The organism is Acidihalobacter sp. (assembly GCF_037381185.1).
Classification (GTDB): domain Bacteria; phylum Pseudomonadota; class Gammaproteobacteria; order DSM-5130; family Acidihalobacteraceae; genus Acidihalobacter_A.
Genome location: NZ_JARRQY010000013.1, coordinates 1 through 57407, shown reverse-complemented (window position 1 = coordinate 57407; position 57407 = coordinate 1). Strand labels below are relative to the sequence as shown.

At 64.7% G+C, this 57407-nt stretch carries 54 protein-coding genes, 1 tRNA gene and 1 CRISPR repeat array; of the genes, 18 read left to right on the top strand and 37 right to left on the bottom strand.

Going from position 1 to position 57407, the window contains the following annotated elements; translation table 11 throughout:
* Positions 1–237: BamA/TamA family outer membrane protein (locus tag P8014_RS06795; protein ID WP_337816557.1), on the top strand; the 237-nt coding region annotated here is incomplete at its 5' end.
* Positions 234–3686: a translocation/assembly module TamB domain-containing protein gene (locus P8014_RS06790; RefSeq protein ID WP_337816556.1), complete on the top strand. Its 3453-nt coding sequence runs from the start codon at positions 234–236 to the stop codon at positions 3684–3686. The genes P8014_RS06795 and P8014_RS06790, both read left to right, overlap by 4 nt.
* On the opposite strand, the gene P8014_RS06785 is transcribed toward P8014_RS06790, so the two are convergent.
* The 6 genes from P8014_RS06785 to P8014_RS06760 all read right to left on the bottom strand — a co-directional run bounded on the left by P8014_RS06785 (position 3687) and on the right by P8014_RS06760 (position 10052).
* The gene (locus tag P8014_RS06785) at positions 3687–4619 is read right to left on the bottom strand and encodes an N-carbamoyl-D-amino-acid hydrolase (protein WP_337816555.1); all 933 of its coding nucleotides are present in this window, start codon (positions 4617–4619) and stop codon (positions 3687–3689) included. It abuts the gene before it with no gap.
* Positions 4616–5881, bottom strand: a complete 1266-nt coding sequence (locus tag P8014_RS06780; RefSeq protein WP_337816554.1) for a Zn-dependent hydrolase — start codon at positions 5879–5881, stop codon at positions 4616–4618. Before P8014_RS06780 ends, P8014_RS06785 begins: the two co-directional genes overlap by 4 nt.
* A complete protein-coding gene (locus P8014_RS06775) occupies positions 5878–7104 on the bottom strand; it encodes a diaminopropionate ammonia-lyase (RefSeq protein ID WP_337816553.1) in 1227 nt (408 codons plus the stop codon). Before P8014_RS06775 ends, P8014_RS06780 begins: the two co-directional genes overlap by 4 nt.
* A 68-nt stretch (positions 7105–7172) precedes the next feature.
* Positions 7173–8204 (bottom strand): DctP family TRAP transporter solute-binding subunit, encoded by a 1032-nt coding sequence (locus tag P8014_RS06770; protein ID WP_337816552.1) that lies wholly within the window; start codon positions 8202–8204, stop codon positions 7173–7175.
* A gap of 25 nt (positions 8205–8229) precedes the next feature.
* The gene (locus tag P8014_RS06765) at positions 8230–9510 is read right to left on the bottom strand and encodes a TRAP transporter large permease (protein ID WP_337816551.1); all 1281 of its coding nucleotides are present in this window, start codon (positions 9508–9510) and stop codon (positions 8230–8232) included.
* On the bottom strand, positions 9507–10052 hold the full coding sequence (locus tag P8014_RS06760; RefSeq protein ID WP_337816550.1) for a TRAP transporter small permease: 546 nt from the start codon (positions 10050–10052) through the stop codon (positions 9507–9509). Before P8014_RS06760 ends, P8014_RS06765 begins: the two co-directional genes overlap by 4 nt.
* A gap of 137 nt (positions 10053–10189) precedes the next feature.
* Between P8014_RS06760 and P8014_RS06755 the strand changes: the two genes are divergently transcribed.
* Together P8014_RS06755 and P8014_RS06750 are read left to right on the top strand one after the other, a co-directional pair.
* A complete protein-coding gene (locus P8014_RS06755) occupies positions 10190–11086 on the top strand; it encodes a MurR/RpiR family transcriptional regulator (protein WP_337816549.1) in 897 nt (298 codons plus the stop codon).
* A 92-nt stretch (positions 11087–11178) separates the two neighbouring features.
* Positions 11179–11538, top strand: coding sequence for a hypothetical protein (locus P8014_RS06750; RefSeq protein ID WP_337816548.1), 360 nt, complete (start codon positions 11179–11181; stop codon positions 11536–11538).
* Positions 11539–11608: 70 nt separating this feature from the next.
* Here the strand turns inward: P8014_RS06750 and panC are convergent, their stop codons facing one another.
* The 5 genes from panC to pcnB are packed head-to-tail and all read right to left on the bottom strand — an operon-like array spanning position 11609 to position 15794.
* Entirely contained in the window at positions 11609–12457 is an 849-nt protein-coding gene (gene panC, locus P8014_RS06745) for a pantoate--beta-alanine ligase (protein ID WP_337816547.1), read from the bottom strand.
* A complete protein-coding gene (panB, locus tag P8014_RS06740; protein ID WP_337816546.1) occupies positions 12458–13270 on the bottom strand; it encodes a 3-methyl-2-oxobutanoate hydroxymethyltransferase in 813 nt (270 codons plus the stop codon).
* A 7-nt stretch (positions 13271–13277) separates the two neighbouring features.
* Positions 13278–13928 carry a deoxynucleoside kinase gene (locus tag P8014_RS06735; RefSeq protein WP_337816545.1) on the bottom strand — a complete coding sequence of 217 codons (651 nt, stop codon included), beginning with the start codon at positions 13926–13928 and terminating at the stop codon, positions 13278–13280.
* Complete coding sequence (gene folK, locus P8014_RS06730; protein WP_337816544.1) at positions 13921–14454, bottom strand: 2-amino-4-hydroxy-6-hydroxymethyldihydropteridine diphosphokinase; 534 nt, start codon at positions 14452–14454, stop codon at positions 13921–13923. Before folK ends, P8014_RS06735 begins: the two co-directional genes overlap by 8 nt.
* A 2-nt stretch (positions 14455–14456) precedes the next feature.
* Complete coding sequence (gene pcnB / locus P8014_RS06725; protein ID WP_337816543.1) at positions 14457–15794, bottom strand: polynucleotide adenylyltransferase PcnB; 1338 nt, start codon at positions 15792–15794, stop codon at positions 14457–14459.
* A 93-nt stretch (positions 15795–15887) separates the two neighbouring features.
* Between pcnB and P8014_RS06720 the strand changes: the two genes are divergently transcribed.
* Positions 15888–15963: transfer RNA gene (locus P8014_RS06720), tRNA-Glu, on the top strand.
* A gap of 46 nt (positions 15964–16009) precedes the next feature.
* On the opposite strand, the gene P8014_RS06715 is transcribed toward P8014_RS06720, so the two are convergent.
* Positions 16010–16459 (bottom strand): DUF6314 family protein, encoded by a 450-nt coding sequence (locus P8014_RS06715; RefSeq protein WP_337816542.1) that lies wholly within the window; start codon positions 16457–16459, stop codon positions 16010–16012.
* A 135-nt stretch (positions 16460–16594) separates the two neighbouring features.
* Between P8014_RS06715 and P8014_RS06710 the strand changes: the two genes are divergently transcribed.
* Both P8014_RS06710 and P8014_RS06705 read left to right on the top strand, forming a co-directional pair.
* Positions 16595–17392, top strand: a complete 798-nt coding sequence (locus P8014_RS06710; protein WP_337816541.1) for a DeoR/GlpR family DNA-binding transcription regulator — start codon at positions 16595–16597, stop codon at positions 17390–17392.
* Between the two features lie 57 nt (positions 17393–17449).
* Positions 17450–18643 (top strand): MFS transporter, encoded by a 1194-nt coding sequence (locus tag P8014_RS06705; protein WP_337816540.1) that lies wholly within the window; start codon positions 17450–17452, stop codon positions 18641–18643.
* Here the strand turns inward: P8014_RS06705 and P8014_RS06700 are convergent.
* The 5 genes from P8014_RS06700 to P8014_RS06680 all read right to left on the bottom strand — a co-directional run bounded on the left by P8014_RS06700 (position 18638) and on the right by P8014_RS06680 (position 23165).
* The gene (locus P8014_RS06700; RefSeq protein WP_337816539.1) at positions 18638–19339 is read right to left on the bottom strand and encodes an ABC transporter ATP-binding protein; all 702 of its coding nucleotides are present in this window, start codon (positions 19337–19339) and stop codon (positions 18638–18640) included. The genes P8014_RS06705 and P8014_RS06700 overlap by 6 nt on opposite strands.
* A gap of 4 nt (positions 19340–19343) precedes the next feature.
* A complete protein-coding gene (locus tag P8014_RS06695; RefSeq protein WP_337816538.1) occupies positions 19344–20051 on the bottom strand; it encodes an ABC transporter ATP-binding protein in 708 nt (235 codons plus the stop codon).
* Positions 20041–20976: a branched-chain amino acid ABC transporter permease gene (locus P8014_RS06690; RefSeq protein WP_337816537.1), complete on the bottom strand. Its 936-nt coding sequence runs from the start codon at positions 20974–20976 to the stop codon at positions 20041–20043. The genes P8014_RS06695 and P8014_RS06690 overlap by 11 nt, the downstream gene beginning before the upstream one ends.
* The gene (locus tag P8014_RS06685; RefSeq protein WP_337816536.1) at positions 20969–21850 is read right to left on the bottom strand and encodes a branched-chain amino acid ABC transporter permease; all 882 of its coding nucleotides are present in this window, start codon (positions 21848–21850) and stop codon (positions 20969–20971) included. The genes P8014_RS06690 and P8014_RS06685 overlap by 8 nt, the downstream gene beginning before the upstream one ends.
* A gap of 73 nt (positions 21851–21923) precedes the next feature.
* Positions 21924–23165, bottom strand: a complete 1242-nt coding sequence (locus tag P8014_RS06680; RefSeq protein WP_337816535.1) for an ABC transporter substrate-binding protein — start codon at positions 23163–23165, stop codon at positions 21924–21926.
* 349 nt (positions 23166–23514) lie between these two features.
* Here P8014_RS06680 and P8014_RS06675 point away from each other — a divergent pair, with 349 nt between their 5' ends.
* On the top strand, positions 23515–24732 hold the full coding sequence (locus tag P8014_RS06675; RefSeq protein ID WP_337816534.1) for an MFS transporter: 1218 nt from the start codon (positions 23515–23517) through the stop codon (positions 24730–24732).
* A gap of 14 nt (positions 24733–24746) precedes the next feature.
* Here the strand turns inward: P8014_RS06675 and P8014_RS06670 are convergent, their stop codons facing one another.
* A complete protein-coding gene (locus P8014_RS06670) occupies positions 24747–25145 on the bottom strand; it encodes a S4 domain-containing protein (RefSeq protein ID WP_337816533.1) in 399 nt (132 codons plus the stop codon).
* A 42-nt stretch (positions 25146–25187) separates the two neighbouring features.
* On the opposite strand from P8014_RS06670, the gene P8014_RS06665 reads away from it, so the two are divergent.
* Positions 25188–25862: a glutathione S-transferase family protein gene (locus P8014_RS06665; RefSeq protein ID WP_337816532.1), complete on the top strand. Its 675-nt coding sequence runs from the start codon at positions 25188–25190 to the stop codon at positions 25860–25862.
* A gap of 16 nt (positions 25863–25878) precedes the next feature.
* Here P8014_RS06665 and P8014_RS06660 read toward each other — a convergent pair whose 3' ends face one another.
* The 3 genes from P8014_RS06660 to P8014_RS06650 are packed head-to-tail and all read right to left on the bottom strand — an operon-like array spanning position 25879 to position 27977.
* A complete protein-coding gene (locus tag P8014_RS06660; RefSeq protein ID WP_337816531.1) occupies positions 25879–26859 on the bottom strand; it encodes an NAD(P)-binding protein in 981 nt (326 codons plus the stop codon).
* Positions 26860–26874: 15 nt separating this feature from the next.
* Complete coding sequence (locus P8014_RS06655) at positions 26875–27309, bottom strand: YcgN family cysteine cluster protein (RefSeq protein WP_337816530.1); 435 nt, start codon at positions 27307–27309, stop codon at positions 26875–26877.
* Positions 27310–27314: 5 nt separating this feature from the next.
* Complete coding sequence (locus P8014_RS06650) at positions 27315–27977, bottom strand: hypothetical protein (RefSeq protein WP_337816529.1); 663 nt, start codon at positions 27975–27977, stop codon at positions 27315–27317.
* 138 nt (positions 27978–28115) lie between these two features.
* On the opposite strand from P8014_RS06650, the gene P8014_RS06645 reads away from it, so the two are divergent.
* Positions 28116–28718 carry a hypothetical protein gene (locus tag P8014_RS06645; RefSeq protein WP_337816528.1) on the top strand — a complete coding sequence of 201 codons (603 nt, stop codon included), beginning with the start codon at positions 28116–28118 and terminating at the stop codon, positions 28716–28718.
* A 5-nt stretch (positions 28719–28723) separates the two neighbouring features.
* Positions 28724–29221: a pyridoxamine 5'-phosphate oxidase family protein gene (locus P8014_RS06640; RefSeq protein ID WP_337816527.1), complete on the top strand. Its 498-nt coding sequence runs from the start codon at positions 28724–28726 to the stop codon at positions 29219–29221.
* Positions 29222–29492: 271 nt separating this feature from the next.
* Here the strand turns inward: P8014_RS06640 and P8014_RS06635 are convergent, their stop codons facing one another.
* The 10 genes from P8014_RS06635 to P8014_RS06590 all read right to left on the bottom strand — a co-directional run bounded on the left by P8014_RS06635 (position 29493) and on the right by P8014_RS06590 (position 40913).
* Positions 29493–30803 (bottom strand): DUF58 domain-containing protein, encoded by a 1311-nt coding sequence (locus P8014_RS06635; protein WP_337816526.1) that lies wholly within the window; start codon positions 30801–30803, stop codon positions 29493–29495.
* Positions 30800–31783: a MoxR family ATPase gene (locus P8014_RS06630; protein WP_337816525.1), complete on the bottom strand. Its 984-nt coding sequence runs from the start codon at positions 31781–31783 to the stop codon at positions 30800–30802. Before P8014_RS06630 ends, P8014_RS06635 begins: the two co-directional genes overlap by 4 nt.
* A 21-nt stretch (positions 31784–31804) precedes the next feature.
* On the bottom strand, positions 31805–32950 hold the full coding sequence (locus tag P8014_RS06625; protein WP_337816524.1) for a DUF4350 domain-containing protein: 1146 nt from the start codon (positions 32948–32950) through the stop codon (positions 31805–31807).
* On the bottom strand, positions 32943–34433 hold the full coding sequence (locus tag P8014_RS06620; RefSeq protein WP_337816523.1) for a DUF4129 domain-containing protein: 1491 nt from the start codon (positions 34431–34433) through the stop codon (positions 32943–32945). The genes P8014_RS06625 and P8014_RS06620 overlap by 8 nt, the downstream gene beginning before the upstream one ends.
* Positions 34423–35406 carry a stage II sporulation protein M gene (locus P8014_RS06615; RefSeq protein WP_337816522.1) on the bottom strand — a complete coding sequence of 328 codons (984 nt, stop codon included), beginning with the start codon at positions 35404–35406 and terminating at the stop codon, positions 34423–34425. Before P8014_RS06615 ends, P8014_RS06620 begins: the two co-directional genes overlap by 11 nt.
* Positions 35403–36083: an RDD family protein gene (locus P8014_RS06610; protein ID WP_337816521.1), complete on the bottom strand. Its 681-nt coding sequence runs from the start codon at positions 36081–36083 to the stop codon at positions 35403–35405. Before P8014_RS06610 ends, P8014_RS06615 begins: the two co-directional genes overlap by 4 nt.
* A 7-nt stretch (positions 36084–36090) precedes the next feature.
* Positions 36091–36633 carry a DUF805 domain-containing protein gene (locus tag P8014_RS06605; RefSeq protein WP_337816520.1) on the bottom strand — a complete coding sequence of 181 codons (543 nt, stop codon included), beginning with the start codon at positions 36631–36633 and terminating at the stop codon, positions 36091–36093.
* Positions 36634–36884: 251 nt separating this feature from the next.
* Positions 36885–37481 (bottom strand): hypothetical protein, encoded by a 597-nt coding sequence (locus P8014_RS06600; protein ID WP_337816519.1) that lies wholly within the window; start codon positions 37479–37481, stop codon positions 36885–36887.
* A 6-nt stretch (positions 37482–37487) separates the two neighbouring features.
* Positions 37488–39740 (bottom strand): hypothetical protein, encoded by a 2253-nt coding sequence (locus P8014_RS06595; protein WP_337816518.1) that lies wholly within the window; start codon positions 39738–39740, stop codon positions 37488–37490.
* A 255-nt stretch (positions 39741–39995) separates the two neighbouring features.
* Complete coding sequence (locus P8014_RS06590; RefSeq protein WP_337816517.1) at positions 39996–40913, bottom strand: DMT family transporter; 918 nt, start codon at positions 40911–40913, stop codon at positions 39996–39998.
* 233 nt (positions 40914–41146) lie between these two features.
* Between P8014_RS06590 and P8014_RS06585 the strand changes: the two genes are divergently transcribed.
* The 5 genes from P8014_RS06585 to P8014_RS06565 all read left to right on the top strand — a co-directional run bounded on the left by P8014_RS06585 (position 41147) and on the right by P8014_RS06565 (position 45697).
* Positions 41147–41755, top strand: a complete 609-nt coding sequence (locus P8014_RS06585) for a TetR/AcrR family transcriptional regulator (protein ID WP_337816516.1) — start codon at positions 41147–41149, stop codon at positions 41753–41755.
* 89 nt (positions 41756–41844) lie between these two features.
* Complete coding sequence (locus P8014_RS06580) at positions 41845–42999, top strand: iron-containing alcohol dehydrogenase (RefSeq protein ID WP_337816515.1); 1155 nt, start codon at positions 41845–41847, stop codon at positions 42997–42999.
* A gap of 25 nt (positions 43000–43024) precedes the next feature.
* Positions 43025–44053 (top strand): NADP-dependent oxidoreductase, encoded by a 1029-nt coding sequence (locus P8014_RS06575; RefSeq protein ID WP_337816514.1) that lies wholly within the window; start codon positions 43025–43027, stop codon positions 44051–44053.
* A gap of 85 nt (positions 44054–44138) precedes the next feature.
* Complete coding sequence (locus P8014_RS06570; RefSeq protein WP_337816513.1) at positions 44139–44816, top strand: type 1 glutamine amidotransferase domain-containing protein; 678 nt, start codon at positions 44139–44141, stop codon at positions 44814–44816.
* A gap of 398 nt (positions 44817–45214) precedes the next feature.
* Complete coding sequence (locus tag P8014_RS06565) at positions 45215–45697, top strand: asparaginase domain-containing protein (RefSeq protein WP_337816512.1); 483 nt, start codon at positions 45215–45217, stop codon at positions 45695–45697.
* Positions 45698–45766: 69 nt separating this feature from the next.
* Here P8014_RS06565 and P8014_RS06560 read toward each other — a convergent pair whose 3' ends face one another.
* The 6 genes from P8014_RS06560 to P8014_RS06535 all read right to left on the bottom strand — a co-directional run bounded on the left by P8014_RS06560 (position 45767) and on the right by P8014_RS06535 (position 54751).
* Complete coding sequence (locus P8014_RS06560; RefSeq protein ID WP_337816511.1) at positions 45767–49729, bottom strand: EAL domain-containing protein; 3963 nt, start codon at positions 49727–49729, stop codon at positions 45767–45769.
* A 243-nt stretch (positions 49730–49972) separates the two neighbouring features.
* On the bottom strand, positions 49973–50164 hold the full coding sequence (locus P8014_RS06555; protein ID WP_337816510.1) for a hypothetical protein: 192 nt from the start codon (positions 50162–50164) through the stop codon (positions 49973–49975).
* Positions 50161–50910 carry a hypothetical protein gene (locus tag P8014_RS06550; protein ID WP_337816509.1) on the bottom strand — a complete coding sequence of 250 codons (750 nt, stop codon included), beginning with the start codon at positions 50908–50910 and terminating at the stop codon, positions 50161–50163. The genes P8014_RS06555 and P8014_RS06550 overlap by 4 nt, the downstream gene beginning before the upstream one ends.
* A gap of 21 nt (positions 50911–50931) precedes the next feature.
* Positions 50932–51987: an ABC transporter ATP-binding protein gene (locus tag P8014_RS06545; protein WP_337816508.1), complete on the bottom strand. Its 1056-nt coding sequence runs from the start codon at positions 51985–51987 to the stop codon at positions 50932–50934.
* Positions 51984–53726: an ABC transporter permease subunit gene (locus P8014_RS06540; protein ID WP_337816507.1), complete on the bottom strand. Its 1743-nt coding sequence runs from the start codon at positions 53724–53726 to the stop codon at positions 51984–51986. Before P8014_RS06540 ends, P8014_RS06545 begins: the two co-directional genes overlap by 4 nt.
* A 5-nt stretch (positions 53727–53731) precedes the next feature.
* The gene (locus P8014_RS06535; protein ID WP_337816506.1) at positions 53732–54751 is read right to left on the bottom strand and encodes an extracellular solute-binding protein; all 1020 of its coding nucleotides are present in this window, start codon (positions 54749–54751) and stop codon (positions 53732–53734) included.
* Between the two features lie 183 nt (positions 54752–54934).
* On the opposite strand from P8014_RS06535, the gene P8014_RS06530 reads away from it, so the two are divergent.
* Both P8014_RS06530 and P8014_RS06525 read left to right on the top strand, forming a co-directional pair.
* The gene (locus tag P8014_RS06530) at positions 54935–55570 is read left to right on the top strand and encodes a winged helix-turn-helix domain-containing protein (protein ID WP_337816505.1); all 636 of its coding nucleotides are present in this window, start codon (positions 54935–54937) and stop codon (positions 55568–55570) included.
* Positions 55567–56190 carry a winged helix-turn-helix domain-containing protein gene (locus P8014_RS06525; protein ID WP_337816504.1) on the top strand — a complete coding sequence of 208 codons (624 nt, stop codon included), beginning with the start codon at positions 55567–55569 and terminating at the stop codon, positions 56188–56190. Before P8014_RS06530 ends, P8014_RS06525 begins: the two co-directional genes overlap by 4 nt.
* A gap of 92 nt (positions 56191–56282) precedes the next feature.
* Positions 56283–57379: a CRISPR direct-repeat array (repeat unit 32 nt; unit sequence GTTTCAATCCACGCGCCCGCGTGGGGCGCGAC).
* Between the last annotated feature and the right edge of the window lie 28 nt (positions 57380–57407).

The window sequence follows — 57407 nt, the reverse complement described above, 5'->3', positions numbered from 1 at the left end:
TATCTCGCCACGGCCAGCGTCGAGTACGATCACCATCTGTACAGCGACTTCTACTGGGCCGCGTTCTACGACGCCGGCAACGCCTTCAACGCCCTGCCTCTGGATCCGCACCGCGGCGTCGGCCTGGGTCTGCGCTGGCATTCGCCGCTGGGCCCGATCCGCCTCGACATCGCCCATCCGCTCGACAGTGAAGGCAACTACATCCGCCTGCACGTCAGCATGGGTACCGCGCTGTGATCCGCCGCCTGCTCACCCGCCTGCTGTACGCACTGCTGGCGCTTTTCGTCGTCGCCAGCGCGGCGCTCTACGCCGTGGTCGGAACCGCGCCGGGCACCCGCTGGCTGATCGACATCGTCATACAGGCCGGCAAACTACCGCTGCAACTCCAGCGCAGCCGGGGCAGCCTGCTCGGCGGCCTGGACCTATACGGCATCGCGTGGCAAGACGCTTCGGCTAGCTTGCGCATCGCGCATGCCAGCCTGCGCTGGCGCCCGCTCGACCTGCTCGCCGGAAGAGTACATCTGAACGAAGTGACCGCCTCGCACATAGCGCTGATCCTGCCCGAGAATCAAACCAAACAGCCCCAAACCGGCGCCGCCGATCCGAGCATCGACCTACCGCTGGGCGTGACCCTCGCAAGCTTCGGTCTTCGCGACCTCATCGTGGTGCGCGGTTCGCAGGCATGGCGGATCGGCACCATCCGTGGCCACGCCCGCCTGCAGGGGCGACAGCTCCATATCGGTGCACTGCACGTCCTGACGCCGCAAGGCAGCCTGCAGTTCGTCGGCGGCGCCGAGCTGGCGCCGCCCTATACGGGTGAACTGCGCCTCGCCTGGAACTGGCGGCTGCCCGACGGCACCCGGCTCGCCGGCCAGGGCAGCCTGTCCGGCAACATCGATCGCGTCGACCTCATGCAGCGCCTCACGGCCCCCTTTGCCGCGCAACTCCACGGCCATGTCGCACCCCGTACCCAGAGCGCCGATCTGACGCTCACATGGCAGCACGCACACTGGCCCCTTCAGGGTTCCGGCCGCTGGCGCAGCCCGCAGGGCACACTGCAGCTCAAAGGCTTGGCGGAGGCCTACGCGGCGTCCCTGCAGGCAAGGCTGGAGGGATCCAGCCTGCCCACTGCCGACCTCGCACTGGAGGGCAACGGCGACCGTCATCATTTCCAACTCAACAAGCTGTTGCTCAAGACCCTAGACGGTGAGGTCGACGGCAAGGGCTCCGTGTCCTGGTCGCCCGGAGTCAGCTGGACCACCAGCCTGCACGGCACCGGCATCACCCCCGGCGCATACTGGCGAGACTGGCCGGAGCGACTTGGATTCGAACTGAGCGCCGAGGGCAGTGCCAACAGCGCCAACGTGGAGCTGAAGCGACTCGACGGCACACTGCGCGCCCTGCCTTTCCAGGCCTCAGCCTCCGCCGCCTGGCGACAGAACATGCTGCACCTGCGCACAGCCAGCATCCAAGCCGGCGGCGGACATCTGCGGCTCAGCGGCGAAGCCGACGCTCAGCGCGGCAAAATTGTGCTCGACTTCAATCTGCCAAAGTCTGAAAACCTGGCGCCATCGCTGCACGGCAGCTTCCAGGGACAGGCCAGAATAGACGGCCCATGGAGCTGGCCGCGCATCACCGCTGCCATCCGTGGGCGGCAACTGGCCTGGAACGGGGTCAAGGCAGGCAGCGTCAAGCTCGACATCGCGCCGGCATCTGACAACAGGCTGGACGCACGCCTCACACTCGATGGAGTGCAACGCGGCAACATCGAGTTTCAGCGCATCCAGGCGCAGGCGCTCGGCACACCGGCCAACCAGCAGTTCACGCTGGACGCCACCAGTGCACGGGGCCGAATCGCTCTATCCGCCCGCGGGGGCCTCAACGACGCCGTCAAACGCTGGCACGGCAACCTGAATCGACTGGAACTTACGCCCGCCCAAGGCCCGACTTGGCAGCTCGCCGCACCTGCCGCAGTGGACATCAGCGCCCAAAACCAGCAAGTGTCCGAAAGCTGCCTTCGTCCCATCGGCAGTCCTGACGCCCGACTCTGCCTTAACCTGAATGCTGGCGAAGGAAAACTTGATGCTGCGGCCAATATTCGTGCGCTGCCGTTGACACTACTCGGAGCATTACTGCCGCCCGGCGCACATCTTGCCGGCCGGATCGACGGCACGGCCCAGTTGTCAGGTCCGCCAGATGCCTTGAACGGCCACCTGCAACTACAACTGACCAATGGCGAGCTGCTGATGCGCGACACCGGCGGCGAACAAACGCTGCATTTTGCCGTGCCCGAAGTACGGGCCACCCTGCGCAAGGGCGCACTCCAGGCTACCGCCCGAGCCGTATTCCCGCAGCAGAAGGCCAGCATCGAAGCGCAGGCCGACGTCGGCGGCGCCGACGCCAAGGGCCGACGCCCACTCTCGGGCTCGCTGCGACTCGATCTGCCGGACATCTCCGCACTGCAATCCTTCACCCCGCAATTGCACGCACTGAGCGGCTCCGCACAGGCGCAGCTCACGCTGGGCGGCACGCTCGCACAGCCGCGCATCGCCGGCACCGCTTCGCTCAACGACGCCAGCGCCGCAGTACTCGCCGCGGACATTCGCCTGCAACACGTCCAGATTAAGGCCAGACTGCCGGAAAACAGTGGCATCCTGAATTTCGATGCCAAAGCCGATTCCGGCCCCGGTTCGCTGCAGGCCAAGGGCGAGATACGCGGCCTGGACAGCGGCAAACCGAAGCTCGCCATGCAGATCAGCGGCAGCAACTTCGAAGCGGTGAACCTTCCCCAGGTTCAGGCGCTGATAAGTCCGCAGCTCCGCATCGACGCCGATCCGGCGCTGGTCAAGATCCGCGGCAAGGTCGAAGTGCCTGAAGCGAAGATCCGCGTACACCGGCTGCCCGCGAAAGCGGTCAGCGTCTCGCCGGACACGGTGGTCGTCGGGCAGGAGAAAGCTCCAAGCCACGGACCGCAGATCGATGCGGCAGTCGAACTCGTGCTCGGCGACAAGGTCGGCATCGACGCCCTGGGCCTGACCAGCACGCTGCGCGGCAACCTGCTGGTGCGCCAGCAGGGCGGCGCCTCGCCCAGCGCCGACGGCACTCTGAATATCGTCGACGGCAGCTACTCGGCATACGGACTCAAACTCACGCTGAGCCGCGGCATGCTCAACTTCGCGGGACCGGTCGACAACCCCGGTCTCGACGTCGTCGCTCAGCGCCAGACCGGCGCCGTGACCGCCAAACTGGCCGTCACCGGCACGCTCAAGTCGCCGCGCTCGGAAATCAGCGCCGATCCGCCGATGTCGCAGGCCGACGCGCTGTCCTGGCTGCTCACCGGCCACGGCATCAATGAAGGATCGCGCAGCGATGCCGCGCTACTGCTCAGGGCGGTCTACAGCATGAACGTGGCCGACAACGGCGGCGGACTCGTCAGTCAGCTCGAGCAACGTACCGGCCTGGACGAAATCAGCGTGCAGGGCGGCGACACCCTGCAGCAGAGCGCGCTGGTGCTGGGCAAGTATCTGACGCCGGACATCTACGTGCGCTACAGCACCGGACTGTTCGAGCGCATGAACACGCTCTCGCTGACCTACCGCCTCACCCATCACCTGAGCGTCGAGGCGCAATCCGGCGCCAGCCAGGCGCTCGACCTGCTCTATCAGATCGAATTCGGACAGCGCTGATCAGGGCGCAACCGTCCCCTTGCGCTCGGCGATCAGACGATATTCCTGCGGCTGGCGATGCAGCGCAAAATTGAAGATGTTCTCCTTGATTTCACGCGTGCGATCCAGATCGCAATCGGCCACGATCAGCTCATCATCCAGCGTCGAACTCATGGCGACGATCTCGCCGGTCGGGGCGATGATGCAGCTCTGCCCCAGCAGCTCACAACCTTCCTCACGCCCGGCCTTGGCCACCGCCACCACCCAGGTGCCGTTCTGGTAGGCGCCGGCCTGCATGCACAGATGGTTGTGAAACCCCTGCAGATGGTCGTGCTCGGGCACGGGGGGATAATGGATCGGCGTGTTGTAACCGAGCATCATCAGCTCCATGCCCTTGAGCGCGAGCACACGATAGGTCTCCGGCCAACGCCGGTCGTTGCACAACGCCATGCCGAGCACACCGCCGAAGGCCCGCCAGGTGCCGAAGCCCAGGTCCCCGGGTTCGAAATAGCGCTTCTCCAGATGCTGGAAGGCGCGCCACGGCTCGTTCTCCGAATGCCCCGGCAGATGGATCTTGCGGTACTTGCCGACGATGCCACCGCCCGCATCGACCAGGATCGCGGTATTGAAGTGGCGCACACGGCCAGCCTGCTCGACCCGCTCGGCATAGCCCAGATAGAAGCCGATACCCAGTTCGCGCGCCGTATCGAACAGCGGCTGCGTCTCGGGCCCCGGCATTTCGGTCTCGAAGTAGGCATCGACGTCCGCCTGATCCTGCATGTACCAGCGCGGGAAGAACGTGGTCAAAGCCAGCTCCGGAAACACGACCAGGTCGCAGCCGCGCGCTTTGGCCTTGCGCATCAAGCTCAGCAGCCGCTGAACGACCTCGCCACGCGTTTCCTCACGACTGATCGGCCCCAGCTGGGCCGCACCGACCGTCAGCATCCGACTCATATGCCCTCCCTGCCGGCACCGGCAACAGGCTCGACCAGTTCAAGCACCGTGTGCAGCAGCACGTTGGCGCCGGCCTCGATGTCCTCGGAACATGTGTACTCGCGCACGTTGTGGCTGATGCCGCCGGCGCTGGGCACGAACACCATCCCCGCCGGACACATGCGCGCCATGATCTGGGCATCGTGCCCGGCACCGCTGGGCAGACGTCGCACACTGTGGCCCAGGGTGCGCGCGACGCGCTCGACGCGGTCAACCATCTCGGCCTGGAACACCACCGGCTCGAAGCGCGCCAACGCGCGATGGCTTACCTGCAAACCCTCTGCGGCGGCAATCTCGTCGACAAAGGCAAACAGGCGGCGTTCGGCTTCGCGCAGCCTTTCGGCATCCGTGTTGCGCAGATCGACGGTGAAGCGCGCCTGGTTGGGAATCACGTTGACCAGATTGGGCTTGAGTTCCAGCGAACCCACCGTGGCGACCTGATCGCCGCCGAATTCCACCGCCAACTCGCGCACGAAGGCAATCACGCGCCCGGCGAGCAAGCCGGCGTCGTGGCGCAAACGGGTCGGCGTGGTGCCAGCGTGGTTGGAGACGCCGGTCGCGGTGAACTCGGTCCACGAGATGCCCTGCACGCCTTCCACCGCACCGATGGTTACGCCCTCGATGTCGAGCACCGGCCCCTGCTCCACATGCAATTCCATATAGGCGTGCACCGGGTTGGCCGCAGCACCCACGGGCGCTGCGCCGGCATAGCCGATGCGTTGCAATTCGTCGCCGAGCGGCGCGCCGTCGATGCCGCGGGTGGCCAGCGCCTCGTCCAGCGGCAGATCTCCCTGAAAAACCAGGCTGCCCATCATATCGGGCGCGAACCGTGCACCTTCCTCGTTGGTGAAGAAGGCCACCGCCAGCGGCCGGCGCGTCTCCACCCCGGCATCGATCAACGTTTCAACGACCTCCAGCCCGGCGAGCACGCCCAGATTTCCGTCGTAGAGCCCTCCGGTGCGCACGGTGTCGATGTGCGAACCGATCATCACCGGAGGCCCGGCCTCGCTTCCGGCGCGCACGCCGACCACGTTGCCGATGCCGTCGATACGCACCTCCAGGCCAAGCTCGCGCATCCAGCCGACCACCAGATCACGCCCGTCGCGGTCCGCATCGGTCAACGCCAGGCGGCAAACGCCGCCTCCTTCGAGGCCACCGACCTGCCCCAGGCGCTCCAGGCGCGCGTCCAGCCGCCGCCCGTCCACCCGCAGTTCGTCGCTCATGCCACCCTCCTCACCTCGTCGGCGCTCCGGCCGACGATCCGTGCGTACATGTCCGGATCGGTATCGCCTTCGCTGCCGATCAGCAGAACCCGGCTTTGCGGCCCCAGCTCCAGAGCGGCCGCCAACTCGGGGCGCTCCAGCGCGAGCAGCAAGCCGGCCATTCCGGCCACCGCCGATTCGCCTGCAACGAACGGTGCATCGCCACCGACGCCGTCGGCGAGCAGGCGCATGCAGATTTCCGCCAGCGCATCGGGAATGGAGAGAAAATCGCTGACGCCCTCGTCGAGCACTTCCCAGGCCAGCACCGAGACTTCGCCGCAGGCGAGGCCGGCCATGATGGTCTCCAGATCGCCATGCACCACCGCCGGCTCACCGGCCCGCGCACTCTCCAGCAGGCAGGCTGCACGCTCGGGCTCGACCACCACCACGCGCGGGCGGCGCTCACCGAGGCGCAGCCAGGTGTGAGCACAGACCGCGGCGGCCAGTCCGCCAACGCCGCCCTGGATGAACACATGGGTGGGCAACGCGTCGTCCGGCAACTGCTGCAGCGCCTCCTCGACCATTACCGCGTAGCCCTGCATCACATCGCGCGGCACGTCCGTATACCCGGGATACGAGGTATCGGACACCACGAAACGGCCCAGCACGCGGGCATCCTTGTCGGCGCGGCGCACGGCATCGTCGTAGTTGCCCCGCACCCGCACGACCTCGGCGCCGTAGCGCGCGATGGCCGCACTTCGCGCCTCGCTGACCGTCGCGTGTATGTAAATGACGCAGCGGCAGCCGAACTGCTGCGCGCCCCAGGCCACGGACCGCCCATGATTGCCGTCGGTCGCGCAGGTCACCGTGATGTTCGCGACCTCGTCACGATATTTTCCGGCCAGCAGGTCGCTGGCGGTAACGCCCTTGTGGCCGAGACACTCGAGCTGACCGAGCAGCAGCCGCAGCACCGCATATGCTCCACCCAGCGCCTTGAAACTGCCGAGCCCAAAGCGTGCGGCCTCGTCCTTGTACCAGATGCGTTCGATACCGGCCGCCGTCGCCAGACCGCGCAGATCGCGCAGCGGCGTGGGCGCATAGCCGGGCCAGCTGCGAATCTCGGTCCAGGCCTTCGCGAAGGCCGCGTCGTTCAGCACGGCTAACTGGCGCAAGCCGATCACGCCGTCGGACACGCGCGGATTGGACACGTGATCGAAGTTTATGTCCTTGGAAACCAAACCCATTGCCGTCTCTTTCCTGCACTGTGCGCAGCCGCCGCAGCCCCCAGGCTGCGGCGGCGTCATGCGCTTAATTACTTGATTTCAGCCTGCTTGATCGCGGCCATGAACTGGTTCAGCAGCGCCTCGCCGGGCTTGCCGAACTTTTCCACGATGACCTTGCGCACCGCCGGCTGGCTGGCGTCGCGGAACTCGGCCAGTTGCGCCGCAGTCGGGCTGTAGACCTCCATGTGCTTCTTGAGCAGCGGCATGCCGCGATCCGATGCCTCGATCGCCATCGCCACGCCCCAGCCGGCAATCACCGCCGCCTGTGCGGCGTTGCGCACCACGCGCTGCTGTTCAGGCGTCAGCTTGGCGAAAGCCTGCTTGTTCATGACCCAGACATAGGGGGCGAACAGGTGCTGACTCAGGGTCAGGTACTTCTGCACCTGGTACAGCTTGGCAAAGGAGATGATCGGCACCGGATTCATCTGACCGTCGGCCACGCCCGTCTGCAAGGCGGTGTACACGCCGGACCAGGGGATGTTCACCGGCTGCGCGCCGAGAGAGGCGACCAGCGCCTTCTGCGTCTCCAGGCTCATGGTGCGGATCTTCAGCCCCTTCATGTCGGCCGGAGAATGCACGGGATGCTTGGAGTTGGTGAAATCGAAGAAGCCGCCGGAGTTGCCGAAGCCGAGCACCATCAGGCCGGTCTTGCCCTCGATATCCTTGGCCAGCGTCTTGCCGAACGGGCCGTTGAACACGTCGAAAGCGGTATTGATGCTCGGAAACGCGAACGGCATGTCGACCACGCCGATCATCGGACAGGCCGACGCCATTCCGCCCTCGGACATGATCGAGGACTGGATCACGCCGGAACGCACCTGCTGCATCACGTCACTCTGGCTGCCGAGCTGGCCGTTGGGGAACAGTTCGACCTTCACTTCGCCGTTGGTGCCGGTTTCCACCAGGTTCTTGAACACCGAGGCCATCGCGCCGGCCGGATTGTTGAACGGATCGTCGTTGTTGAGATGCGCCAGCTTGATGACCGTAGCGGCGAACGCGGACGTCGGTCCGAGCGCCAAGGCCAGCACGGCGGCCGACAGGACTTTGTACAACGGTTTCATTGCTACTTACCTCCAGGGTAACGGATCAGAATCCGAACAATCGCGGCAGGAACAGCGTCAGATCGCTCCAATACGCCACGACCAACAGGGCCAGAACCTCGACCACAATGAATGGCCACAGAGCAGCGCTGATGCGCTCGACACGCTCTCCCGTGACCGAAGACAAGACGAACAGACAGGCGCCGACCGGCGGCGTCATCAACGAAATGTTCAGTGCCAGCACGATCATCACGCCGGCCTGCACCGGATCCATGCCGATGTTCAGCGTCAGCGGTGCCAGCACCGGCGCGAGAATGATCAGCGCGGCGTTGATATCAATGAACATGCCGACGAACAGGAGCAGCCCCAGGATCAGCAGGATCACCACCTGCGGGTTGTGCGAGATGCCCAGAAACGAGGTGGCGATCGCCTGCGGAATCTGGTTGAAGGCCATCCACCAGCTCAGGATCGAGGCCGAGGCGATGATCAGGAACACCACGCCGGTCACGCGCGCCGTGCGCACCAGCATGTCCACCAGATCGCGCAGCGTGATCCTGCGGTACACCAGACCACCGACCACCAGTGCGTAAAGCACTGCGATCGCCGCCGCCTCGGTGGGCGTGACGATGCCGCCGAGAATCCCGCCGAGGATGATCACCGGCATGAAGATCGCCAGCACGCTGGAGCGGAAGCTGCGCACTATGTGCAGCAGGCTGGGGCCGCGCTCGCCCTTGGGCAGGCGCAGACGGCGCGAGAATGCCGCGATCACGCCCATGCACAGCAGGGCGATGATCAGGCCGGGGATGATCCCGGCGGCGAACAGACCCGCGATGGACACCCCCATCATCGAACCGTAGATGACCATCAGATTGGACGGCGGAATCGTCGGCCCGACGATCGACCCCGCCGCGGTCACCGCGCAGGCGAAGGGGCGGCTGTAGCCCTTGCGCACCATTGCCGGCACCAGGGTGTTGCCGAAGGTCGCGGCATCCGAGGTGGCCGCGCCGGTCATGCCGGCAAACAGCACCGAAGCGACGATATTGGAATGGGCCAGGCCGCCGCGCAGATATCCGACCAGGGCATCGGCGAAGTCGATCAGACGCTCGGTGATGCCCGAGCGATTCATGATCTCGCCCGCCAGGATGAAAAACGGCATCGCCATGAAGGTGAACAGATTCAGGCCGCCGAAGAAACGCTGCGGCGCCATGCCCATGAAATTGAGGCCGCCGAGCTGCAGCAGGCCGGCCATGCCCGCCACGCCGAGCACAATGCCGACCGGCACACCCAGCAGCATCAGGCCGAAGAAGACGATCGCGACCAGCGTCATGCCTCGCCTCCCATCGGCTGCGCGGGCAGGCTGTCGTCATGAACGAGGTAGTCGCGGATCAACACCACGGCCATCTGCACCAGCGACAGCAGCGCCGCGACCGGAACGGACAGAAACGGCACCATCATCGAGACACCGCCGAACAGCGGCGTGTACTGCTGCCCGCCGCTAAGCGTCATGCCGACGCCGAACACCGCCAGCGCGGCGAAGAAGGCCAGGCCGATCAGGTCGATGACGATACGCAGTGCGTACATCGCACGGGGAGGCAAGCGTCCGAGCAGCAATTCCACGCCGATGTGTTCGCGCCGGTACACGCCGACCGACACGGCGAGCAGAGCCGCCCAGATCATCACATAGCGCGCGACCTCACCACTCCAGGTCTCGCCGGTATGCAGGATATAGCGGGCCAACACGCCGTACCACACGATGCCGACCATGGCCGCGACCAGGGCCGCGCACACCCATTCGACCACCCGGTTGAGGCCGCCCCCCAGCCGTACTGCGCCTTGCAGCCCTGATTGCCATGCCGTGCGTTGAACCATAGTGCCCCCAAAACGCTCGCATGAACCGATTTGAAACTATAATTTCAATAATTGCAACTATTAATACTTAAGTTTCAGTGTTGGCAAAAACCCCTTAGCATGCTTACGTATATTGAAGAGGCACGAGCGAACAGCGCATGAAAAGCGAAAATGAATCCCAGGATCTGGAAAGTCGCATCCGCGAGCATTACGAACGGCTCCCCCCTGCCGAGAAGCGGCTCGGAAACCTGCTGCTCAACTTTCCGGGCGACATCGCCACCTACTCGGCCACCGAACTGGCCGGCATGGCCGGCACATCCAAGGCCGCCGCCACCCGCCTGTTTCGCAGACTCGGCTACAGCGATTTCAACGAGGTCCGCCACAGCGTCAGAGCCGCACAGCGCTGGGGCTCGCCGGTCTACCTGACCAGTCAAACACCGCCGCAATCACGCAGCCGCCTCATCGCCGAACACCTCGCGCGCGAATCGGAGAACCTCTCACGCACCCTGGAAGGCTTGCGCCCTGACGCGGTGCGCGAGATAGGCAAGACGCTGAGCAAGGCGCAGCACGTCTTCGTCGCAGGCTTCCGCAACAGCCATTTCCTGGCCCAGTATCTGTACCGGCAACTGGCGCTGATGCGCTCCGATATCAGACTGATACCGGCACCGGGACAAACGCTCGGTGAGGACCTGGTGGACATAGGGGAACACGACCTGCTGGTGATCGTTGGGCTGCGCAGGCGCATCGACCTCACGCTGCGCCTGATGGAGGTCGCCCGGAAACGCGGTGCACGCATCCTGCTCATCGCCGACCCCTCCGCCGTCGCGGCCGCCAAGCTCGCCACCTGGACGGTCACCTGCGAGGTTCGGAGCATCTCTCCGTTCGATTCCTACGTCGCGGCGATGAGCATCATCAACCTCGTCTGCGCCCTGCTGTTCCGCGATACGAGCACGGACGCGCAGCAACGCCTGCAAGAGATTGAGACCTTGCACGAGGCCCTGGAGGAACTGGACTCATCGGCCCCGCTGCAGTTCCCCCTGCCACCGGACACCTGAGTGATACGCTATTGATCCGGCAGTCAAATAGTGGCCGGATCAATAGTGTTTCGCTGCGTGCCGCATCACGTCTCGATCAGCGAGTAGAACTAATGTCCGAACATCACGATACAAACCGCAGAAGAAAGATCGCGGACCGACTGACAACGCTGCAAATCTGGCTAATGATCGCTGGTTTAGCGGCGCTGGGTTTTTATGCCGCATCCGCAGCGAAGCTGTACACCAACACCGGCCTCGGCATCAGCGTGCTGTTCGCCGGCATAGGGCTTCTCTGTTTGGCGTGGTTGGTGAAGATGGCCGTACGAATAACGCTGCGCCTTCCATGGCATGGGCGCATCAAGCGTTATGCGGAAGAGGAAAGGCGCGCCCAGCGCGAGTACCTGGAGCAGCTTGAAAAAGAGCTGGAGCAGGCTGAAAAGGAGTTGAACAGGGAACAGGGACGAGGAGACTAGAACCCATACATACCAGCATGCACCGTGAGCCGCGCGGCGATGGCGACGCGCGGGGCAATCCCCGAAGGATTCAAGCCCGCTCCACCCGCACGCAATCGATCAAACGCACCTGCCCCAGCCAAGCCGCAACCAGGATCACCACCTCTTCGTCATCCGGACCGGCGGGTTCGAGATCGCTCGCGCGGCGGACCGCAACGTAGTCGACCCGGAATCCCCGCTGGCCGAGTCGCTCCGCGGCCGCAGCTTCGACAACGTCGACCGGCGCACCCTCGGCGAGTAGGCCGGCAGCCTTGTTCAGTGCCGCGTACAGCTGCGCCGCCCGCGCGCACTCGTCGTCACTCAGCCGGTTGTTGCGCGAACTGAGCGCCAGACCGCTGTCGGCGCGCACCACCGGCACGCCGTGAATGCGTACCGGCAGATGCAGGTCCTCGACCATGCGGCGCACCAGCAACAACTGCTGGTAGTCCTTCTCGCCGAATACCGCATCGTCCGGCTGCACCAGGTTCAACAGCTTGCACACCACGGTGGCAACGCCGGTGAAATGCCCCGGCCGGGCGGCGCCTTCGAGCATTTCGCCCAAACCCGGAACGCTGACCTTGCTTGCCGCTTCCATGCCGCGCGGATAAAGCAGATCCACCTCCGGCGTGAACAACAGATGCACTCCACGCTGCTCCAGGGCCCTGCGGTCGGCATCCAGCGTGCGCGGATAGGCATCCAGATCATCCGGGCGATCGAACTGCAGGGGGTTGACGAACACGCTCACCACCACGCGATCCGCGCGGCGCTTGGCCTCATCGACCAGGCTGAGATGCCCCTCGTGAAGATTGCCCATGGTCGGCACCAGCGCGATACGCTCGCCCTGGCTGCGCCAGCCGCGCACGATGGTGCGCAGTTCGAAATCGCGTTGCGTCTCGCGCACTCAGAAAGCCTCTTCAGCGGTGGGGAAACTGCCTTCGCGCACCGCCTCGGCATAGGCTTTCAGCGCGCCGGACAGACTGTCATGCCCCGTCATGAAATTGCGTGCGAAACGCGGCGGGCGCCCGGGAGTGATGCCGAGCACATCATGCACCACCAGCACCTGCCCATCGCAGGCCGCGCCCGCGCCGATGCCGATGACGGGGATACCCGCAGCCTGAGTGATCTCCTCGGCCAACGCGGCCGGTACGCACTCGAGCACCATCAGCTCGGCGCCGGCCTCCTCCAGCGCGCGCGCGTCTTCGAGCAGCGCTGCCGCCGCCTCGGCTTCACGCCCCTGCACGCGGTAACCACCGAGCTTGTGCACGAACTGCGGACGCAGCCCGAGGTGCGCACACACGGGCACACCGTTGACGCTCAGGCGCTCGACCACCTCGGCCTGGGCCGCACCGCCCTCGAGCTTGACCATGTCCGCTCCGCCTTCCTGCATCAGCCGACCGGCGTTGACGAGCGCCTGCATGGGATCGGCGCAGCTCAGGAACGGCAGATCGGCCACCAGCAGCGCGCGGCTGCGGCCGCGTGAGGCCAGCAGCGTGTGGTAGACCATTTCGTCCATGGTCACACCGACCGTGTTCTCGCGCCCCTGCACAACCATGCCCAGGGAATCGCCGACCAGGATGACGTCGATGCCCGCCTCGTCCGCCAGACGTGCGAATGCGGCATCGTAAGCGGTGAGGCTGACGATCTTTTCGCCCTCGCGCCGCATGCGGGCCAGGGTGGCGACGGTGATCCGTCGGCTTTCGCTGTGTACGCTCATGATTCCTTCACATCGAAAAAGGCAGGGGGTTGAAGTACCGACGTCCGGTCGGCACGTGACGGATCTCCTGCACCAGCGCCTGATAATCACGCTCGTTGCTGACGATGTCGATCTCGCTGGCATTGACGATCAGCAGCGGCGCCTCGTCGTAATGATGGAAGAAATCCGCGTAGCGCTCGCACAGACGCTCCAGATAAACCACCTCGATGTCCCTCTCGTAGCTGCGGTCACGGCGCGCGATGCGCTTGAGCAGAACGTCCACCGGCGCCTGCAGATAGACCACCAGTTCCGGCCGCGGTGCATCTATGGTCAGATGACCGTAGACCTGTTCGTACAGCGCCAGCTCGTCCGAATCCAGGGTCGCTTCCGCGAACAGACGATCCTTCTCGATCATGAAATCGGCCACCCGCACGGGCGCGAACAGATCGCTCTGGCGCAGCGTCTGCATCTGGCGCACCCGCCCCATCAGAAAGCTCAGCTGGGTCGGCAGCGCTGCTCGCGCCGGATCCTCGTAGAAGCGCTCGAGGAACGGATTCTTCTCGGGCTGCTCCAGCAACAGCTCGGCACCAAAGTCGTCGGCCAGCCGGCGCGCCAGCGTGGTCTTGCCGACGCCGATCGGGCCTTCGACGGCGATGTGGGAAGGAAGCGTTTCAGACATGAGGATCGATACGAACAAGGCCTCCGGAGGGACACCGCGCCAGCCACTCGGTCACCGGTCCGCGACCGGGGATGGTCAATCGCGGTGCAATTTCGGCGAGAGGATACAGCACAAAGGGCCGCTCATGCAGGCCGGGGTGCGGCACCTGCAGGCGTGGTTCGTCGATGACCTGATCGGCATAGAGCAGCAGATCCAGATCCAGCGTGCGCGGTCCCCAGCGTTCGATGCGCACCCGCCCGTGCGCCTGCTCGATGGCCTGCAGGCCATCGAGCAGCTCAAGCGGCGACAGGCGGGTTTCCAGGGCCGCCACCGCGTTCACGTAGTCCGGCTGCGGCACAGGCCCCATGGGCGGATTGCGGTACAGCCCGGAACTGGCGCCCAAGCGCGTTCCGGGCAATCGCGAAAATTCGCCGAACGCGCGCAACAACTGCTCCTGCGGCCGTTCGAGATTGCTCCCAAGCCCGACATACGCGAGCACCGCAGGATTCGTGTCGCCGGCCCGCTCAGGGAAACCGCTTTCAGCCATGCTCACGCATCGGGACCCGGCTTGCGTGCACGCTTGCGCGGACGCCGGCGCCGCTTGCGCGCCGGTTCGGCGGCCGTCTGCTGCTGCAACAGCTCCTCCTGACCGCTGGCGTCAGTCTCCTGCAACTGCGTCCACCAGGCGCACAACTCCGGATCGCCATCGCCCACTGCGGCCCGCAGGCACATGAAATCATAGGCGGCGCGAAAGCGCGGATGCGCCAGCAACCGCGCCACGCGCTTGCCGCGGCGCTGCGCAAAGCGAGGCTGCAGCGTCCAGATCTCGCGCATGGGCAAGCTGAAGCGTTTCGGGATGGCGACGTGACGCAACTGTTCCGAGGTGACCTCGGCCGCCGCGACCTGCAGCGCCGGAATCTCGCCCATGCCCTCCGCCACCAGCTCGGCCGTGCGCAGCCGCACCGGCTCCCACAGCAGCACCGCGAACAGGAACGCCGGCGTCACCGGCTTGCCCTCGGTGATACGTCGGTCCGTGTTCTCCAGCGCCCGCGCGATGAAGGTCATCGGAAAGCCCTGATCCTCCCGCTCCAACGCCCGCTCGGTTAACGGGAAAAGGGAACGGAACAGGCCGTAGCGACGCAATTGCTCGAAAGTCTCCAGCGCGACGCCGCCATGCAGCAGCTTGAGCACTTCATCGAACAGGCGCGCCGGAGCGATATCGAACAACAGGTCCGCCAGTTCGAAGATCGGCGCCTCGCTGGCCTCCTCGATACGGAAACCAAGCTTGGCCGCGAAGCGCACCGCGCGCAGCATGCGCACCGGATCCTCACGATAGCGCACCTGCGGATCACCGATCAGGCGCATCTGCCCCTCGGCGATATCCGCCATGGCACCGGTATGGTCGACCACCGAGAAGTCGCGGATGTTGTAGTACAGCGAGTTGACTGTGAAGTCGCGCCGCCAGGCATCCTGTTCGAAGGTGCCGTAGACGTTGTCGCGCAGGATGCGACCGTCTTCGCTCAACTCCCCGGCCCCCTCGTCCTCGGCGCCGTCGTGCGGAGCGCGGAACGTGGCCACCTCGATGATCTCGCTGCCGAATCGCACGTGGGCCAGGCGGAAGCGACGGCCGATCAACCGGCAGTTACGGAACAGCGCCCGCACCTCTTCCGGGTGCGCGTCGGTGGCGATATCGAAATCCTTGGGCTCTCGCCCAAGCAGGAGATCACGCACCCCGCCGCCGACCAGATAGGCGGCAAAACCGGCGTCCTTGAGCCGATACAGCACCTTCAGCGCACTGGGGCTGATCTGGGCTCGCGAAATGCCATGTTCCGCGCGCGGTACGATGACCGGCTCGGGAAAGGCCGAAGGAATATTCAGAGTCGACACGAATGCATCTGCAAGGCAGTTATATATGGGGCTATTGTCATAATCGCAAAGCTGGATATAATACCAGCCTTTCCCGAGCCATGCAGGCTACACGCTCCCATCGTCTAGCGGTCTAGGACGTCGCCCTCTCACGGCGAAAACCGGGGTTCGAGTCCCCGTGGGAGCGCCATCCCCTCTCTGCACCATCCGCGTCTTTCCGGCATCGCCCCATAGATTCAACGAGTTCTCTCGTAGACACTCATGATGCGCAGATTCTTCCGCGGCCCGCGTATCCGCCAGCGCGCGACCCACAGCCCCGGCCCCAATACGCGGAAACTGCCGCGATAGACATCCTCGCCGCACACATGCTCGGCCCGCCAGTGTCCCCGGCGCAGATCGAACCCGTGGAACAAACGGCCATCTGCGAAACGGACCTCCGCACAGCCCGGCTCGACCAGACGATAGCGATATTCGCGCATCGCTCGGCCGCGGTGACCAGCAAAATACACCTCCGCCGTTTCGCGATACACCAGTCCGTCCCCCAACAACCGGAAGTTCACCTGCCCTTCGGCCGTGCCGCTATGTAGCGTATCCAGCGCCACCAGTCGCCGAGCCAGACGCCACTCTCCGCACAGGAATTTCGCCAGATCGTCGACGGGAAACGGCGCTTTACCTTTTTTCGGCATCGCTAGGGCCTGCACCTCAGATTCCACAGGGAAACGTAAAACAGGCACCAACAGGAATCCTTGTTTTCACTTGTTTATCCATATTTTTGCGCTATATTCTTGAGTCTCCCAAGCTCAATCGTTGAGAAGAACCCGATGCCGAAAGTCATCAGCTCTGCTCTGCTCCCGGGCGAACGACGCCAGACGATCATGGAACGCCTGCAGCGCAGCGGCCGCGTCCTCGCCAGCGAACTGGCTGCGGAAATGAGCGTATCAGAGGACATGATCCGCCGTGATCTACGCGAGTTGTCCGCAGCCGGACTCTGTCAGCGCATATACGGCGGCGCGTTGCTGTCGACGCCGACCGCAAGCCCCCTGTCGCAACGCACCCGACAGATTCCGGAGCGCAAGCGCGCGCTGGCCGAACGCGCGCTTGCGCTGATCGAACCGTGTCAAATCGTCTTCATGGACTCCGGCTCAACGAATCTCGCCATCGCTTCGATTCTGCCGAGCGACGCCGAACTCACGGTCGTCACCAACGCACCGGCCATTGCCGCGGCCCTGACCGACCACTCGCGCATCACACTGCTGCTGCTGGGCGGTCGCGTGCTGCCGGGCAACGGTGCCGCCGTAGGCGCCGCAACGGTACGCAATATCCGCAGGATGCGCGCCGACCTCTGTCTGCTCGGCGCATGCGGACTCGATCCTGGCGTGGGAGTCACCACATTCGATCCGGACGAAGCCGACGTCAAACGCGCCTTCGTCGACGCCAGCACCGATGTGGCCGTTGCCGCCACCAACGACAAACTCGGTACGGCCGCGCCCTTCGTCGTCGCCCGCGCAGACCGCATATCGCAGTTGGTCGTCGAAGCGGATGCCCCGCGCGCCAGAGCCGAACGATTCGAGGACCTCGGCATCGGACTGCTCGCCGCTGCCCCTGTTGCGCCCCGGTAACCGATTTTCGGACCCGCCGCGCAAGCCGTCCCCCGACATGAGCGCAGAGATACATCGATGAACGCATCCGCCAACACCTCTTCGGCCGCCACACCCGCCGGCGTGATCGCCTCGTGCTTCGGTTTCATGGTGATCGGCGCCCAACAGGCGCTGTACGGCCCGGCAATCCCCTATCTCATGCAGAAATACGACATATCCCCCGGCATGGCGGGCATGAGCCTGAGCGCGCACTTTCTCGGCGGGGTTCTGGGCGTGCTGCTGTTCCACGGCGTCTACGCGCGGTTCAGCAACCGCAGCCTGCTCGGAGTGTCGTACGCATTGATGGCCATCGGCTGCATCGCCTTCGCCTACGCGCCGAGCTGGCCACTCGCACTGGGCGCTGCTTTCACCATCGGGCTGGGCTACGGCGGCATGGACTTCGGCCTCAACTTCCTGTTTTCGGTCGGCTTCGGCAAACGCAGCGTCTCCATGGTCAACCTGATCAACGCGCATTTCGGCGTCGGCGCGATAGCCGCACCGGCCCTGATCGCCTGGATCGGCGCACAGAACTACCAGATCGCCTTTGTCGCCTGCGCCGTCGGTTCGGCCATCCCCTTGCTCGCCCTGGGTTCGATCAGCAACCGCACTGAGCACGGCGACGGCGCCGCCCAACTGCCCACGCAGGGGGGCAGCAGGGGCCTCCTGCTGCTCGGCGCATTCCTGCTCATCTACGTCTTCCACGTTGCCATCGAGACCGGCGTCGGCGGCTGGGAACCCACACATCTGGAGGACGTCGGCTACGCCGCGTCCTTCGCCGCCGCGGCGACCGCCGTGTTCTGGCTGATGATGACGCTGGGACGCTTCCTGTCCGTGTTCATAGGGCTGCGTTGGTCCACCGAACGCATCATGCTGGTAAGCTGCGCCGGCATGGCGCTGTGCCTGGCTGCGGCGACCATCCCGGCCGCGGCGCCCTACGCCTATGCCGGCGTCGGCCTGTTCATCGCCCCACTGTTTCCCACCGGCCTCGCCTGGCTCAATCGCTGCGTGCCCGAGGCGCGCTCGGCAACCGCCTACGTGATCGCAGCTGCCATGCTCGGAGGGGTGATCTTCCCTCCATTAATCGGAGAGATCATCAACCGCAGCGGCACACTTGCGGCGCCCTTGTTCATGGCCCTGCTGGCTTTCGTCTGTCTGCTCGCGGTACGACTCATCATCCGGGTCCTGGGAGCGGCCAAGAGCGCCGAGCTGCCGCGTGGGAACACACCGCTATAGACCGAAATAAGCGGCCCGCACGGAATCATCGCTTTCGAGCTCATTGCGCGTACCGGAGAGCTTGACGCGGCCGCCATCGATCAGAAAACCGCGGTCGGCCAATTCCAGAAAGGCGACATTCTGTTCCGCGATCAGCAGCGAAGTCCCGCCACCGATAACGGTTTTCAGGGCGTCTATCACCTGCTTGACGAATACCGGTGCAAGCCCTGAAGAAGGCTCGTCCATCAACAGCAACCGTGGCCGCGAAACAAGCACCTTGGCGATGCCGAGCATCTTGCGCTGACCGCCCGACAAGCTGCTCGCATACTGGCGGCGCTTGTTCGCAAGATCAGGGAACAGCTCGAACAGTTCCTTGCTGCGCCGGCGGACTTCGGCCTGTGTCAAGGCGTAACCGCCGAGGCGTATGTTCTCCTCGATGGTCAGAGCGGGGAACACCCCGAGTTCAGACATGAAGGCAATGCCACGTCGAATGCGCTGATCGGGGCGCAGCGTTTGCAGCACGTCCCCGTCGAATCCGATGTTTCCCGCCCAACACGGCAAGAGTCCGATCAAAGTGCGCAGCAGAGTCGTCTTGCCGGCGCTATTCGCGCCAAGCAGCAGCACCGTCTCGCCGGCGATGACATCCAGATCGATGCCCCACAGGATTTGCAACTGGCCGTAGCCCGATTCCACGCCTTTGACTTCGAGTAGCGCCATCGCCTCAACCTCCGATGAACGCGGCGATCACATCCGGGTCTTCGGAAGCCGCCTGCAGCGTGCCCTCGAAGAGCATGCGCCCGGCGCCCAACACGATAACCCGATTGGTGATCCGATTGAGGAAATCAAGCAAATGCTCGACCACCACCAGCGCGATACCGCGCGCGGCGGTTCTTTCGAGCAACTTGGCTACGACGTTGAGTTCCGCCGGATTGAGGCCAGCGCCGATCTCATCGATCAGCAAAAGCCTCGGATCGGTTGCCAACGCACGCCCGAGGTCGAGCATCTTCTGCTGATTGACGGTCAGCCCTCCCGCCACGGTTTCGGCCTGCTCAAGCAGACCGACTTCGGCCAGCACATCGTCAACCTTCACCGCATCGCTGCCGCCGAAATGAGCGGCGACCAGGATATTCTCGCGCACCGTCATTTCGCGAAACGGCTTTGGCACCTGGAAGCTGCGATTGATGCCCAAATGCACACGTCGGAACATGGGCAGTCGATGCACCGGGTGGCCCGCAAAGAGTATGCGTCCGTGGTCCGGCCTCAGCAGGCCGGAGATCAGATTGATGGTCGTGGTCTTGCCCGAGCCGTTGGGGCCGACCAGGCCAACGATCTCGCCCGGCTGGACGGAGAAACTCAAATCGTCCAGAACGGTCATGCCGGCGAACTGCTTGCCCACTGCGTCCAAGCGCAAAAGAGGATCAGAAGACACGCAACCCCCAGCGCGAGAGCACAGAAGTGATGCCGTTCGGCAGGAAAAGCACCAACAGCACGATCAGCACCCCATAGAACAACTCGAAGTACTGCGGCGCCGAGATGCCGATACCGTTATAGAAGGTGTACAGGACGATCGCCCCCACCACCGGACCGATGACGGTGCCGACCCCGCCGAAAAGCGCGAAAACGATAGCGAAGACGCTGATCTGCAGCGTGAAGACCGCGTCCGGATAGAACACCGACAGGTTCCAGGCATACACCCCTCCCGCCAGCCCGGCCACTGCGGCCGAGGTGAGCCACACGATCAGCCGTTCGCGGACCACATGCACGCCCGCCATGGACGCGCTCACGGGATCCTGACGCATGGCGTGCAACGCCATGCCGAATCGTGACGAGCGGAAATAGGTCGCTAGCGCGATGGACAGCAGCATCACCGCCACCATGGTCAGATAGCTGCCATGCGGATCGTAGGCCTTCTGCACCGACAGGCCGTAAGGACCGCCAGTGATCTTGCTCAGATGCGGATTGGAGACGACATAGAACAGAATTTGCGAGGCCGCCAAATTGGCAATCGAGAAATAGGCGCCCGACAAGCGCAGCAAGGGCCCCAGAACGACTGCCATGAGCACGGCCGCCAGCGCCCCGCCGGCAACGCAGACCAATACCGGAAGGTGGGTGTGTAGAACGAGCAGCGAGGTGCCGTACGCACCGGCGCCGAAGAATCCGACATAGCCGAAAGGTAGATAGCCGGTAAACCCATAGAGCAGATTCAACCCCTGCGCCAATACCACGAAGGTCATCATGGAGAACAGCAGCGACGTGTTGCCGTAGACCTTCGGCAACAGCATGAAACACACGCCCACCACCAGCAGGAACACACCACCGGGCATCCAACGCCGTACCGCCGCTGTCTCACGCATGGCGCACCGCCTTCCCAAGAAGCCCGGAGGGGCGGATCAACACTATAAGCACCAGCAGCGCGTAAGGCACCAAATTCGACCACGAAGAGAAATAGGTCTGCATCAGCATGGTGCCTAGGCCGAAGACCAACCCACCGACGACGGTACCCAGTGCATTGCCCAACGAGCCGATGATGACGATGGCAAAGGAGGTCGTCGTAAGGCTGTTGCCATCGCTGGGCGACACCGAACCGAGCAAATACGGCACGAACACCCCGGCGATACCGGCCAGCGCCAAGCCGATGACGAAGGCCAGCGCCGACAAGCTGTTGACATTGATACCGGTGGCACGCGCCTCGTCGCGATCGGCCATGATCGCGCGTGTCGCATAGCCGAGTTTGGTACGGGCGAAGTAGAGATAGAGCCCCACAATGGCTAGCACGCTGACCAACGCCGCCACCCACCAACTGTCCGGGAACGACTGCCCCAGCACCGCTATGCTGCCGCTGCCCAGCGCCTCACCCGGCAGCGAGCGCTGGTCAGGCCCGAAAGCCATGACGCTCAAGGCCTCGATGATCTGCGCGACCCCGAAGAACAGGATGAACGACAGCATTTCCGGATCACGGCTTTTCTGTAGCCGCGGCACCACCGCGTAGTACAACGGATAGCCGATGACGATAGCGCCGACAATCGCCAGCGGGATTCCGAACAGCGGGTTGAGGTGCAGCCGATCTACGAGCACCGAGGCCCCAAGGCCACCAAGCACGACGAACTGACCGTGCGCCAGGTTGATCATGCGCATCACGCCGAAGACCAGATTGAGGCCGACGGCGATCAGACTGAAGAAAATCCCGTACAGAATGCCCCCGATCAGAGCGTATTCGAATAGGCTCACCGCTTCCCCCTTTAATCCTTGTGATCGGAGCAGTGCCCGCCCGGCCGCACGGCAGCCGGACGGGCGCAACCCATCAGCTCTGCGGCGCAGGATAGATGAGCTTGCCTGTGGCCAGATGCTTCGGATAGACGACCACGATATGGTTCTTGCCGCCCTTGGGCACGATCTGAGCCACGGGGAACAGCTCACCGAGCTGCGCGCCGTGATCGTTCATCTTGAACTGCCCCAGCACCGTGCTCGTGTGCCCCGACATCCGCAGCAAGGCCTTGTCGAAATCGCCCTGGTTGAAGCGGGGCGACGTGCCCAGCATCTTCTGCATGATCAGTCCGGTGTTGTAGCCGGCCGCATCCAGAAAATTCGGTTCCGCATGCTCGGCCACCTTGAAGGCCGCAATGAACCCGGCGGTGTTCAAACCAAGATTCACATGATCGTACTTGACCAGCGGCGGAGTCGGATAAGTGTAGGTATAGGACAGCACTTTCTCGCCGACGTTCTTGGTGAGCAGGTTCAGCAACTGGCCGGGGAAGATGGTGAAAACCATCTTGAAATGCAGGCCACTGGAGGATAGCGCGTGCAGAAATGCGATGTCATTGTTCGGATAGCCGAATTCGATCACCGCATCCGGGCTGCGAGCGGCAATCGTATGCAGCATCACGGTGTAATTGGATTCATTGGTCGGCACGGCATGGAAATACACCGGGTCTATGCCACCCTTCGCGAGCACGCTTTTGAGTGTATTGGCCTGAGATGCGTCGAAGTCGTTCGACCCGTAGACCACCGCGATGCGCTTGATCTTGTGCTCGCGCAGGAACAGGCCCAGGCGTACCGGCCACACAGTGGACGAAGGGATGCTGACATCAGCGATATAGCGAGTCTTGTGGGTGAAGAAATTTGCCCCCGAACCGGTTGGGTCGATCAGAACCATGTGATGTTCGGCAGCCAAGGGGACGGCAACGGAGGTCAGCACCGACCCGAAATCGGCGACCAGAAGATCGACCTTGTCCTGGGTTATCAACTGGTTGTACAGAGTGGTCGCAGTCGACGTCGAGCTCTGGTCGTCATAGGCGACAATCTTCACCGGAATCTTCTTGTTGAAGGCCTGGACGAAGACGCCACCTTGTGCGTTGACCGACTTGGCCCAGAACTTCACCCCCTGATACTGGCCCTGCGAAGCGACCGCGAACGGACCGCTGCCGGCATAGAGCGTGCCGATCTTAATTACGGACGGGGGGGAAGATGCGTATGCCAGTGCGCTGGGGCCAAAAACCGCGAAGACGCCCAGTGCGATTCTTATGTATCGCCCTAACTGACTCATAAGTTCTCTCTCCTGTCTACCGTTCTAGTAATCCGCACCTTGAAGGCCCGAATTCGTTACACGCGGTGGACCCCATTCACCCGCCAAAGTTCCCCTCGCACAAATCATCGCGCACACGCCGACCCGCTTTGCTCCTCGACTCGAACCGCACTGACCGCACCACACACGGCATTTCCCTATAATTGCAGCTCACTTCGCAGAATTACGAATTTCCGGGCCCAAGCGACGGCGCGTCGCAGCACCGGCGCGCCGACCCCATCCTCGGCCCACACCTGACTCGCACCACCTACTGCGCGGCAGCACACCTGAGAGCGCGTCGCCGTCGCCATCAAAATCAAAGGAACGCAGAATGCGTACTGAAGGCAACGAAGACGCCGTCGACGAAACCACGACGGACACGTTCGTCCTCGAGGGTTCCCTGGTCGCCATCATGGCAGTCGCGTGCGGCATTGCAGTGGCCAACCTCTACTACGCGCAACCACTGCTCGACACCCTGGCGCACACCTTCGGAGTAAGCACCGGCACTGCCGGCCTGATCGTCACCCTGACCCAGCTCGGCTATGCGCTGGGCCTGGTAGTCCTCGTGCCTCTAGGCGATGTCCTCAACCGCCGCAGACTGATCGTCACCATCATGCTGGGCACGGCCGTCGCGCTCGCCGTCGCCGCCGAATCGCCGGACATCAGGGTCTTCCTCGCCGCCTCGCTGGCCGTGGGCACGACATCGGTGGTTGCCATGATCCTGGTGCCCTTCGCCGCCACTCTGGCACAGGACTACAACCGCGGCCGCGTGGTGGGGCAGGTCATGAGCGGCCTGCTGATGGGCATTCTGCTGGCGCGCACGGCATCCGGCTTTCTCGCCGATGCGGCCGGCTGGCGCGCCGTATTCTGGGCAGCCGCCGTGTTGATGCTGGCACAGGCTGGCGTGCTGTGGCGCATGCTGCCCGACGTGCACAGCCAGCGTCGGCTTTCCTATCCCGAATTGCTGGTATCGGTATTGCCTCTGTTGCGCGAGGAACCGGTACTGCGCAGGCGTATCGTCTACGGCGCGGCGATGTTCGCCACTTTCAGCGCGCTATGGACCTGCCTGCCCTTCCTGCTCAGCCGTCCGCCCTATGGATACAGCGACAGCCTGATCGGCGCCTTCGGCCTGATCGGCGCGGTCGGAGCACTCAGCGCCTCGGCGGCCGGACGCATGGCCGACCGCGGCTGGTCGCGCGCCACCACCGGCGCCTTCCTCGCCACCGTGCTGTTTTCCTTCTGGCTGATGGACGTCGGCAGCGAATCTTTGATCGCCATGATCATTGGCGTGGCGCTCATGGACCTGGGCATGCAGGGCACGCAGATCACCAACCAGAGCGAGATCTACCGTCTGCGCCCCGAGGCGCGCAGCCGCATCACCACCGCGTACATGACCAGCTTCTTCCTGGGCGGTGCCGTCGGCTCGTCGCTGTCGGCCTGGCTTTACCAGTTCTACGGCTGGCGCGGCGTGTGCGTGCTGTGCATGGGATTCGCGTTGGTCGCGCTGCTCTTCTGGCTTACCGAATGGCACAGCAAGCCGGCGAGCTAAGGGAGCCGAGGCGCTCAGTCGCGCTCGCGGAAATGTCGGATCTGACGACGCTGGCGTTTGTCCGGTCGGCGCGCCGGCACCGGCTCGGCCTCGCGCTGCAAACGGCGCTGCTCGCGCAGGTCCTCGCGTGCGCGTCGACTGGCCTCGCTCTCGGCATAAAGCTTCTGCGCCTCGGCGGCAGGGCGGCGTTGCGCCGCCAGGCCGAGCACTTCGACCTCGTAGCGCTCCGTACCACGCTGAATGGTCAGCTCGTCACCGGAGCGCAGCAAGCGCGACGGCTTTACCCGGGCGCCGTTCAGATGTACCTTGCCGCCGTTGACCGCCTGCGTGGCGAGGCTGCGGGTCTTGAAAAACCGCGCCGCCCACAACCACTTGTCGAGCCGCATTCCGGCCTCCGCATCGACCGCCGTCATGCGCGCCTCCCGATCGCGGACACGATATACCCGGAGATACTCATGCGCCTGGAACTGATCAGTTTCAAACTCTGTCCTTTCGTTCAGCGCAGCGTGATCACGCTGCTGCACAAAAACGCGCCCTTCGACATCACCTACATCGAACTCGCCGAACCGCCGGCCTGGTTTCTGGAAATCTCGCCCTTCGGCAAGGTTCCTGCGCTGCGCGTGGACGACGACACCGTACTGTTCGAGTCGGCGATCATCAACGAATTCATCGACGACGTCACGCCCGACTCGCTGAGCCCCGAGGATCCGCTGCTACGCGCCAGGAACCGCGGCTGGATCCAGTTCGGCGAACAATGCATCGTCGACCAGTACCAGCTCACCACCGCCAAGGACGAGGAAACCTGGGACGAAGTTCTGGAGCGCGCGCATCGCAACCTCGCCAAGGTCGAAGCCATACTCGGCGACGGCCCCTACTTCAACGGCGCCGAGCTGTCACTGGTGGACGCCGCCTACGCGCCGCTATTCATGCGCTACGCTTTGCTGCGCGAACATGCCGACCTCATGCCGGCGGAGGACTTCCCGCGCCTACGCGCCTGGTCCGACGCCCTGCTCGCGCTGCCGGAGGTACACAAATCGGTGGTCGACGACTTTCCCGAACTGTTCGCGGACTATCTGCGCGAACACGGCGACTATGCGGCGAGCATCCTGGCACCGGCGACAAGCGCCTGACGTCCATACGAAAACTCTAGAACTCAGTGCCATCCAGCGCCGCCGCCAGCGCGGCGGCGCTTAGAAACGCCCCCTCGACACGCGGCGCCACACACCAGTCGCCGCAGGCATACAGCTTCAGCTCCTCGTCGGCCAGAAACGGATCGCCCAGCGGGTTGATCGGCTCGGCGGCATCCCAGAAACGCGCCAGCGACACCGCCGCGCGCACGTCCACGCCCAAGGCCGTGGCAAAAGCCTGCGACAAGGCCTCGATCACGACGCCTTCCTGCGCGTTCGCATGCGCTTCGCTCCATTCCGGATTGGCCAGCAGCACCCAGGCCTCGCGCGCCACACGCCCGGGTTTGGCGCTGTTGCGCCCGCACCAGGCCAAGGCCCCTCCTTCGACGTGCGCCGAATCAAAAGGTGCCGCCAGGGCATCGTCGAAGCCCAGCATCGCCACCCAGCGCGGACGCATCGTCACCGCCCGAGCCCGCTGCGCCAACTCCGGCGCGTGCGCCTCCAGCAGCCGCGCAGCATCGGCCGGCGGCGTGGCGCAAATCACTTCGGAAAACGGGCCATGGCGCTGCTGCATCGCGTCGATCAGCCACCAGCCGTCCGCCTCGCGCGACAGTTGTGTCACATCCACGCCGGTCCTCAGCTCGAGGAGCGACGCCAGCTTTCCCGCCAGCGCCGCCATGCTCGGCACGCCGACGTACCGCGTCGCTCCCGGATCGCGCGTGAGCAGATTGCCGTTGTCGAGTTCGACCGCCCAGCCTTCCCAACGCGCGAGAAAGTCTTCCATCAGCCAATCGCGCAGACGCTCGCGAAACTCCGGCGCCATCGCCATGAAATACGGTGCGCCGCAATCGAACTCGAAACCACCGCCGCGGCAGGCCGCCAGACGCCCGCCCGGATGCAACTCGCGCTCGAACAGCTCGACCTCGCGCGAAGCACTCAAATCCAGGGCGCAGACCACTCCGGCCAAACCCGCGCCCACGACCGCCGTACGTCTACTCATCGATCCATCTCCCGGTCAACGCGGCCAGTCAACGATATGCTCTTCGATATCATCCGCCGCATCCGTTTCGCTCACGCAGCGTCCTCGCGCCGACACCCCGGCGCGGTGCACGCTGTTCGGGTCGCCGGTCAGCAACGGATGCCATTCGGGCAGCTCGCGCTCCTCGGCAAGCAACCGGTAGGCACAGGTCGACGGCAGCCAGGCGAACTTGCGCACATCCTCGGCGCGCAGGGAAATGCAGTCCGGCACGCGCTGGAAGCGCTGCGCGTAATCGCTGCAGCGGCAGGTATCCCGATCGAGCAGGCGGCAGGCCAGATTGGTGAAATACAGCTCACCGCTGTCCTCGTCCTCGAGTTTGTGCAGGCAGCAGCGCCCACAACCGTCGCACAACGACTCCCATTCCTCGCGCGTCATCTCGCTCAAGGTCTTGCGTCGCCAGAAAGCATCCATCAATCCTACTCCGCCTGTTCTTCGATCCGCTTGCGCAGCCGTCCGAAATCGGCCGGTGCCGTGTAGTGCAGCACCGCCGCGCCGCGCGTACCACGCAACATGACCAACCCCCGCCCAGGATACAGCCAGTAGCTCCCGCCGCCACGCAAACGCACGCGCTGCGCCGGCTTGCCGAACGAACCCAGCACCAGCTCGTCGGTATAGCGAACGCCGGGTGCGTAAACCAGCTCCGCGATCGGCAGGCCGAAGGCCGCCGCGGTGTCGGCCTCGGTCAACGCCAGGCGATACGCGCCGCTGGGCATCGGCTTGCGCCCCACCGCATGTCGTTCAAACGCCGCCAGCTGCGCCGGCGAGGCTCTCAGCACCACATCCAGCTTCGCCTCGAACAGTCCCAGAGAAACATTGCCGAAATAGACCTCGAGACTACGTCGCCCTCCGCTGGAAACGAACAGGGCAATCCGCGGAAACGTCTTGAGGCGCCGGCTCAGCTCGCGTGCCGTGGTCTGCCCCAGCGTAACGCCGAACACTTTCGAACCGCCGTCGGGCAGAATCTCCACCTTCCACGGCAGATCGCGCGCCGCCGGGCGCTGGCCGTGCAACAACCAAACGGACGCCCCCAACGCCGCCACCAGCAAGCCCAGCACGATCAACAGACTGCTGCGCAGCATTCAGTCCTTCCCCAGCATCCGACCCCGCGGCGATTGTAGCAAGCGCCCGTCGCGAACCACGGCTGTCTGGATTGCCCCGCGCAAACCGGTACACTGCGTTCTCGAGATTTCCGCCACCCAACCTTTCGGAGCCCCGACATGCTGCCGGAGTACACCCCCGACACCAGTTTGTGTGAACGCTTCCAGGAATTCCATGACCGCAATCACTGGGTCTTCTACGTGCCTCGCACCGGCAGCGAAGACGAGGAAGCCAGGGCTTACGGCCTGCTGTTCGAGATTCTGCGCAAGCAAACCGCCATCATGATGATCACCCCCGCCGACCCCGAGCGCTACGAGCCGGTCTACCGCGAAGCCATCAAGTACAGCCTGCCCACGATACGCCACAGCCGCCTGTTCACCTCCAAGGTACCCAAGAACAACCGCGTCTATTTCATCGAGGAAGCCGAGCCGGTGCGCGATTTCTACGCCTGCGCCGGACTCGTCGTCCCCGGCGGCACGCTGGGCGCGGACAGCACGACCACTCCCGATCTGGTCACCCCTATCCTCGCCGGCAAACCGGTGCTGGTCGGCCCGCACCGTCAGGATCCGACCGTCAAGGCCGCCGTCGAGGCCGGCGTGGTCCGCGCCGCCGACGACGTCGAAGGATTGGCCGAAGCTGCGCGCGAACTGCTGGGCGATCCCGAAGCCGCCTCCGAACTCGCCACGAAGGCCCAAGCCTGGCTGGAACAGCGCGGAGGCTGAGCGGCGTGCCGCACGACCCTCAGCCGGAAGCGGAACTGGACGCGCTGCGCAATAGCTGCCGCTCGCTGATCCTCGCCACGACGGACACCGCCGGCACACCGCAGGCCAGTCCCGCGCCTTTCGTCCGCGACGCCCAGAATCGCTATCACGTGTTCGTCAGCAGCCTGTCGCCGCACACCGCCCACCTCGCATCGGGACGCCCCATCGGCATCCTGCTGGTGGAGGACGAATCCGACGCGTTGCAGATCTTCGCCCGCCGCCGACTCAGCCACACGTGTGCGGTGGAGGAGATCGAGCGCGGCACGGCCGACTGGGACGCTTGTCTGGTCCGGTTTGGCGAACGTTTCGGTGCCGTGATCGACCTGCTTCGCAACCTGCCGGATTTCCGCTTGTTTCGGTTGATGCCGAAGGCGGGGCGTTTCGTGCGTGGGTTTGGGCAGGCTTATCGGATAGTTGATGGGAGTTTGCAGGCTATCGGGCCGAGGGATGAAGGTGGTGGTTGAGGCTCGGTTTGGGTTGGCTGTCGGGGTTCGTTTTTGGCGTTAGCCAGTGCGCAGAGCCGCAGGTTCATCGTTAGGCTAGTAAGGCCGGTTTCGGGCACGATCCGAGATGTGTGGCTTCTGTTCGCCATGCAGTGAAACCTGCTCTCAATTGTTGGCGCTGAGGCCCTTTCGGGCGCGAATCAGCGTTTGGAGTTCAGATCAATCGAGGTGACGCGCCCAAGCAGGATCAATACTGGAAACGCTGATTCGCGCCCGAAAAACAGCCTCATACTCACAGCACCCCGCCCCGCTTGATCGCCAGATACTGATTCACCAAAGCCACCGGCAGCTCACCGGGCGCCACATCCAACACCCGGGCACCGTGATAGCTGAGCCGCTCATGGCTTTGGCGGCGCCGCATCAGGTATTCCTCCGCCGCGTGAAAACGCAGCGCCTGCTCCAGCGAGGCGACCGGACTCACGCCCAACTCGTCCAACAACGTCTCACGCAGATCGGCCACGACCACCAGATGTCGGCTGCGCATCGCCCGCACCGCCGCTTCCAGATCAGCATGGTCCTCGTCGCGAGTGTTGGTCAACACCACGATCAACGCGCGCCGTCGCTGCAGCGCCATCAACTCGCCGGCCGCCACCCGGTAGTCGGCAACGTCGGTAGTCGAACGAAGGTCATAGGTGGCGTTGAGCAATCCGGTCACCACATGCGGCCCCTTGCGGGGCGCAAACCAGCGCCGCACTCCGCCAAAGGCCATGAAACCAACCGCGTCCCCCTGGCGCAGCGATACGTAGGCCAGCAGCAGCATCGCGTTCAGCGCCTCGTCCAGGTGGACCCGTTCGGCGTCCGCATGGTGCATGCGTCGCCCGCAATCGACCAGAAACAGTATCTGCTGGTCGCGTTCGTCCTGGTATTCGCGTGAAATCAGCTTGCGATAGCGCGACGTCGCCTTCCAGTCGATCTTGTGCAGCGAGTCGCCCGGATAGTACTCGCGCAGCTGGTGGAACTCGTTGCCCTCTCCGCGCCGCTGCCGGCGCCGCACGCCTATCTCAGCCAAACGGTTGTCGGTACCCAGCAGCGTGTAGTTGGCGATCTCGGCGAAATTCGGATAGACGCGCAGCTCGCGGGCCTCGCCGGCACGGCGCCGCTCCCGCCACAGCCCCCACGGCGAGAAGACGCGGATATCCGTTCCCAAGAGTTGGAAAGCGCCACGTGTGGGCGGCTTGAGCTGGTAGCGGATGTCCACTTCCTGCCCGGATTCCAGGCGCGCACTCAGCGGCATGCCGCGCACCTCGAATTCAGGCGGATGCAGGTCGTGCAGATCGAAGCCGATCGGCTGCGATCCGTCGTTGCGTACGCTCAGGCCAACCGTAGACCAGACCGCCACCGGCAGGTTGCGCGCTATGCCCCGTACGATCTGCGGCGTGGGCAACGCTCTCAGGCGCCACCAGTCGGCGAACGCCACGGCTCCCAGCAACACAGCCACCACCTGCCACAGGATCAGCCCGTCACGCCACCACGCGCCGGCCACGCCCAGCGCCGTCCATGCCAGCGTTGCCTGGATCAGCCGCGGGCCGGGGGCGAATCTCACCGGCGCGGCACCTCGACACTGGCGAGCAGGTCCTTGAGCACGTCGTCGGCGCGGTAGCCTTCGATCTCCAGATCGGCCCCGAGCTTGATGCGATGGCGCAACACCGCCGGAGCGATCTGCTTGACGTCGTCGGGAGTCACGAAATGATTGCCGTCGGACAGGGCCTGGGCGCGCGCGCAGCGCAGCAGCGCGATGCCGGCGCGCGGGCCGGCGCCGGTCTCTATGCCCTGCCAGTTGCGGCTGCGGCGCACGATGTCGATGAGATACCCGAGGATGGCCTCGTCCACCTCGACGCGGGCCGCCGCCTGCTGAATCGCCACCACGTCCTCGGGCGTGATCACCTCGGAAATCGCCGAAACGTCGAGCTGGTTGCCCACCGCATCGGTCGTCACCTGGCGCACCAGCTGCCGTTCCTCCTCCTCGCTGGGATAGGCAATGCGCACGTTGAGCAGAAAGCGGTCGAGTTGCGCCTGCGGCAGGGGGTAGGTTCCTTCCTGCTCCACCGGGTTCTGCGTCGCCATGACCAGGAACGGCTGCTTCAGCTCCAGCGCACTGCCCTCGATGGTCACCTGTTCCTCCTGCATGGCTTCCAGCAGGGCCGCCTGCGTCTTGGCCGGCGCGCGGTTGATCTCGTCGCCGAGCAGGAAGTTGCAGAATATCGGCCCGCGGCGCATGCGGAACGTCTCGCTCTTCATGTCGAACAGGACGTGCCCGGTGATGTCGCTGGGCATCAGATCCGGGGTGAACTGCACCCGCGAGTACTTGCCCCCCACCGCCTTGGCGAGGCTGCGCACCAGCAGCGTCTTGCCCAGTCCCGGCAAGCCCTCCACCAGGACGTGGCCGCCCGCCACCAGCGCGACGATGATCTCCCTGATCACCTGGCGCTGGCCGATCATGGTGCGGCCGATCATCGCTTCCAGTTCGCGAACGCGCTCACCGGCTGCGGTCAGGGTCTGTCGTGCTTCACTCTCGGCATCCATCGTTTGATCCTTGGGCTCGTTCTACAAAGCCATCTCCAGAACCTGAAGATGGCGGGTCAGTTCGACGAACTCGCGTTCCCCGCGGTATTCACCGTACAGCGCCTCGTCCACCACATCCGGCGCGAGTCCGGTACGGTCGGCGATCCAGGCGCAGCGCTGCTCGCGGGTCATCGCGCGCAGCGCGTAGTGCTTGTGCAGCCACTGCTGTTCCAGCCGCCGCTGATGGGCGCTGAACAAGCGCTGCGCCTTGTCCAGGCGCCACAGGTAGTTGGCCCCCGCCTCGAGGTGCTCGCCGAGGTCGCGCCGCGGCCGCTGCGCAGGCGGCAGCAACGGTCCCAGCCGGCCACCCAGCGACCACAGCCATAGAAAAATCAGCAACGCCGCCGCGACGACGGCGGCCGGCGCACGCTGCCAGATCAGCGTCGCTAGCGAAGGCATTTTCACGTCGCGGACGAACCAGACGTGGGGATGGCGCGGCAAATCCAGCAACAACGCCAAGGCCAGGGCGTGGTCGTGTCTGCCGATCTGGCGGTTGGTGATAAAGCCGATGTCGCTCAGCACCGTGACCACGCCCTTGCCCAGGCGGTATTGCAGCAGGCCGTAGCCCTTTTCCCAGCGCACCGCCGCCGTCGCCTTGCCGCTGCGGTCTTCCAGATAGCGGAGAGGGCTGAGATGCACGTGCACCGCCTGTGGGTAGTCGGCGAAGTGCATCGCGACGGTCTCCGGCGGCTTGTGTTTCGAATCGTAGCGGGCCAGCTTCAGGCGCACCCCCAGGGCCGCCAGAAACCCCTTGGACCGCACCCCGCGCCGTACCAGCAGCGAGCTGTTCGCCACCACCACCAGCCTGCCGCCCGCGGTGACCCAGTTCCGAAACGCCTGCTGCCGGCGCGGGTCCAGCACGTTCCCGAAGCGATCGATGACGAGCACGCCGTCTGGCGGCGGCAGCTTGCGCCACAGGCCCGTCCCGCCAATGCTGCCGGACTGTCCACCGAGCCGCCTGATCAGACGTTCGGCCGCCAGGAACGGATCGCGCAAAGCCGCCTCGCCGTAGCCGCCGCGTACCGTGCGGGAAGCGAGTACGAAATTGTTGTTGAACCAATACACGCCTCCCGCCGCGCCAACTGCGAGAACGACGGCGATCAGCAGCCACACCAGGCCCTTACGCATCGCCTTCGCTCCGGTAGCGCTTGCCCCAGTCGTCCGCCAACGCGGCGATATCGGCAGCGTCAGGTGGTGCGTGGGCGTAGGCGCAGCGTGTCCACATATCGGTCAAGCGTCCGAACAGGGCCGCCTCGCTCGCGGGACGCTGTTCGCCCACCAGCCTCCGGCATTCACCCTCGGTAGCACTCTCCGGAATGTGCATTCGGCAATCGTTCACCAGATGCGCCAGAGTGGCCCGGTAGAGCAGGCTGAGAGCGTCCCGCGACGATTCGCGCTCGAGCAGCCCGCGCACGGCTCCCGCCACGTCCGCCGGCAGGGAATCGGGCGTTATCGGCATGCCGAACAGCGTGGTCGCGACGGCCGACACGCCTGCCCGGCGGCGGCGCGGAAACCGCCCGCCGTGGCGCAGCGTATACACCAGCAGCCATCCCAGAGCCAGGGCAGCCGTCGCCATCAGCAGGTATTTCAGCAGATCGGCCACGTAAGCAACCCACTCGAACACGCTGAGCGCCTTGCCTGCATCCGTCTTGGGCCCTGGGCCGACGCGTTTCCAGTAGTGTTCCACCTTCTCCCTGCCGAAGACGGGCGCCGCCAGCACCTTCGTGACGGCGCGGCGTACCTGCAGCCCGTAAGTCGGCTCGGATATGGCGCCGAACACCTCGCCACCGCTCGCCTGCTGCGCCGCATGAGCGCCACGCACCGGCATCAGCGTCAGTGCCAGCACCGCGCAGCAGACCAGCGCCACCGCGCTGCCGCCCCGAAAGCGCGGCGCCATGCGGCGGAACGGCAGCTCCAGGTCCCAGGCCTCCAACTGCGAACGCCGATTGAGGTAGAGGGAAAAACCGCCGGCCACGTAGAACGGTGCGATCAGCGACATCGCCAGCAGCCAGAAACCGTTGGCGAGCCAGGTCAGCGCAGGCTGGACGCCGCTGTAGGGCGTCCACAACGCCGAACGCAAGGACTCCGGCAACAGGGAGGTCAGCAGCAACACCGCTCCCAGTGCCAGGATGCCCTCGAAGTTGGAACACACGACGGTCAGCCAGAACGCGGCCGAACCTCCGCCCCCGAGCACACCAGCCCGCTTGCGCCGCTCGGCCCCGCGCAGCCCTTCCAGCTGCGCCACCGGCAGGAACAGCGACCGCCTGCCGCCCAAGCGCCACAGCGTGAGATTGTGCAGTAGACGCGGCAGCAGCACCTTGCGCCATTCGCCGGCCAGTTCGCGCACGGACAGGGATTCGCCGAACAGGCGGCGGCTGAGCCAATACAGCAGGGCCGGTTCGTACAGCGGCTTGAACCACCAGACCGCAACCGCGGCCCAACCCGGCGAACCGTGGAACACCAGCAACGCGAGGCCGGCGACCGGCAGCGCGGTAAGCCACCACAGCCCCCAGAGAGGCAGGAACCAGTGGCGAGCGATAACGAATCCAAGATCGAGCCCTTCCCAGGGCGTGCGACTGCGCACGTTGACCGCCAGGCGTTCAAGCTCCATCTTGATCGCGCCCCGCCAACGACAGGTACAGGATGACCGCCAGCCACAGCAGCGCCGCCGCCGCGAACTTTACCGGCGGAGCGATGGCGCCGTCGCCCGACCAGAACGCCTCGATGCAGGCCGCCACCAGCAGCATCAGCGCCGCCCCCATGACCAGCTTAACGGCTTCGTGCGCCTCGGCGCGCAGGGCCTCGGCGCGGCTGCGGCGGCCGGGCGCCAGCAGCGCCCTGGCCAGCATCAGTCCGGCCGTGCCGCTGATGCAGATCGCCGTTAGCTCGAATGCGCTGTGTCCCGCCACGAACGGCCAGAAAGTACCGAGAAATCCCAGCTGTGTCAGGTGCCCGGCCACGGAGCCGATGGTGACGCCGTTGAACAGCAGGAGCAGCAACGGTCCGAGACCGAAGACGATGCCGCTGGCGAACGTGCGGAACCCGATCCCGATGTTGTTCCAGACGTAGTAGCCGAACATCTGGACGTCGGTACTCGATTCGCGCGCCTGGCTGCGCCCCAGCTTGCTGTTGGCCGGATCGTACATGTACTCCATCCGGCTCACCTGCTTGGAACTCATGACGGTATAGATGAAGTCGCCGTCGTGATAGCACAGCCCGCCCATCACCACGGCCGGCAGATAGAACAGCGCCGAAGCCAGCCAGAACAGGCGGGCGTTGCGCCGCAGCGTACGCGGGAATTCACTGCGCACGAAGCGCACGGCACGCCACCACCACAGGCTCTTGCGGCGATAGAGCTGACGGTGTCCGCGCAGGGTCAGGCCGTGCAGCTCGTCCACCAGCGCGCTGCTGTAGCTGCGGTGCCTGGCCAGAGCGTAGTCCGCGCACACCTGCCGATACAGCTCAGGGAGTTGCTCCAAAGGAGCAGCCTCGCGCCGGCGCGAAGGTTTTTCCAACTGATCGAGAAGCCGGCGCAACAACTCCCAGGCCGGACGGCGCCCTTGCACGAACTGCTCCTGCTTCATCGCCCTCGCGCCAGCCAGTTGGCGTAGCTGTGCGCCCGTTGCACGGCCCGCGTGCCGTGCTCTCCGGTCAGCAGCTCGGCCAGTTCCTCCACCCGTGCCGAGGCCAGGGTACCGCTGCGTTCGGCGAAATCCAGCAACGCGCGCTGCTCGTCCGTGGACACGCCCGCCGGCAGAGGCCGAGGGTCAACGATCGGCAGGGCCGCGGCCTGCTGGGCCCGGTCCGCATAGATCACCAGGGTTCCCGCAGCCAGATCACCGAGGCGCTTGAAACGGCGATTGATCAGCACGCAGGCCAGACCCGTGGCATACAGGGCCGGAAAGAAGTCGACCACCCGCAACAGATTGCGGATCAGCGAAGCCGGCACACCCACCGGCGTACCGTTATCGTGTACCACCAGCAGACCGAGCACTCTCTTGCCCGGAGTCGCTCCGCGGCTGACCTCGAAATAGACCGGATACAGCCATTCCATCAGGAACAGCATCACCAGAAACAGGCCGACGCCGAACCCGGCCAGCCGGGCAATCGCCAGCGACAGCCCTGCCAACACTGCATAGCGAATCACCCCGTCGATGAGCCAGGCCAGCGCGCGCGGCACCGGCCCGGCGGTTCTCAGACCGAGATCGACGCCTTCCGGCGTCTCGAAGGCGTATACGGTATCGAGTGGCGTTGCCGACAAGACGGGTTCAGTGGGCCAGCCCGGGAATCACGACGGCGGCGACGATGCCGCCGACAAGCGCCAACACCATGAAACCGATATTGATATAAGCGAGAACCCTCTCCCAGCCGCGGGTGAGGCGCGGCGATCCGAAACGGTTACCTCCCTCGGAACCGGCTTTCAGCACCAGGAACAATCCGAAAACGACGTTGGCTAGAGGTACCACAATCAGCAGTAACCACCAACCAGACGCATTGCAATCGTGCAGCCGGCGAATTGCAATGAGCGCGAAAAACACGAATGCCACCAGCTCCAGCGGCAGCAGCAACGCCATGCCCGCCCCCGGCACCCCATTCGCGCCGGACGTGAACATCGACGCACCGAAGATGGCCACACCAAGCACCGCCATCACTGCGTACATGGCGATGCCGACCAGGAAAATCCAGGCAAGATAGCTGAGCCGCCCGAAACGCCCCTTGGGCGAGAGCGGGTTGGTCTGGTCGTAGGTTCCGTCATCGATCATGCTGGAAACGTCGACAGACGGCGCGCGATACGGATTGCTCTGCTCCATTATCAAATACCCCTTGCGGTTTTTCTTGGCTCTTATCGGCGGCAAGGCACGCAAAACCATACGCAGGACGTTGCCACCGCCCACACACAAATAAGCACAAAATAGACAAGGACTTCAAGCTCTTCGGCCGATGCCGTTCCCGCGCCTCGCATCGAACATCTAGCGGGACTCCGGCGCAGAGGCTGCTCCGCTGGATCAAGCCCACCTTGCACAAAGCCGGCCCTGCCGGAGCCCGATTTCCAAACGCCCTTCTATTGGCCGCTGTCGCCCAGACACGAGGGCATCCTGCCACCGTTTTTCTGCATCATTTCCCTGCCGAGTTTGCGCTGGAACCGATGCAACTCATCCTTGTGCTTGTGGTAAAAGGCCTTGTTCGACGCACTCAACACGGCGCCGGGTCCATCGCCCTGTCCTGCCATTGACGGATAGCGCGAGACCATCTCCTGCATTGCAGCCGCCATCAGAACCGATATCCCGAGTATTGTCTCGCGCGCGGTCAAGCCCACCTTTTTCAACTCGGCATGCACACCGGGCTGCGCATCGAACGCCTTGATGGTCTGTTCGAGCGACGACGATGCATTATCCGCCTTCCCGAAGGCGACCAGAGGCGACAACTGGCACGGGCGCTTAGCTGCCGCTTCCTCGTAGGCCTGCCATTTGCGTATGAACTCCGGCGTCAGCTTGAAGCCTTTGAGCGCGGCCATGTCGCCGGCTTCCGAAGCGCTGGCCGTATTGACTGCCGCGCTCACCAGCACGGCGAGTACCAGTACCGATAAACCGGCGCCGAAAACACGTGAAATTCGCTGCATCATGTTCCCTCCCCAGAGTTTCAAGAAACGATTGAACAAAGCACGTCAGTTTTCGTCCCAATCGGGGGAATAGGCCGGTGCGACGCATGCCCACCCCGTTTCCCCCTGCGTGCAATAATGCGGCATCGATACCAACCGAGCCTGCGGCACGTCGACCGCTCCCGAGCGTGCCTGCGATCCCGACCCCCGTGTCCACGCGATGTGCACCACGGCCCGCCCCTCCGATTGTCCGGGACGCGCCGTGATCCGCCAATCGTCGACCGCGGGATTACCCTGCCCGGACACGTGGCGGCTGCGCAAGCTCAGCACGCCGCGTTGCCACGCCATGCTGCGGCCTTCGTTCGAAAACGCCAGAGCCGTCTTCGTATCGACCGTCATTAGAAACGGCATGAGACCAAGCGGCACCGGCTGCGGCGCAGCGTCGAGACTGCCGTTCAGGCGGTAATGCGCCAGGATTCGATCCGGCGCACCGACATCGGTATCCAACAGCAGGCAGCGGTGCCCAGCGTCGATGCAGTCGCCCGCCGTCACGCCCGGCGTATTTGCATCGACACGCAGCGTCACCCCCCCATAAGGCCGATGTTCGACATGATGCGCCCGCTCCGGCCAGAAAACGAAACTGAGTCCACTGTCATTCTCCTCGGGCGTATCGGCATAGACCTTGATCCGCCCGCCGTCCGTCCGCACTACGCCCAGCGGCCCCTGAGCGATCCAGGCCGGCATGTTGTCCAGCCGCGGCTGCGAGTTGAACAACAGGTAGACCGGCTCAGGCGCCGCCTGCCCTTGTCCGTCCGGCGCACTGAACTGGGTACGGTAGCGAACCGTGGGCGCCACTGCCGTCGCCGCCGGGCCGCCCGCCCGTAGGCGGCAGCTATCGCTGAAGCCCACTTCAACGGTGGGTAGCCGGTGCTGCGTCTTCATTTCCCGCGCACCGCCTCCGTTGTCGATCAAACCGAGGGTACCGCCGCCCGGGCAGGCCATCAACTGCGGAGGTTTGCGCGAACCAGTCCCGCCGAGGCCCTCCGATACCGCCTGGAACGGTGCCCGGCGAGCGGCTAGCGGCCACGCCCACTTAACCGTGCCGTGCCAATAGCGCACCGTGGCATCCAGCGCCAGAACCGACTGCAAGGCAACGGTCGTCATGGCCGTCGCCATCTGCGCATCACTGAGGCGGAGCTTGCCGGAACCGGCCGCCAACTCCTGCCGATAGGCGTGGATGCAGCCGGTCCGGCGTATGCCGCGAGGCGTGCTCTGACACAGCTGTTCCGCCTTAAATTCGAGCCGGTCGGAAAGCGAAGGCGTCGCGGCAGCGTCCGACGCCCCGGCCTTGCGCGCATGCGCAATCACACTGCGCAACACCTCTGCGCGAGCGCCGCCCGTCTTGAGGATACGTCCGTCCCGACTACGAAGAATAAACATCGGCGTATATCCACCCCACCCCTTCCATGCCTGGAACAAGGTCTGGTTGGCCGGCGGCAGCGTCCACTGGCGACCGGCGGGAAGCCGATATCCCCCATGTTTCGCCTGCTCGTCGTACTGTCCGAGATCCTGATCGAGACTCGCGGCGGGATCACTTGACGACAGCATGGCCCCTGCCATGGCGGCGCTATCGGCACGCATGTAGGCGACAGGGACCCAGCGCACGGGGATACCCGGATAATCGCTGCGCATGCGGCGATACACCCGCGCGTCATAAGGGTTGTTGGGATCGAACACCACCTGTATCGAAGGCTCCGCATGCGAACTGCCGTCGATCACGATGCCCCCGGCATTCGCCAGCGTCGTCCATGCCGATTCGGAGAGTACGCCGAAATGCACCTTGGACACGGGGCGTGAATCGGCATCGCGCTGCCCGCTCTGATCCGCGGACCGCTTCATGCTGACCGTATCGCCGCAACGCAAGGAACCGTTCAACACCAGCGTTTTCTGGTGAGCGAAATCGGCATTGACCAGCTTCGCGTCGTGGAACGTCACAGTCCAATGCCCGTTCGAACGTGCAGAGGACACGCCCTGCCCTGTTCCAAGGTGCATGAACTGGTTTTCCGCCGTCACATGCGCCTGATCCAGTTGAAAAATGATCGCCCCCTCGGTATATGCCAGATAGGGGCCGCTGTCCCGCGAAGCGCTGTCGCTCTGATGCGGCGCCATCAGCGTCTGCAGTTTGTCGCCGATGAAGCTGCAATCCGCCGAGGCGAAATGCGCCGCTCCGTGCTGTGCACCGCTATAGCGCAGCACGCCGACCTCGTCCGCATATGCCGGCATACCGAACATCGGAACGACGCTCAGAGAAGCGAGCATCTGAAAAACGCGCAATAACGAATGCGTCCGTAATCGTCCGTTCATTCCCCAACCCCTTTGGATAAGCCACATCCCGCCCGTGCTGCATCGTACACCACAGACAAAACTCGCAGGAGGACACTACCCCGGGTCAGACGACACGCGCCGATATTATTCTTACGGTCCCCCAATCCTTTATCGATTCGGCAACTATTTAGTTGCCGAATCGATAGTACGACTCTCCTGGCAGGAAAAAGTTCGGCCAAGAAGCAGGCTTCAAAGCGGTGCACGCGCCTCCCGGCGACGCGGCAGCCGTATTTCCGTCATGCCCATGGCAAGCACGATGAGTCCCGCCCCCAACAGCTGCGCCGCATTCATCAGGCGACCATCGAACAGGTAATCGAACAGACCGGCGAACACCGGCTCCATGATGAAGATCAGCGCCACCTGTGTGGGCCCCACCCGACGCTGCATACCCGTCTGCACCAGATAGGCATACGCGGTGGCGAGCACGCCACAGACCACAACACCGACGTAGACCTTGGGATCGGCCAGCACGCTCGCCTGCACTGCGAGATCACCGTATAGGCCAGCCGAAAACGCCAGGCTGAGCAGCAACACCACTGACAGCTGCACCAACGTCAGCACCCCCACGCTGACCTCCGTATGCTTGACGAAACGATCCGTCACCACGATGTGCAGACCGAAAAACAGCGCACAGACCAACACGTATGCATCACCCACCACTACCCCGCCAACGCCGCCGGTCAGCGAGAGCAGGAACAACCCCAATAGGGACACGCCGGCTGCAACAGCCTCGATACGACGCACCCGTATGCCGAGCAGGAAATGACTGAAGAACGGCACCAGCACCACCGACAGACCGGTGATGAACCCGGCCTTGCCCGGCGTCGTGCTCTGCAATCCGATGGTCTGGGTGATGAAGCCGCCGAACAGCAGAGTGCCGAGCACCACGCCGTAGCGCAGGTGGCGGACCAAGCCGGCGGTCCGCAGCCCGCCGCGCATGGCCACCACCAGACCGACCAGCGCCGCGCCCAAAGCGAACCGAGCCGCGTTGAACATATAGGGGTTGGTAACGCTGACCGCATCGGCCACAACCACGAAGGTCAGTCCCCAAACCGCCGACACCGAAAGCAGCGCCAGACGCGCGCCGGTCTGCCCGCCGTTATGCATGAATCGTCCCTTTAACCCTTGTTGCTGGAAGTCAGCGATTATGCCGGGAAAATCGCCGCGGCGTGCTGGCCGATCCGGCTGTAAAGCGTCATCGGACCGAGAGCAGCCCAGTCTCCACCTCCGGCAAGGCGCGCGACTGCAGGCGCTCCCTCTCCCCGGTTCTTCGCACGACACGGTCCGAATGTAGACCGCAGGCACTAGACGACTGGTCTATTTCTGTTATGATGCATCGCATGAATGCCGTGAGCCAAACCACAGACGTCAGGCTGCACATCCTAGAAACCGCACAGCTTCTGATGAGCCAGCGCGGCTTCACCGCGGTCGGGCTGAACGAAATCCTGAAAGCGGCCGACGTTCCCAAGGGTTCGTTCTATCACTACTTCGAGTCCAAGGAAGCATTCGGCAGAGCCCTGCTCGAGCACTACTTCTCCGTCTATATGGAACACCTCGACGGCATCCTCGACGCACCGAACGGCTCGGCCGCCGAACGCCTGATGAACTACTGGAAGCACTGGCTGCAGACGCAGACCAGTTGCGATCCGGAAGGCAAATGCTTGGCCGTGAAGCTCGGCGCCGAGGTGTCCGATCTGTCCGACGCCATGCGTACCGTGTTGCAGCAGGGTACCCAAACGATCGTCGAACGCCTGGCGGCCTGTATCGGCCACGGCCTGCAGGACGGCTCGCTTACCATGGACGGCGATCCCCGGCAGACTGCCGAAACGCTCTATCAACTGTGGCTGGGCGCCAGCCTGCTGGCCAAGATCACCCGCGACCGCGAGCCGCTGGTTTCGGCGTTGGCCGCCACGCAGCACCTGCTTCACCTCGATACCGCCCAGACCTGAAACCCGCCGGCATCGCCTTGGTTCTCCGCAAGCGAGAGGCATTCATACACCCTCAAACTAGACGACTGGTCTATTTCAAAGGAAATATCATGTTCGATTTCGAATTTCACAATCCCACCAAAATCGTCTTCGGCAGGCAGACCGTCGCCCGCCTGGACACCCTGGTTCCCGCCAATGCTCGGGTGCTGGTGCTCTACGGCGGCGGCAGCGCACAGAAGAACGGCACGCTCGACGAAGTCCTCGGCGCACTGGGGTCGCGCGAAATCCAGCAGTTCGGCGGTATCGAAGCCAATCCGACTTACGAAACGCTGATGCGCGCGGTCGAACTCATCCGCGAGCAGAAACTCGACTTCCTGCTCGCGGTGGGCGGCGGCTCGGTAATCGACGGCACCAAATTCGTCGCCGCCGCCGTGGCGTATCAGGGCGAGCCCTGGGAAATCCTCGAAACATACGGCGCGAAGGTGACGCAGGCCCTGCCCTTCGGCAGCGTGCTGACACTGCCGGCCACGGGTTCCGAAATGAACAACGGCGGCGTGGTCACGCGCAAGTCCACCCAGTCCAAGCTGCCGTTCAGGAGCCCGCATGTCTTTCCGCAGTTCTCCATCCTCGACCCGGACAAGACCCTCACACTGCCGCCGCGCCAGCTCGCCAACGGCGTGGCCGACGCCTTCACGCACGTCGTCGAACAGTATCTGACCTATCCGGTCGAGGGTCGGGTGCAGGACCGCTTCGCCGAAGGCCTGTTGCAGACCCTGGTCGAGATCGGCCCCAAGGTGCTAAACGACCCCGATGACGACGTGCGCGCCAACCTGATGTGGGTCGCCACCCTGGCGCTCAACGGCCTCGTCGGCGCCGGCGTGCCGCAGGACTGGTCGACCCATATGATCGGCCACGAGCTGACCGCCGGCTACGGCATAGACCACGCACGCACGCTGGCGGTGGTACTGCCCGCCAACCTGCAGATCCGCCGCGAGAGCAAGCGGCGCAAACTGCTGCAATACGCCGAACGCGTCTGGCACATCACCGACGGCAGCGAAGAGCAGCGCATCGACGCGGCCATCGAACGCACCCGCAGCTTCTTCGAGAGCCTGGACATCCGCACCCGACTGCACGACTACGATATCGGCGCCGACGCCATCGACGCGCTGATCGCCCAACTCGAGGCGCACGGCATGACGCGACTCGGCGAAGGCAAGGACGTCACCCCCGACGTCAGCCGCCGCATTCTGGAAGCCAGCCTGTGACCACGCACCGCATGAGGAACCGATCATGAGTAAAACGATCAATCGCCGCATCGTGCTGAACGCACGCCCCAGCGGCGCACCCACGCCCGAGGATTTCCGTCTCGAACAGGAGGAAGTGCCGCAGCCGGCGGAGGGCCAGATGCTGCTGCGCACGATCTATCTATCGCTCGACCCTTACATGCGCGGACGCATGAACGACGGCCCCTCCTACGCGCCGCCGGTCGGGCTGGGCGAAGTGATGGTGGGCGGCACCGTGAGCCGCGTGGAGACCTCCCAGCATCCGTCGTACAAAGCCGGCGATCTGGTGGCGGGCTTCAGCGGCTGGCAGGAATACGCGCTGTCCGACGGCGAAGGCCTGACCCGGCTCGACGACGGCATGGACCGGCCCTCGCTTGCCCTGAGCGTACTGGGCATGCCCGGCTTCACGGCTTACCACGGCTTGCTCAACATCGGGCAGCCTAAAGCTGGCGAAACGGTCGTGGTGGCCTCCGCCACCGGCGCCGTGGGCTCGGTGGTCGGACAGATCGCCAAGCTCAAGGGCGCACGCGTGGTCGGCGTCGCCGGCGGCGTCGACAAGTGCCGCTTCGCAATGGAAACGCTCGGTTTCGATGCCTGCATCGACCACCGCGCGCCGGACTTCGCCGAACAGCTGGCCGCCGCCACGCCGCAAGGCGTCGACGTCTACTTCGAGAACGTCGGCGGTGCGGTTTTCGAAGCGGTACTACCGCTGCTCAACGTCGGCGCCCGCGTGCCCGTGTGCGGTCTTATCGCCCATTACAACGACACCCAACCGTATCCCGGCCCCAACCTCGTGCCGCAACTGATGATGCGGATTCTGACCCGACGCATCCGCGTCCAGGGCTTCATCATCATGGATCACTTCGCCGACGGCTTCGGCGCTTTCCAGCACGACATGGCCGGCTGGGTCGCGCAGGGCAAGGTGACGCTGCGCGAACAGTTCGCCGACGGGCTCGAGCAGGCCCCGCAGGCCTTTATCGATCTGCTGTCGGGCAGGAATTTCGGCAAAGTCGTGGTGCGCGTCGGCGAAGCCTGAACGCCGCCGCAACCGCTCACATCACGGGCACGGCGCGCCGAGGCGCGCCCGCCCTCCAATCGATGCCACCGCAAAGGATCAAACCATGAAAATTCTCGTCGTCCTCACTTCGCACGACACCCTAGGCGACAGCGGGGAAAAGACCGGCTTCTGGCTCGAAGAACTGGCCGCGCCCTACTACGCCTTCGTCGATGCCGGAGCCGAGCTGACCCTGGCCTCGCCCAAGGGCGGCCAGCCGCCGCTCGACCCCAAGAGCAACGAACCCGCCTTCCAGACCGACGCCACGCGTCGCTTCGAAGCGGACGCGACGGCCACTGCCGCGCTGGCCGCCACCCGCAAGCTCGCCGAGGCATCCATCGCCGACTACGACGCGGTGTTCTACCCCGGCGGCCACGGACCGCTGTGGGACCTCGCCGAGGATGCGGCCTCTATCGCACTGATCGAAAGCGCCGTCCGGGCGGACAAACCGGTCGCGGCGGTGTGTCACGCCCCGGCAGCGCTGCGCCACGTCAAGGACGCGGACGGCAAGCCGCTGGTCAACGGCAGGACCGTCACGGGTTTCAGCAACAGCGAAGAGGAAGCGGTCGGCCTGACCCAGGTGGTCCCGTTCCTGGTCGAGGACATGCTCGAGAGCAACGGCGGGCACTATTCCAAGGCGGCCGACTGGCAGTCGCACGTGGTGCAGGACGGCCTGTTGATCACCGGACAGAATCCGGCCTCGTCCGAAGCCGCCGCCCGCGCCCTGCTCGATCAGCTCGGCTGAGGGTAGCTCCTGTCGGTCTGCGATGAAGCGCATCCGATTGGGCGTTGATGATGCGGTGGCGGGGGTACTCGAGCCACCGCACATTCTTTGTGCGCATGGGACGCGTTACGCCCGAGTACCTTTGTTCAGCGCATCCCGACGCGGTGGGCGTGGGTGATGTTGGGGTGCGCTGCGCTTACCCCAACCTACGAATCGCATCTTGGATCGAGCGACCCTGGGGGGCGGCATCGCCGCGATTGATCGAAACTGCAATCCGTAAATCGCGCACGAAACAAAACCCAACGATCTACAGAAAACATGTCTTGAATTCCTACTCCGCTGAGGCAGCAGTCACCGATATTGCTAAACTGCTCCCCCCACTCCTACCCCGCAACAACCAACACACAGCAGCCCACGCCATGCATATCCACGTCATCACCACCGGCGGCACCCTCGACAAGATCTACCATGACGCGCTTTCCGAATACCGCATCGGCGATCCCGCGATCAATCACATTCTCGACGAAGCCGGCGTGACCTTCGAACACACCGTCGAGGAACTGCTGCGCAAGGACAGCCTGGAACTGGACGACGCCGACCGCACGCTGATCCGCAGCCGGGTGGAAGCCTGCCCGCATCGACATATCCTTATCACCCACGGCACCGACACCATGACCCACACCGCCGAGCACCTGCTCGGCATAAGCGGCAAGGTCGTGGTCTTCACCGGCGCCCTGCAGCCGGCGCGCTTTCGCGTCAACGACGCCACCTTCAACGTGGGCTTCGCGCTCGGCGCGCTGCAGGCTTTGCCCGACGGCATCTACGTCGCCATGAGCGGGCAGATCTTCGCCGCCGGAACGGTCAGGAAGAATCGCGCTGCCGGGCGTTTCGAAACCTCTTGAGCACGCTGAATAAAGGCCGCCAACAACATCCGCTGCAAAGCGCAGCGAACGCGGCGGATCGGGCCGGGGTCACAGCGGATGACCGGCAGGCCTGTGCTGAATGGCCTGTTCGGTCACCCGCTCTGCCAACCAGACATTGAATCTGCCGGCATTCAACTCGACGTTCTCACCGGCATGGATGTGCGCATGCCAGCTCATCGCTACGTCGCCCGCGTGCCCGCGCTCGAGCAGGAAAGCCGCCACGGGACAGGCATCCGCCGGGACCGGCTCCTTAGGCGCATGCAGCCACCGCCAATGATAGGCGAGCGCCCCGATGTAGGAACTCACCGCGTACGTGGAAGGAGGCAGGGTGAATCCTTCCAGCCAGCACGGAAAAGCCGCCGCAGGCATAGGCCGGGCCAAGGCAAAACCCTGCCCCTGCGGAACGCCCAGACACCTCATCACTTCCACCAGTTCCATGCTGCTCAGGCCCTCCACGACCAGCTCGCGTTTCAGGTCCTCACTCAGGCGAATGAGCGTCCATAGCAGCGTCAAGGTCGGCAACGGGTCCAGGAGCAACCGACTGACCAGATTCTGGTCGATTTTCAAGGTGTCCAGCGGCTGTTTGATAAGCCGCAACAGACTGGAATAACCGGCTCCGAGGTCATCCATTGCCAGGCGCACTCCGATCGCCTTAAGCCGTTCGAGGGCCTGCTCCTGCTCGGTCTGGTCCAGGATCTCCGTTTCCAGCAGTTCAAGAATCAGGCGCTGCGGCTCGAGCCCGCGCCGGCGCAGCGCCTGAGCGATGCTGGCGGCAATGTCCGGTTCCACCAGGATATTCGGCGGCAGGTTGAGGCTGACGGACACGGTGACGCCGTCCGCCTCCCACTGCTGAAACCAGTCCAGCACACGTTCCAGCCCCATGCGAAACAGACGGTACAGCTCCGCATCGCCAAGCAGCGGCAGAAACCGGTCCGGCGGAATTTCCCGGCCGTCTTCGAGCACGAGCCGGGCCAGTGCCTCGGCCTTGTTCACACGGCCGCTGTTCAAGTCGACGATAGGCTGAACACGCAGATCGAAACCGCCCGAGAAGAGCCGTACCCGCCAGTGTGCGGCCTGATCACCCGACACCACGGGAACCGGACGGCGGACCTGGTGCAACAGCCACTCCCAGCGCTGCTGCAGATTCCCCGCCCACTGGCGCATCACCGGCCGATCGAACTGGTGCGGATAGGCCCCGTACAAGGTCAACACGAGCACGCCATGGCCGCGTTCGTTACGCACCGGCACGGCCATCGCCGAACGAATTCCCAGCTCGTCCGCGTACTTGCACCATAACCGCTGCCGCGGATCGGTGAGAAATGCGGAGACGCGCTGTATCTCAAGCATGCGCCAGGTTCGCGCGCTGAGCCCGCGGCCGCGTGGATCGGAGGCGTCGGTCAACAGCTGCAACTCAGGAGTGTGCAGCAGGCCGGCGACGCGTTCTCCCTCGCGACCGGCATGCGCTTCTATCGTGAACACGCCCTCCGCATCCGGGCGCATCAGCACCACTGCACGGATACCCAGCAGCGCACCCAGCTTGCTCAGCTCCGACTCGACCGCATCGGGCCAACGCGTGCCGGATTTCGACAACGGCGCAGCAAGCACGCTCAACAGCTCTGTGTCGACCGCCTCCAGCGCCTTCAGCTCTCCTTGCAGCGCGTCCTGCAGCCGCTCGCCCGCGATCAGCAGCAGGCGATACCGTTCGCTCGGGCGCAGCGGCGCCCTGTTCAGATGCTCGCTCAGCAAACGTTTGTACAGGTCGTACGAGGCGATCAGGACGACATTATCGACACCGGCCAGGGCGTGAACCTTGCCGATGGACCAGGCTCGCTCGCGCTGGGTCTCCAAGCTCTGACCCGGGCGCATGAGGAACTTCATATACTCAATCTGCTTGCTCTTGAGCTGCTGAAGCTCGGCGGGCGCAAGCATGGAAAGGATCACCCTGGAAGCCGGGTCGTAATCCAGCCCGGCATAGAAATCCTTGACGAACGTCCCGGCGATTTCGGCAAACAGCGACTGGTGCCCGACCAACAATTCGTCAGCAACCTCGCCATACGGGGCGATAGGAGGTTCGACCTCCGGCAGACGCGCCTCGGTCGTACCCAGGCGCCACCAATGCCGCCGGGCGCCCTTGCGCTGCTTGGCCTGATACATAGCCGCGTCCGCGAAGCGGATCAGGCCGTCAGGTTCATCGGCATCCAGCGGAAACAGTGCCAGACCCATGCTCATATCGATCATGGCCTGCCGCCCCCCGCCCAATTCGAACGGCGTCTCCACCACGGTATGCAGACGATCGAGCACGCCCCGCAATTGAACGATGACCTGCAGTTCGTCCAGGTCCTCGAACACGAGCACAAATTCATCGCCACCGAGACGCGCCAGGAAATCGCTCTCGCGCAACACGCCGCGCAGGCGCCCGGCAAGCTGTTTGAGCAACTCGTCACCGAGCGGATGCCCCCAGCGGTCGTTGACCGGCTTGAAATCATCAAGATCCATCACGCCCACGGCGAACTCGGTACCGTGTCGGCGCGCGCGGGCAATGGCGCGCGGCAGGTGCTGCTCCAGCGCATAGCGGTTGGGCAGTCCCGTGAGCACATCCAGACGTGCGCGCTCGGCCTCCAGTTCCCGCAAAGTGGACAAACGCTGTTTCAGATCCAGTTCGTCCATCCTGCGGCCCAACAGCTCTGCAATTTGCTGGCACAGATCGCGGGTCTCCTGATCGAACACCCCGCGCTGAGGCGCCGCCATACCGAGCACCGCCCAGACCCTGCCCTGGCGCAGCAGCGACATCGCCAGCACCGAATGCCAGCGATTGCGTTCGAAGAAACCGATCCACGCCGCGCCTTGCGCGGACTTCAGACTGTCGTTGGTGTACTTGCGCTGACCAGTGCGAAACGCGCGGCTACTGAGCGCGACGTCCTGCACATTGACACGCAGCGACTGGAGCGAGCGTGCGCCCCGCCCTGCACTGGCCAACACGGAAAAGTACCCTTGCGTATCCGGCCGCACGATCCAGACCGCGTGGAAAGGCGTACCCCGGATCAGATTGCGACAGGTCTTGCGCAACAGCTCATCATCGCTGCCGGAACGCAGCAATAGGTTCCCACCCTTGATAAGCGCCCGATAAAGGCGCTTTTGACGCAGCAGACTCTCTTCTGCACTCTTGCGCGCATCGATGTCGTCCAATACCACGAGCCAACAGCGTTCGCCCGGGTCGATTCCGTCCACGGGACGCAAAGTCAGACAAGCCCAGAACATGAGCCCATCCGCTCGATGCAGGTACAGTTCGCGCTCTGTCGACACACCACGTGCATGAGCCTCGCGCAGGCACTCGAGATCGGCGTCCGTCGCACCGCCATCGCGCAACAAGAGGTAAAGCCCGCCCTGCAGGGATTTACTGTCCCGCCCCAGTAGCGAACCGAATGCCCTATTCGCGTACAGCACGCATCCGTCCGTGGCGAGCACCATCATGCCGACATCGATCGAGTCGAGCACGACGCTCCGTAGACGGCTACAGTCGCTGTCGCTGCGTTCATCCAGCACCAGCACCAGGGCTGCTGCCAGGCAGCGCTGCAAAGATCGATCGAATTCCGTCGACGCTCGCGGCGTGAAGCTCGCCAGCAGAAAGAACCCGGGCGTGCGCTCGCCGCGAACGGCAAGCGGAAGCAGCCAGCACGCCGCGATGCCAAGACGCTCGAACAGCGGCCGCAGTTCCAGACAGCGCGCATCGTTACAGGCATCGGCCGCAAACAGGGGCTCGAGCGGAAACGTTCCCTCGGTATCGGCGTCCGCCACCCCTGACGGCGCAGACAGACGCAAACGCCCCTGCGCATCCGGCAACGCCACGGCGGCGATCGTCTGCGGCAGCGCCGCCTCGACAATACGGCACATGGCGTCGGTTCTGGCTTCGTTCGAGGCCCCACTCAGTGCGATTTCGAACAGCTCCGCCTGTAGCTCCGCAAGCCGTTGCCCACCGTCCGCGGCATCCCCCGATTCCGCTGGTCGCGGCACGGCCGTCGTTTCATTTTCCATGCCACCCAAACCGCATGTTTTCATTAGAAATAGCAGTCGATGCATCCGCTTCGGCAACCTCGCGCAACAGCGGGAGGACCGAAACGGATGATCCGGATAGCAAGTATACGTGCGCGACGGCGAATAGGCTTACTCGATGCGCGTGTTTTCGGGCAGACCCACTCTATCCGGTTCTATTCGCCCCCCGGCCCGGCACGAACGGCAGATCCGCGCATGGAACTGTCATCGCCGGCCGTAGCGGCCCGCCAGCCAGACCATCGCCGCCAGCAGCACGGCGGCCAGGCCCCAGCCGGCGGCAGCCGCATCGCCTGCGGTTACCAGCAGCAGGGCCAGCAGCACGCCCACCGCCACCGCCGCGCTGTTGGCCGCGTCACCGAACAAAGACTTCACCAGTGCCTTGAAGAACGAACTCATGCCTCACCTCCGGCGCGCAGGCGCAAAGCGCGGCCGCGATGCCATTGCACCGCCAACAATCCGCTGCCGGCAAACAGCGCGAACAGCAGCAGGATGGACCAGTCGGACAGCGGCCATGCCGCCTCGCCACCCAGGCCCTCCGCAGTCCAGAACGTGCCGAAGGCCAGCAGTGCGGAGCCGACGGCGAACTTGATCGCATTCTCGGGCACGCGCGTCAGCGGCGCGCGCAGAGCGATGCCTAGGAGCACCACCGCAACCAGTCCCAGCAGTGCAGCCATGCTCACCGGTCCGAACTCGCCCTGGCGGTAGCCCAGCGCCACCACGATCAACCACACTTCCAGCCCCTCGAGCAACACGCCCTTGTAGGCCACCAGCCAGGCGGCACGACGATCGGCGCGCGACAGCGACTCGCGCGTCTTGGCATAGGCCGCAGCCTCGTCGTGCAGGGCGATCAGCCCGGCGCTGCGCGCCACCGCCTTGGCCAGCCAGCGCAGGCCGAACAACAGCAGCAGGATGCCGATCACCAGACGCAGCCAGTGGATGTCCAGCCCCAGGCTCAGGGCACCGCCGGTCATCGCGATCAGCGCCGTCACGGTGGCTAGGCCGGCGATCGTGGCGCTTCCGGCGCTGCGCCAGCCGACGGTAACGGCCACCGCCAGCACGATGGTATAGGCCTCGACCCATTCCACGGTCGAGGTCAGGAAGGCGGCCGTGAACACGGCCCAGTCATGCGGCGTAAGACTCATCTGTTTCCTCTTCTTGTCGTATCAGCGCTTGTGATCGCGTGGATAGAGCAGCGCCTTGTCCCAGTCGACGCGCAGGTGCAGGCGCTCGCCTGCCGCCACGCGTTGCGGCAGGCGCAGGTGGATGCTGCCGTTGGGCAGGTCGACCAGCGCCGACCAGCCATCGCCGGCATAGCCGCTGACCCGCACGACGCCAGGAACGGCTCCGGCTCCGGGCTCGGCCGGACTCAGCCATTGCGGGCGCAGATAGAGCGCGGCCGGGCCGCCGCCGTTCAACGCGGCGTCGGGCGGGCACGGCGCGACGATGCCGGCCCAGGACAGCGCGTTCTCCAGCGGTTCGACCGCGAACGGCCCGGCAGCGCCGGTGAAGTGAGCCACGAACGGCGAGACCGGACGTTGGTACACGGTCTCGGGTTGGTCGAGCTGCAGCAGCTTGCCGTCGCGCATGACGCCCAGTCGGTCGGCCAGAAAGAAGGCCTCGGACTGGTCGTGCGTGATGTAGAGCGCAGCGATCCCGGCCTCGCGCACGGTATGCGCGATCACCTCGCGCAGCTCGTCGCGCAGCTTGGCATCGAGGTTGGACAGCGGCTCGTCGAACAACAGCAGCCGCGGGCGCGCGGCGATGGCTCTCGCAAGAGCTACACGCTGCTGCTGCCCCCCGGAAAGCTCATAGGGGTGACGCCGCTCCAGAGTGCCCAGGCCGACCTGCTCCAGGGCGACCCGCGCGGCCTTGCGCCAATCGCTGCGGCCACGCTCGCGCAGCGGCAGGCCAACGTTGTCCAGCACGCTGAGATGCGGCCACAGCGCGTAGTCCTGGAACACCATGCCCAGGCCGCGGCGCTCCGGCGGGCGCGGCGCGCCCCTGGCGTCGTCCACGATTTCGCCGCCGATCCTAAGCTCGCCGGCATCGAGGTGCTCGAGCCCGGCCACCAAGCGCAGCAGACTGGTCTTGCCCGAACCCGACGGCCCGAGCAGGCACAGGATCTCGCCGCTCGTGAGGCTCAGGTCGACGCCGGCCACCGCCTGCGTCTCTCCGTAGCGCTTGAAGGCGCCGGCTATCGTCAGTACGGCATCGTTCATGCCGGCCTCCTCAAGGTTTCACGCCGCCACGCGGCCGGCACCAGCCGCGCGAACAGCCACCGGATCAACAGCACCGCGCCGCCGACGATCAGCACCGAAACGATCTGCAGCGCCGCCTCCGTGGCGTACTGATATCCATGCAGATAGGCGATCAGCGCCACCGCAAGCGGTGGGGAACCCGGCGGGTACAGCAGCTCGGAGGCCGGCAGTTCGAACACGATGTGGCTGGACGTCAGCAACCAGGCGAACAGCAGCGGCGTGGCCAGCAACGGTAGCCGTACGCGCAGCCATTGCCGCCAGCGCGTCAGGCCGTGCACCTGCGCGGCCTCGTGCAGGCTGCGATGCTGCTGGCCGACCGGCCCAAGCAGCATGCGCGAGGCCGCAGGCAGCGCACCGGTCAGATAGGCCATGCCCAGCAGCGGCGAACCGCCGTAGAGCGGCAGCCACGGCTGGTTGTAGGCGAAGATGTAGCCGGCGGCGAGAATGAGTCCGGGCAGTGCCATGATGGTCAGCAGGGCCCAGTCCAGCAGCCGCGCCAATCCACCGCGATGCAACAGCAGCACGGTCAGCGCCAGCCCCAGAACCACCGCTGCCAGACCGGAGAGCACGGCCATGCGCGCCGAATACAGCAGCGCGCCGAATACGGAAGAGGCCTGAAACACCCTGGCGTAGTATTCCAAGGTCAGATTGCCCGGCGCAAAGCCGAGGTTCGGATCCTTCACCAGCGAGAGCCCCGCGGCCGCGATGAGGGGCACTCCCAGAGCAAGCAGCAGGAATATCACGGCGCCGCCCAGATGAAGCAGCGTATGCGCCGGACGCAGTCGGCGCGGGCGCGGCGGTCGGGCGCGGCCGGTCAACACGCTGTAGCGGCCGGCATGCCGATTGATGCGGGCCTGCAGCCACACTGCGGGCAGCACCAGCACGATCAGCAGCCAGCTGGCCGCGGCAGCAAGCGGGAAGTCCAGCGGCTGGCTACTGATCGCCGAGTAGATGGCGTAGGTGGCGAGCGGAAAGTTCACCCCCGCGGCCAGCGTCGCGGCAACGCCGAAATCGCTCAACGCCTCGGCATAGACAATGGCGAAGGCGGCGGCCAGACCGGGCGCGATCAGTCGCAGCGCCAGACGGATCCGGGTCAGCCCACCAAGCCCGTGCACGCGCCCCGCCTCGTCGATTTCCTCCGGCAGCCCCTTCCAGGAACTGACCAGGGTGAGATAGGCGAACGGCATGAACTTGAGGCCGAGCACGAACATCACCCCTATCGGGCCCAACACGATCGAGGCCAACCAGGGCAGATTCAGCAGTCCACCGGGGGCGAGCAGCGTCTGCCAGCCGATGGCCATGAAATAGGACGGCAGCAGCAACACCAGCCAGATGCCGAGTTCGATCAGCCGCGCGCCGGGCAGGCGCGTACGCGCCGTCACCCAGGCCAACCAGGCGCCCGTGGCCGTGCCGATCACGCCGGCGCCGAGACTTATCCAGAGCGAGTTGAACAGCGCCTCGATGTTGTAGCCGTTGAGCGCTTCGGCAAAAGGCTGAAGACTGAAACCGCCGCTGCCCTGGCCGAAGAGTCCGGGCCACACCGCCAGGGCGAGAAAGCTCAGCAGCGGATAGACGACCAGCAACACCACCGCCACCGCCGGCAGAGTCCACGTGGCGCCGAACCTGAAAGAAGCCAGGCCCCGGAAGACCATCCCGGAGACCGGCGTTTTCAGGCGCAACGTTTCCGAAGCGGCCGCCATGCGACTCAGTGCACAATGTGGTTGGTGAACCAGCGGTCGATGTCGCCCTCACGCGGACCCCACACGGTCGGGTCGGCGGTCTGCACGGTCACGCCAGCCAGCGACGGAATCCCCTGCAGCGGCGAAGTGCCGGCGACAACGGGGTAGTAGAGCGAATCGCCGGTCGGATCACCCTTCTGCGCCACCGCCTGGCCGCGCTTGGAGAGCAGGAAGTTCACGAACTTCTCGGCCTCTGCGCGAACCTCGGGCGAGGCATGCGAGCTGATGCCGATGGTGCGCGGTAGCAAGGTCACCGGATTCGGATAGATCACCTTGAACGGCATGCCCTTGAGCATGCGGCCGATGCCGGCGCTGTTCTGCACCATGGCCACGTCGATCACGCCATGATCCAGCGCGCGCAGCGTCACGCCGTTGGTACGGAAGGTCTTCAGACCATTGGCCTTGAGTCCCATGTACCAGGTCTTGCCTGCCTCTTCGCTGCCGCGCCACAGCATCTGGCCCACGACGAAGGGATAGGTCGGCCCCGATACCGCCGGGTTGTTCATGCCGATCATGCCGCGATACCTGGGATTGGTCAGGTCACCCCAGCTGTGCGGCCAGTCGGCCTCGGGCAGCTTGTTCTTGTTCACCACGATGACGCCGGCCAGCGAGGCGGCACTCGCCACGTAGGCGTGATCGGAAGGCTGAATCTTACGGCCGATGCTGTTCCAGTCGACTTTGGGCGCATAAGAAGCAAGCAGGCCCTGCAAAGCCAGGTTGCGCATACCTTCCGCACCGTCGAACCAGACGATGTCCCACTGAGGATTCTGCTTCTCGGCCTGCACGCGCGCCAGCAGCGGACCGGTGCTCATATCGACCATCTTCACCGGGATGCCGGTGGCCTTCTGGAAAGCCTTCGCCATGTCGGCGTCGTAGCCGATCGCGGAGTAGATCACCAGCGGCTGGGCGGCATGAGCGGCGGCGGACAGCCCCAAGCACAGCGCGGAAGCGGCAAGAAATGTCTTTGCAATCGCGGACGTACGCATCTTCGGGATTTCTCCTTAACAAACGGACAGGTGTAACCGGCTCGTCATAATCCGGCCCCAAACTTCAGCACGAAGCGATGCTAGTCCCGCACCCCGGCCATCACCTGACGCAAACCTGACGCAAGCTTGAAAAACCCCATGAATTCCCTGAAAAACAGATATCTAGAGACAGTTGAACGTTCTGTGACAGCGCATGCGGTGCTGTATCTACGCATGCGCCGCGGAGAAGGCGAACTCGGCCGGCGCCTGCGCACGGAGGGCTTCACGGTGCACTATCTGCGCCGCCCCTCCCTGCTGCGTTCCCACTGCAACACGCTGCCCTGCCAGGCCCTGATCGCCGATCCGGGCACCGCGCACACCCTCGCCGATGTCTCCACCCTGCCCCGCATATGCCTGCTCCTGAACGATGCGGCCGACGCAGCCTCGCCTCCGACCGCCCTGCGACTTGCCGCTGACACGCCACCCGCGGAGACCATCGCCCACCTGCGCGCGCTGCTGCGCCGCATGCGCGGCTATCCCCCTCAATACCGTGCCGGGTCCCTGGGCATCGACGTGTGGCGCGGGCGCGCCAGTCTCGCCGGATGTCCCCTGGACCTGCAGCCAAGAGAACTGCGCATGCTCGCGCTGCTCGCCCGGCGCCCCTGGCAGGCCGTGCCCACAGCCCGCCTGGCCGCTTCGATCCACCCCGACGGCGAGGCCTGCGCCTCGCTGGTCCCAACCTATATCGGCAGGCTTCGCCGACAGCTCGGCACGCGTTTCATCGAAACCCTGCCCGGCGTCGGCTACCGCCTCACGCCCCCCGAACAGGTATCGTCATGAAAATATGCCTACTGCGCGGCACAGCCGCCGCTCATGCCGAGTGGACCCGCCGCCTCGAACGCTTCGGTGCCGAGGTGCGTCCGCAGATACGCACGGCGGTGGAAGAAGCCATCGTGCTGCTCACCCCGGAGCCCGAAACGGCGGCGCGGCAGGTGCGCGAACTGCGCGAACAATGTCCGATGGCGGCGCTGTTGGTGCTGACCGATGCCGAATTGATACTGCGGGTGCAGCTGCTGGAGGAAGGCGCGGACGATCTGCTGCCGACGCACACCGCTCCCGAAGAGGTCATTTCACGCCTGAGCACGCTGGCCGACCTGGGCCCGGAGGCCGGGCCGTGGACGGAGGTCGGAAAACTGCGGCTGGGCCCCAGCCGAGTCGCGGTATACCTGGACGAACGCCACCTCGACCTGGGTGAACACGCCTACCGCGTGCTGCGCAGATTGGCCGAAGCCGCGCCGGACTCGGCCTCGCGCGAGGCGCTGATGAACGCCGGTTGGGGCGAACCGATCGAGGACAACCGCCTGGACGCGCAGATCCGCCGCCTGCGCAACGCCCTGGCGCGGACGGCGTCGCCGCGTATAGAAACGGTCAGGGGACTGGGCTACCGGCTGCAGGCATAGGACGGACGGTCCCTACGAAAACGACGCGATCACCAAGAAAATAAAAACGAAGCGCGACCAGGCCGCCCCAAAAGCCACTCGCAGGAACAGTAACTTCAATCTGTGCGCCTGCGTGGGGCGCGACGCTCGTCGATCTCGTACTGCCGCGCCTGCAGCCTGTTTCAATCCACGCGCCCGCGTGGGGCGCGACCTTTATCCCGTCCGGAACCCAACACGCTGTGTGCTCGTTTCAATCCACGCGCCCGCATGGGGCGCGACCAGAGCATCTTGACCCAACGCGGAGACACCACGCCGTTTCAATCCACGCGCCCGCGTGGGGCGCGACGAGCCCCTGCGTTACCTGCGTGAAGCTGCTGCTGTTTCAATCCACGCGCCCGCGTGGGGCTCGACTTTCCTTAATTTCGAAACAGCGCCGCGCGTATTTAGTTTCAATCCACGCGCCCGCGTGGGGCGCGACCCGCGAAAGCGGCCTCTCGGTTAAGGAACGAGATGTTTCAATCCACGCGCCCGCGTGGGGCGCGACTTGTCTGGGGTGGGAATTATTTCCCTGTCTTATGGTTTCAATCCACGCGCCCGCGTGGGGCGCGACAGCTGAAGCGCGACATGGAAGGCATCCTGACTTAGTTTCAATCCACGCGCCCGCGTGGGGCGCGACTGGCGTATGCAGGCAACGAAGACCTCTCGCCGATGTTTCAATCCACGCGCCCGCGTGGGGCGCGACTCGAAGTGGTTATGCAGGACCAGCAGGTCGTTTAAGGTTTCAATCCACGCGCCCGCGTGGGGCGCGACCATTTGAGATCGCCCAACGGCATTACCCAAGTGGTGTTTCAATCCACGCGCCCGCGTGGGGCGCGACCACCTGCCAAACGGCAACCACATCGGCGACTTCGAAGTTTCAATCCACGCGCCCGCGTGGGGCGCGACACTTTCAACGCTTTCGCCAGCTCCAGTTTCGATTGTTTCAATCCACGCGCCCGCGTGGGGCGCGACTCACGCACCACGTCAGGATTCCATCGACGGAAGTTGTTTCAATCCACGCGCCCGCGTGGGGCGCGACGTTACCAAGGGTTCGGAAGCGCTGCCGCATGTGGCGTTTCAATCCACGCGCCCGCGTGGGGCGCGACCAGGTGGCCGATAAAGCTGGCTTCGAATTCGGCGTTTCAATCCACGCGCCCGCGTGGGGCGCGACCGGCAGCGAGTACCGCGTGACCGCCAGG

Excerpts from the sequence above, each read along its gene's own strand:
- P8014_RS06770 (WP_337816552.1), bottom strand. The coding sequence starts at position 8,204 with ATGAAACCGTTGTACAAAGTCCTGTCGGCCGCCGTGCTGGCCTTGGCG.
- P8014_RS06550 (WP_337816509.1), bottom strand. The coding sequence starts at position 50,910 with ATGAGTCTTACGCCGCATGACTGGGCCGTGTTCACGGCCGCCTTCCTG.
- P8014_RS06645 (WP_337816528.1), top strand. The coding sequence starts at position 28,116 with ATGCTGCCGGAGTACACCCCCGACACCAGTTTGTGTGAACGCTTCCAG.
- P8014_RS06675 (WP_337816534.1), top strand. The coding sequence starts at position 23,515 with ATGCGTACTGAAGGCAACGAAGACGCCGTCGACGAAACCACGACGGAC.
- P8014_RS06630 (WP_337816525.1), bottom strand. The coding sequence starts at position 31,783 with ATGGATGCCGAGAGTGAAGCACGACAGACCCTGACCGCAGCCGGTGAG.
- P8014_RS06680 (WP_337816535.1), bottom strand. The coding sequence starts at position 23,165 with ATGAGTCAGTTAGGGCGATACATAAGAATCGCACTGGGCGTCTTCGCG.
- P8014_RS06580 (WP_337816515.1), top strand. The coding sequence starts at position 41,845 with ATGTTCGATTTCGAATTTCACAATCCCACCAAAATCGTCTTCGGCAGG.
- P8014_RS06545 (WP_337816508.1), bottom strand. The coding sequence starts at position 51,987 with ATGAACGATGCCGTACTGACGATAGCCGGCGCCTTCAAGCGCTACGGA.
- P8014_RS06670 (WP_337816533.1), bottom strand. The coding sequence starts at position 25,145 with ATGACGGCGGTCGATGCGGAGGCCGGAATGCGGCTCGACAAGTGGTTG.
- P8014_RS06555 (WP_337816510.1), bottom strand. The coding sequence starts at position 50,164 with ATGAGTTCGTTCTTCAAGGCACTGGTGAAGTCTTTGTTCGGTGACGCG.
- P8014_RS06595 (WP_337816518.1), bottom strand. The coding sequence starts at position 39,740 with ATGCTCGCTTCTCTGAGCGTCGTTCCGATGTTCGGTATGCCGGCATAT.
- P8014_RS06525 (WP_337816504.1), top strand. The coding sequence starts at position 55,567 with ATGAAAATATGCCTACTGCGCGGCACAGCCGCCGCTCATGCCGAGTGG.
- P8014_RS06755 (WP_337816549.1), top strand. The coding sequence starts at position 10,190 with ATGAAAAGCGAAAATGAATCCCAGGATCTGGAAAGTCGCATCCGCGAG.
- P8014_RS06565 (WP_337816512.1), top strand. The coding sequence starts at position 45,215 with ATGCATATCCACGTCATCACCACCGGCGGCACCCTCGACAAGATCTAC.
- P8014_RS06655 (WP_337816530.1), bottom strand. The coding sequence starts at position 27,309 with ATGGATGCTTTCTGGCGACGCAAGACCTTGAGCGAGATGACGCGCGAG.
- P8014_RS06735 (WP_337816545.1), bottom strand. The coding sequence starts at position 13,928 with ATGTCTGAAACGCTTCCTTCCCACATCGCCGTCGAAGGCCCGATCGGC.
- P8014_RS06625 (WP_337816524.1), bottom strand. The coding sequence starts at position 32,950 with ATGCGTAAGGGCCTGGTGTGGCTGCTGATCGCCGTCGTTCTCGCAGTT.
- P8014_RS06710 (WP_337816541.1), top strand. The coding sequence starts at position 16,595 with ATGCCGAAAGTCATCAGCTCTGCTCTGCTCCCGGGCGAACGACGCCAG.
- P8014_RS06700 (WP_337816539.1), bottom strand. The coding sequence starts at position 19,339 with ATGGCGCTACTCGAAGTCAAAGGCGTGGAATCGGGCTACGGCCAGTTG.
- P8014_RS06585 (WP_337816516.1), top strand. The coding sequence starts at position 41,147 with ATGAATGCCGTGAGCCAAACCACAGACGTCAGGCTGCACATCCTAGAA.
- P8014_RS06590 (WP_337816517.1), bottom strand. The coding sequence starts at position 40,913 with ATGCATAACGGCGGGCAGACCGGCGCGCGTCTGGCGCTGCTTTCGGTG.
- P8014_RS06750 (WP_337816548.1), top strand. The coding sequence starts at position 11,179 with ATGTCCGAACATCACGATACAAACCGCAGAAGAAAGATCGCGGACCGA.
- P8014_RS06615 (WP_337816522.1), bottom strand. The coding sequence starts at position 35,406 with ATGAAGCAGGAGCAGTTCGTGCAAGGGCGCCGTCCGGCCTGGGAGTTG.
- P8014_RS06660 (WP_337816531.1), bottom strand. The coding sequence starts at position 26,859 with ATGAGTAGACGTACGGCGGTCGTGGGCGCGGGTTTGGCCGGAGTGGTC.
- P8014_RS06785 (WP_337816555.1), bottom strand. The coding sequence starts at position 4,619 with ATGAGTCGGATGCTGACGGTCGGTGCGGCCCAGCTGGGGCCGATCAGT.
- P8014_RS06690 (WP_337816537.1), bottom strand. The coding sequence starts at position 20,976 with ATGCGTGAGACAGCGGCGGTACGGCGTTGGATGCCCGGTGGTGTGTTC.
- P8014_RS06760 (WP_337816550.1), bottom strand. The coding sequence starts at position 10,052 with ATGGTTCAACGCACGGCATGGCAATCAGGGCTGCAAGGCGCAGTACGG.
- panB (WP_337816546.1), bottom strand. The coding sequence starts at position 13,270 with ATGAGCGTACACAGCGAAAGCCGACGGATCACCGTCGCCACCCTGGCC.
- P8014_RS06540 (WP_337816507.1), bottom strand. The coding sequence starts at position 53,726 with ATGGCGGCCGCTTCGGAAACGTTGCGCCTGAAAACGCCGGTCTCCGGG.
- P8014_RS06575 (WP_337816514.1), top strand. The coding sequence starts at position 43,025 with ATGAGTAAAACGATCAATCGCCGCATCGTGCTGAACGCACGCCCCAGC.
- P8014_RS06650 (WP_337816529.1), bottom strand. The coding sequence starts at position 27,977 with ATGCTGCGCAGCAGTCTGTTGATCGTGCTGGGCTTGCTGGTGGCGGCG.
- folK (WP_337816544.1), bottom strand. The coding sequence starts at position 14,454 with ATGGCTGAAAGCGGTTTCCCTGAGCGGGCCGGCGACACGAATCCTGCG.
- P8014_RS06535 (WP_337816506.1), bottom strand. The coding sequence starts at position 54,751 with ATGCGTACGTCCGCGATTGCAAAGACATTTCTTGCCGCTTCCGCGCTG.
- P8014_RS06705 (WP_337816540.1), top strand. The coding sequence starts at position 17,450 with ATGAACGCATCCGCCAACACCTCTTCGGCCGCCACACCCGCCGGCGTG.
- P8014_RS06775 (WP_337816553.1), bottom strand. The coding sequence starts at position 7,104 with ATGGGTTTGGTTTCCAAGGACATAAACTTCGATCACGTGTCCAATCCG.
- P8014_RS06605 (WP_337816520.1), bottom strand. The coding sequence starts at position 36,633 with ATGGAGCAGAGCAATCCGTATCGCGCGCCGTCTGTCGACGTTTCCAGC.
- P8014_RS06765 (WP_337816551.1), bottom strand. The coding sequence starts at position 9,510 with ATGACGCTGGTCGCGATCGTCTTCTTCGGCCTGATGCTGCTGGGTGTG.
- P8014_RS06665 (WP_337816532.1), top strand. The coding sequence starts at position 25,188 with ATGCGCCTGGAACTGATCAGTTTCAAACTCTGTCCTTTCGTTCAGCGC.
- P8014_RS06715 (WP_337816542.1), bottom strand. The coding sequence starts at position 16,459 with ATGCCGAAAAAAGGTAAAGCGCCGTTTCCCGTCGACGATCTGGCGAAA.
- P8014_RS06620 (WP_337816523.1), bottom strand. The coding sequence starts at position 34,433 with ATGGAGCTTGAACGCCTGGCGGTCAACGTGCGCAGTCGCACGCCCTGG.
- P8014_RS06570 (WP_337816513.1), top strand. The coding sequence starts at position 44,139 with ATGAAAATTCTCGTCGTCCTCACTTCGCACGACACCCTAGGCGACAGC.
- P8014_RS06780 (WP_337816554.1), bottom strand. The coding sequence starts at position 5,881 with ATGAGCGACGAACTGCGGGTGGACGGGCGGCGGCTGGACGCGCGCCTG.